Origin of the sequence: Maribacter spongiicola (assembly GCF_052119685.1) — a bacterium.
Classification (GTDB): Bacteria; Bacteroidota; Bacteroidia; order Flavobacteriales; family Flavobacteriaceae; genus Maribacter; species Maribacter spongiicola_A.
In genome coordinates this window covers 1-57,671 of sequence record NZ_JBGQOO010000011.1, presented here as the reverse complement: position 1 = coordinate 57,671, position 57,671 = coordinate 1, and the positions used below count along the sequence as shown (strand labels likewise).

The following is a 57,671-nucleotide window of genomic DNA, read 5'->3' as shown; positions in this document are numbered from 1 at the left end:
CAAAAAATGCCGAAGCTCCTTTTTATAAGATAACCGATGAATTATATAAAATTCCCGCAGGTTGGTTGATTGAGCAATGTGGTTTTAAAGGAAAATGTTTTGGTGATGCCGGGGTTCATAAAAATCAAGCATTGGTACTTGTTAATTATGATAAGGCAACTGGTAAAGAAATTCTAGACCTTGCGGCGAAAATTATTGAAGTCGTAAAAACAAGATTTGGCATTGAAATAAGTCCAGAAGTGAACTTAATAAAATAACCCCTGTAATAAAAATTACAAGGGTTATTACCAAACCAAACCAACCAAAAACAAAGTGGGCAGTTACCAGCCGACCACTTATTCAATATATATTTTTAGAAAACGCATCTATAACAATCAATTTTATAATTTAGCGTTTAACCATATACGGTTCAATATTATCATTTGGATGTCCATTCTAAAAAAAAATGTACATCATATAAATTATGAGCACTCTATTAGAAAATCATATTGTTGAATTATTACAAGAGCGAAACGAAAAAGCGATTTCTCTTTTATACGATCATTATGCCGACACCCTACTAGGTGTCGCAAATAAGGTCGTACGCGATCCTGATCTTGCTCAAGATGTCGTTCAAGAATCTTTTGTTAAAATTTGGAAAAAGGCCGACACATACGATCCAAAAAAAGCGAAGCTTTTTACTTGGTTGTTTAGAATTACACGTAACACCGCTATTGATAAATTAAGAAGTGTCAACACAAAATCTGATAAAGAAATCCAAATAGATGTTTCTGACGTATATACATTAGGCGTAGAAAGTACAAGGCCGGAGTTAATGGATGTGAAGGAACATTTAGACAAAATTGAAGAAAAATATCAAATTGTTCTAGAAGCCCTTTTCTTTCAAGGAATGACTCAACAAGAAGCAAGTGAAGAGTTGGACATACCCTTAGGAACCATTAAATCTAGACTTAAAATTGGATTGCGCGAGTTAGGCAAAATCTATGGCCCTGCCTTAATTGCCATGATTTTAAATATTGTATTATGAAAGACAAAATAAAAATTTTCCTTGATTCTGATCTTTTGGAACAATACCTTTTAGGTACGACCACAGAATTAGAAAGCATGCAGGTTGAGCGCTACATCGCTATGTATCCAGAGGTTAGAGAAACATATGCCGAGCTGCAAAATAACCTTGAGATTTTTGCCAAACTTCATGCTATTGATGCACCGCAAGGTCTAAAGGATAAAATAAACTCTAGAATTAAAGCTGAACATAAGGGCAGAAAAAGATTTTACAGTTACGCAATCGCTGCTAGTATTACCGCCATTATGTTTATTGGTATCTCAACTTTCTTCTGGAGTCAAAACCAGAGTTTACAAGAAGAGAACAGTGTTGTTAGCAATAAGATAAAATTGCTTGAAGAAAACATGAAAGAGCAGTTAGAAGATGTACGTAACCAGTTTATTGTACTTAACAATCCTCAAACTAAAAAGTATAATGTTAAGGGTAACCAAAAGGCAAAAGATCTGAAAGCTGTTGCTTACATTAACCCTGTAAAAAAATTATCATATATAAACGTTAGCCAACTACCACACATACCTGAAAGTCAGTGTTTTCAAATGTGGGCAGAAGTTAATGGCAAAATGATAAACCTTGGTATTATCGAAGAGGCAGGTGACCAACAAAAATTATTGGCACTACCATATGCAGAAAATGCTGTAGGTTATATTACAATAGAGCAAAAAGGTGGCAATCATGCACCTAGTGTAGAAAATATAGTAGCGAATATAGCCTACTAACCCTAACACACATAAAGTATTCTTAAAGCCCCATTTTTGGGGCTTTATTTTTTATCTTTGTTTAAAATTTAGCATATGAAACTAGCATTATTAACCATTGGGTTGTTAGCATTGGCATTTGCGGGTATCGCAATTAAAATATGGTCTAAAAAAGATGGAGAGTTTGCAGGAACTTGTGCAAGTCAAAGTCCTTTTCTTAATCAAGACGGGCAAGCTTGTGGCATGTGCGGTAAAATGCCAAGTGAGCAAGATTGCAAAAAAGATATGATTACCGAGTAAGCAAAATTCGTTACCTTAACATTACGCATACCAAAATCAGTATTTGAATAACACAGACACTTTAGAAGAAACAATTCGTAAAGCGAAAGAAGGCAACCAAATTGCTTTTAGTCGACTTCTTGATATGTTTTGGAACGATGTTTACGGATTTCAGTTAAAACGTACCGAAAACGAGAACGACACTGAAGATATTACTATTCAGACATTCTCTAAAGCTTTTGACAAAATTCATACCTACAACGATACGTATGTTTTTAAAACTTGGTTAATCGCTATCTCTAAAAACATTCATATTGATTTAGTAAGAAAGCGAAAAAAAAGTTTATTAGATTCTAGAAGCAATTCTGAAGCAATAACAAGTGCTTTAGATGCCTCACCTTCTATGGAGGATCAGTTGATTCAAGAGCAGAATTTAGCAGATTTATTAAGAGATATTAAAAAGTTAAAGCCTCATTACCAATCGGTTATTAATCTCAGGTATTTTAATGAATTAAGCTACGCCGAAATTGCCAATCAATTGAACGAGCCTATGAATAGCGTGAAAGTAAAATTGCTGAGGGCAAAAAAACTACTTTCAGAAATTATTAAAGCAAGAAAGTAATCGACGCCATACCACACATAATTTTCATAATTTAAAACTCATTTGTGAGGTATATAATTCTTCTTCATCCTCATTTTATTAGTTCGTATATTTGTATCAAAATTAAAGCATGTCTACAGTCTTAAACGAAAATGTTGCTCCACCAAAAGGCAAACCGAAATGGCTTAGGGTAAAATTACCTACAGGCAAGAAATACACACAGCTTAGAGGCTTGGTAGATAAGTACGACCTACATACTATCTGTACTAGTGGTAGTTGCCCAAATATGGGTGAATGCTGGGGAGAAGGTACTGCTACCTTTATGATTTTGGGTAATGTATGTACTAGATCATGCGGATTTTGTGGTGTTAAAACCGGTAGACCAGAAAATGTAGATTGGGCAGAACCTGAAAAAGTAGCCAGGTCTATAAAAATTATGGGTATTAAGCACGCCGTAATTACATCTGTTGATAGAGATGACCTTAAAGACATGGGTTCTATCATATGGGCAGAAACTGTTAAGGCGATACGTAGAATGAACCCTACAACAACTTTGGAGACTTTAATTCCTGATTTTCAAGGTATAGAAAAGCATTTAGATAGAATTGTAGCTGTTTCTCCCGAAGTTGTTTCTCACAACATGGAAACCGTTAAAAGACTTACCAGAGAGGTACGTATACAAGCAAAATATGAACGTAGTCTAGAAGCTCTTAATTACTTGAAAAAACAAGGGATTAGAAGAACTAAATCTGGTATTATGTTAGGTCTTGGTGAACATGAAGATGAAGTTATTACAACTTTAGCCGATCTTAGAAATGCAGATGTTGATGTTGTTACCATTGGTCAATATTTACAACCTTCTAAAAAACACCTTCCTGTAAAAGAGTTTATAACTCCAGAGCAGTTTAAGAAATACGAAGATATAGGTCTTGAAATGGGATTTAGACATGTAGAAAGTGGTGCTTTGGTTCGTTCTTCATACAAGGCGCACAAGCACATCCTATAAAATTTCCCTGAAAAACATACCAATCGCTTAGATTAATTCTAAGATAATTTGCTAGTTCTATATGTTACGGAACTATAAGCACTAATAAATACATCCAACGGTAATCAATGCAGAAACTTAACATAGGCATCAATGGTTTTGGACGAATAGGTAGAACCCTATTTCGACTAATGCAAGAACATGACAATTTTAATGTTGTTGCCATTAATGATTTGGCAGATACCCGCACTCTTTCTCATTTATTGAAATACGATAGTATACACGGTACATCGCCACATACGATTTCGCACGACGATACGCATATCATTGTTAATGATACACCAATTGTATTGTTTAACGAATCGCATCCTTCTAAAATAAATTGGGCATCGGCCGCTGTAGATTTAGTGGTAGAATCCACGGGTAAATTTAAGGATAGAGAAACATTGGCTTTTCATATAAAGAATGGCGCTAAAAAAGTAATCTTGTCCGTGCCGCCAACCGAAGATGACATAAAGATGATTATTTATGGCATCAATGAAAATTCACTAACAAAAGATGATGACATCATTTCAAACGCATCTTGTACTACCAACAATGCTGCCCCGATGATAAAAATAGTGAATGATCTATGCGGTATTGAACAAGCATATATTACCACTATACATTCTTACACTACAGATCAAAGTCTACATGACCAACCTCATAGAGATTTAAGAAGGGCGCGTGCAGCATCGCAATCTATAGTACCAACCACTACTGGTGCAGCAAAAGCGTTAACTAAAATATTTCCAGAACTGGCAGATTCTATAGGTGGTTGTGGCATACGAGTACCCGTACCAAATGGCTCGCTGACCGATATAACCTTGAATGTAAAAAGGGCTACAAGTATTGAAGAAATAAACTCTACATTTGAGAAAGCATCACAGAACCATTTTAAAAATATTCTTCACTATACTAGTGACCCAATAGTTTCTATTGATATAAACAATAGTTGCTATTCTTGTACGTTTGATTCTTTGATGACTTCGGTCATAGGAAAAATGGTTAAAATTATTGGCTGGTACGATAATGAAACCGGCTATAGCAGTAGAATAATAGATTTAATTAATTTCATTACTATTAAAAATTATATTTGAAAATCTTTTTTTTAAATAAAGTATTTAAACTATTAATAGTCCCCATTGTAATTTTGGCGACTACCACTACCCTATTTTCACAAAATCAAATTCAAAAGACAGATATACAACCCTATTTTGATCAGGCAAGAAAATTCAAAAATCAAGATAAAATAGACCTTGCCCTTGAAACTTTAAACACTGCCGCTAATGAAGCCGAGAAAGGCGAAGATATAAAGGGACTCATAGATAGTTTACATGAGTTGGCTTTGCTTTATTTAAAAATCGATAAAGAAGGTGACACCGAATTTTACTGGGATCGTGCAAGTGTATTATTAAAAGATGTCGAATACCCTTATGGCGACGGTATGCACAAGTATATTGAAGCTATTCTATTGCACAGAAGCAATAGAAATTTTCAAGCATTATTCATGCTAAACGAGGCAAAACAGTTAAATAACGATCGTAATTTCTATAACAATCTACTGTTAACCGAGGCAAAAGTTTACCTCAGTTTAGAAAAATATGATAGCGCATCAAAAAACTTAAACTCGCTTATTGTCAATACGGATCTTTACGAAAAAGAATACCTTACTACCCAGGCATATTTAACGCTTGCAGAGTTAAACTTAAAATCAGACAATTTATCAGAAGCTGCAAAAAATGGTGAAAATGCGTTAAGCCTCGCTATTGACAACCGTTTTTTAGAAGATATCAAGAATGCAAATACACTTTTATCTTCGGTATATGAAAGACTAGGTTTATACCAAAAGTCACTTGTAAACACTCAAAATCTGGTACAATTAAAAGATTCGATATTTAATATTGATAAGAATATAATTGAAGCTAAAACTGCCGATAAGATTAGAGATGATTATAAAACGGAAGAAATAGCACGTCAAGAAAAGAAAATCGAAGAACTTACCGAGTCTCAAAATAGATCTGAACTTACCGCGATACTTACCTCTGCCTTTTTAATCATTATTTCACTGTTGGCTGTAACACTGTACAGAAACAACCAAATAAAATTAAAGACAAACGACCTTTTACAGACTAAAAATAAAGAATTACAAATTGCTCGTGATGGCGCAGTACAAGCCATGGAAGCGAAAACAAACTTTCTTTCAACTGTTAGTCACGAACTTAGAACGCCGTTATACGCTGTTACCGGTTTAACCCACCTTTTATTAGAGGAAGACCCAGAAGAGCATCAAAAGGAACATTTAAAGGCACTAAAATTCTCTGGTGATTATTTACTTAATTTTATTAATGACATTCTACATATCAATAAAATTGATGCCAATAAGTTAGAACCCCTAAATATGGAGTTCAATCTTAACAAGGTTATAAATGAGGTTATAAATTCTTTAGGGCAAAGTGCAAAGTCGAACAACACCCAATTAACTTTGGAGTACGATGCCGATATACCAACTAATTTAGTGAGCGATCCTCTAAAACTTTCTCAAATATTCATGAACTTAATTGGTAACTCTATTAAGTTTACTAGAGGAGGAGAAGTTAAGGTTATTGCTAAATTATTGAACAAGGTCGAAGATGATGTTACCATATATTTTGAAGTTAAAGATAATGGTATCGGTATCTCTAAAGAAAAGCAAAAAAGTATTTTCGAAGGATTTGAGCAAGGTTCTATTCAAATTAATAGGGAATATGGTGGTACCGGCTTAGGCTTAACTATCGTAAAAAGTTTATTAGGCCTATTCAAAAGTCAAATTGAACTAGAAAGTACATTAGACGAAGGAAGTTCATTTTTCTTTGAGATTAAAATGAAGAGTATTGACAGCACTTCTGAAGATATTTCATTCGAAATTACCCCTAAAGATTATGACTTTAAAGGGCTGCACCTTCTTATCGTTGAAGACAACAAGATAAACCAGGTCATTACTAAAAAGATGCTTTCTAAAAGGGATATGACAAGTGATATTGCAAATAATGGGCATGAGGCGATTACTGCCGCTCAAGAGAACGTTTACGATGCTATTTTAATGGATATTCATATGCCGGGTATTAGTGGTGAAGAAGCTACCATTGAAATAAGAAAATTCAATCAAGACACACCGATCATTGCTTTAACGGCTATTTCTCTAGATGATAGTTTAGAAAGCTTTTATGCTGCAGGTTGTGACGATGTTGTTACCAAACCGTTTAAGCCAGAAGTTTTTTATCAAAAGATAGGGGAGAATATTTTTGACAAAAGAACTAGGAAGTCTTTGTCATAAACTGGTGTAACGCTGCTTCTAAAACTTCTTTTCCATTTTCTAAAAACTCATGCTTTACCTCGATGTAATGTAATTGAGCTATTTTAGTCTGTAAACGCACATAATCTTTTTCTGTAGTAAGAATGCATTCTTTACTTTTTAAATCTTCTATTTCTTGATCGGTAAAAAAATGATGATCCTTAAACTTTAAATGTTCAAAGGTGAGTCCTGATGAAGTTAAGAAACGCTCTAACGGCTCAGGATTGGCAATACCTGTCACCAATGTCACCTTTTTACCTTTCAAAGCCTCTAAAGACATCTCAGTACCTTTTAAATCAGTATTATACATTAAATAACTAAACAATAACTTTTGATCAGGGGCGAGATTCATTTTTGCAGCTATTGTAGCTTGTTCTTGTTTGGAAATTTCTGGCGGACATTTAGTAACCACAATAATCTGAGCTCTTTTAGCTTCCCCTTTTGCATCCCTTAAATTACCTGTCGGCAAATACCAATCATCTATATACAAATTATCATAAGCAGTTAACAGAATTGAAAAATCTGGCTTCACCTTTCTATGTTGAAAAGCATCGTCTAGAAGAATAACATCTGGTGTTATATGACTTTCAAGTTGCTGTATTCCATTTCTTCTATCGGCATCTACAGCCACGGTAACATCAGAAAATTTAGTTTTCAACTGAAAAGGTTCATCGCCTAAATCTTCTACACTGGTATTTTCTGTAGAAAGTAAAAATCCTTCCGACTTTCTCTTATAGCCTCTACTTAAAATAGCCAATGTATAGGTGCTCGATAGTGAACGCACCAACAACTCTATCATAGGTGTCTTGCCAGTTCCGCCAACGCTTAAGTTACCTACACAAATGGTTTTTGTAGCAAACTGCCGTGATGAAAAAATACCAACATCATATAATCGATTTCTAAGAAAGACAATCAATCCGTAGATCAATGAAATAGGAAAAAGAAGTTTTCGTAACACCTGCATCAGAACGAAATTATAATAATTTATCTTTGAATATCTTATTTTTCAATAAAATGACCGTAAAAAACATTACCCAAATTTTAGAAGAGTTCGCTCCTTTAACCTATGCCGAAGATTTTGACAATGTAGGGTTGTTAGTCGGTAACGCTTCTACTGAGGTTAGCGGTGTTCTGGTTACACTAGACACTTTAGAAAATGTTATCGATGAAGCCATTGCCAAAAAATGTAATTTAATCGTAAGCTTTCACCCTATTATTTTCGGGGGATTAAAAAAGATCACGGGTAAAAATTATGTTGAACGTGTGGTCATTAAAGCGATTAAAAATGACATCGCCATATACTCAAACCATACCGCATTAGACAATGCTAAAAATGGGGTAAATGCTAAAATTTGCGAGGTACTAGGCTTAAAAAACACCAAAATTCTCATCCCACAAAAAGGAACTATTAAAAAACTAACTACCTACATTCCGACCGATAATCTAGAAGAGGTGAAAAATGCGCTTTTTATTGCTGGCGCAGGTGAGATAGGTAATTATTCGAACTGTAGCTTTTCTCATGAAGGTACAGGCACATATAAAGCGAATGAAAATGCCAACCCCGTAAAAGGCGAAATAGGCAAAACGCATGAAGAACGTGAGGCGATGTTTACCTGTATTTTTGGTAAAAATGAAGAGCGTGCCATTTTACAGGCATTACTAAAAACACACCCTTACGAAGAGGTTGCCTACGATATACAAACTATAGAAAACACGAACCAAGATATTGGCATGGGTATGATCGGCGTACTTGAAAATGAAATGAACGAAACGGACTTTCTGAACCATTTAAAGCTAAAAATGAACGGAAAGCTCGTTAGACATTCAAATTTACTTGGTAGAAAAATTAAAAAAGTTGCCGTTTTAGGTGGTAGCGGCTCTTTTGCCATCGATGCTGCGAAAGCAGCCGGAGCAGACGTATTTGTTACCGCTGACTTGAAATACCATCAATTTTACGAGGCTGAAAACCAAATAGTTTTGGCAGATATAGGACACTTTGAAACTGAGCAGTTTACAAAAAACCTTTTAGTTGATTATCTTACGAAAAAAATTCCTAATTTTGCAATCCATTTATCGGAAAGTATAACAAATCCCATCAATTATTTTTAATATGGCAAAAAAAGAAGATTCATCTGTAGAAGCAAAGTTAAGAGCATTATATGATTTGCAATTAATTGATTCTAGGGTTGATGAAATAAGGAATGTTCGTGGTGAACTACCTTTAGAAGTAGAAGATTTGGAAGATGAAGTCCTTGGCCTAAAAACGAGAATGGACAAACTTAAATCTGATTTAGAAAATATCAATTTTGAAATCGGAGCTAAGAAAAACCTTATTGACGAAGCAAAGGCTTTAATTAAAAAATACGGCGAGCAGCAAAAAAATGTTCGTAACAGTAGAGAATTCAATTCAATCAGTAAAGAATTGGAGTTCCAAGAATTGGAAATTCAATTGGCTGAAAAGAACATAAAAGAATTCAAAGCTCAAATTGATCAGAAAAAAGCTGTTATTTCTGAAACCAAAGAGCGTTTATCTGAACGCGATGCACACTTAAAGCATAAGAAAAGTGAATTGAATGCTATTCTTGCCGAAACTGAGAAAGAAGAAAAAGCATTGCTTGAAGAGTCTATTAAATATCAAGATAAAATCGAAGAGCGTTTGGTTAATGCATATGCACGTATTCGTAACAATGTTAAGAATGGTTTAGCTGTTGTGCCAATTGAAAGAGGTGCTTCTGGTGGTTCTTTCTTTACTATACCACCACAGGTTCAAGTTGAAATTGCTTCAAGAAAGAAGATAATTACAGATGAGCATAGTGGTCGTATTTTGGTTGATCCTATTCTAGCTGAAGAGGAAAGCGAAAAAATGCAAAAAATGTTTGCTAAATTATAGCAGCAAACAACTAACACATATTAAAAAAGCCATCTGTAAAAGATGGCTTTTTTTGTTTAAATTCATGATTATGAAATCTTTAAATATCATTTTCATTTTTATTATTATGCATAGTTTTAATATGGCAGCTCAAGATTTATCGGACTTTCAATGGAAAAGTAGAATTGTTATTCTATATGAAAACGACACTAATTTTAAGAATGTAAAAAATGCCTTGGAAATTATCGACAACAATGCTTCTATACTTACCGAAAGAGATATTCTAGTTTTCGTTTACAAAGACCATCTATATTATAACACCAATAGAACAACTACAGTATAAAAAAATCAGCTGTATTGCCAAAATCGTACGACGGTTATATTTTAATAGGAAAAGATGGTGGCACTAAATCTAAAGCATCATATCCTTTTAACTTAGAAAAACTATGTAATTTAATTGATAGTATGGCAATGCGTAAAAGTGAAATGAGGACTAATAAGTAATTAATCGATAAGCGTTAGCATTAACTTTTCAACTTCCTCACTATCCCATTTCTCAGTTATATTTGGAAATTTCATGACTTCTTTCATAATATTTTCTTGTGCATCGCCTTCTGCCAAGGCTTCTGCGTATGGTCTGTTTGAAAACGTTACCCTACTGTAAGCTGGTATCCATTTTTCTGGATGCTTTGCCGAAAAGTGCTTTTCTATTTTCTTTTGGAGCAAGAAATTGGTATCGGCAGTTTTACTGCTCATCTCCATAAAATTACGATAGCTTAATTCTGCTATTGCATCAGTATTCGGTTTACGCTTTTTTTGATAGGTTGAAAAAATACGCTCCCAATCATCTCCGAATTCCTTAATAATTTCATCCAACACAAAAATATCTTCGAAACCAGCGTTCATTCCTTGTCCGTAAAACGGCACTACGGCATGCGCTGAGTCACCTACAAGAGCAACTTTGTCCCAATAGGTCCAAGGATAGCATTTCATCGTTACCATTGCGCTCGTTGGATTCTTAAAGAAATCTTCTATAAGATTTTCTATATCACCCATTACATTTGGGAAATAGGTATTGAAGAAATGAACAGCATCTTTTTTAGTTTTTATGCTATCAAAAGAGACATCACCTTCAAAGGGCATAAATAATGTACAAGTAAAGCTTCCATCCAAATTGGGCATTGCAATAAACATGAATTTACCGCGTGGCCATATATGAAAAGAATGTTTATCTAATTTATGTGAACCATCTGTATTAGGTGGTATGGTCAGTTCTTTATAACCTACGTCGATAAAACGCTGAGAATAATCAAATCTACTACGTCGTTGCATTTTATGACGAACTCTTGAAAATGCCCCGTCGCAGCCAAATACCAAATCGAACGGGTACTCTGTCCACTCCCCTTTTTCGCTTTCACCGGTAAACACTTTGGCTTCTGGTAAATCTATATCCCAAACTTTTTCTTCGAAACGAAAATCTACTCCATTCTGTTCGGCAAGATCAATCATGAGCTTATTCAGTACCCCACGAGATATTGACCATATTGCCTCTCCTTCCTTACCATATTTCTGATAATATTCTGGCTTGCCAATTACATGCATTGCCCGCTTATCTAAGGGTATGGCGATTTTTTTTATCTCTTCTTCAATACCAACGGCTCTCAAAGCATTCCACCCTCTATTGCTCATTGCAAGATTTATGGATCGACCAGAAAATTCTATATTTCTAATATCTGGTCTTCTGTCGAATACCGTAATTTGATGTCCGTATCTTTTCAAGTATATAGCAAGCAAGGATCCTACCAAGCCTGAGCCAATAATGGCAATGTTCTTTTTTTCTTGGGTCATGTATAAGGCTTTAAGCCAACATTAATTGAATGTTAAAAATAGGAAATTATGCTTTCATTTCTAGTATAAAGAGAGAAACTAAGCAAATCATTTTCTTTTTTGAGCTCGTATCTGTTTAATTTTTAATTATTTTTGTTAAACAAAATATACAACTTGAAACATTTTAGTAAAGAAGACCTAGGTAAAATGCCTAGTAGATATAAAGCTCATTTAATCAATAGCTGTACAGGGTATAAATCTGCCAACCTTTTAGGTTCTAAATCTGGTAGCGGTATTACCAACTTGGCTATTTTCAATTCTGTAGTTCATATTGGTAGTACACCGCCCATGCTAGGGTTTATTCTTAGACCGTTAACCGTAAAAAGAAACACCTACGCTAACTTCAAAGAAAGTGGGTTCTTCACGGTCAACCAGGTTAACGAAGCTATTATTAATGATGCACACCATACTGCAGCTAGTTATGACGAAAATATTTCAGAGTTTTCAAAAACTAATTTAACCGAATCTTATTTAGATGATTTTCAGGCTCCGTACGTAAAAGAGAGTGCAATTAAATTAGGTTGCAGCTATGTGAACGAATATGAAATTAAAGAGAATGGTTGTCTATTAATAATTGGTGCCATTGAACATGTCTACATACCAGATGACATTTTACACGATGACGGTTGGTTGCAGTTAGATAAAGCAAATACTGTTGCCATCAATGGTTTAGATGCTTATGCCCTACCGCAGCTTTTAGCTAGATTCGCTTATGCAAAACCAGACGAACCCGGTAAACATATACTATAGTGGCACATAAAAAAGTAAATCTAGAAACAAAAATTTGCGCTACTTGTAATAAACCATTTTCATGGCGCAAGAAATGGGAACGCAATTGGGACGATGTAAAGTACTGCGGAGAAAAATGTAGACGTAATAAACTTAAAACGGAAATTCATGAATAATTTAATCTGGTTTAGAAACGACCTACGTGTTCGTGATAATTCTTCGCTTATTGAAGCTATGAAAGGCAATAAGGTTATTGGCTTTTACTGTTTTGAATCTTCATTCTTTGAAACTGATGAATTCGGATTCAAAAGAACAGAAAAATTCAGGGCTAAATTTCTACTGGAAACTGTACAGCAATTAAAACAAGAACTTGAAAAACTAAATATACCGCTTTTTGTTTACCATGGTAATTCTGTAGATTACCTTCCTAGGCTTATAGAAAATCATACAATCGATACTATCTTCTTGCAAAAAGAATGGACAAGAGATGAGCATGTGATATTGAAAGACGTAAAGAAAAAAATACCTTCTTATATCAAATTCAATGAGGTGTATGATCAATTTTTATATCACCCAGATGACATACCTTTTAATGACTTTAAATCTATACCCGATGTTTTTACAAACTTCAGAAAAAAGTGTGAAGCTATTTGCAAAGTAAGACCTATAGCCAAACTACCACCTAAATTGTCTCATAAAAACTTAGTGGGTACTGATACTGAAATTCCCACATTAAAAGAACTTGGCTTCACTAATTTCTCTACACATGTTAACTCTGCTTTTCCTTTTAAAGGCGGAGAACTAGAGGCGCTCAAAAGAGTTCAAAATTACTTTTGGGAAACTAAAAAACTAGGTTTTTATAAGAAAACCAGAAACGGATTAATTGGTATAGATTACAGTTCAAAATTATCTGCTTGGTTAGCAAACGGCAGTATCTCACCGAGAACAATTTACTGGGAAGTAAAAAAATTCGAAAGAGATATCATCAAAAATCAAGATACGTATTGGCTGATTTTTGAATTGATTTGGAGGGATTATTTTAAATACGTTTCGCTTAAGTATCAAAATATCATATTTAAAATTGGCGGTATACTTGAGAAAGACTACAATTGGAATACAACTAAAATTGCCAAAAAAGAATGGATTAATGGCACTACTAAAGAACCCTTTGTAAATGCCAACATGAAAGAACTACTAGAAACCGGATGGATGAGCAATAGAGGTCGCCAAAATGTGGCTAGTTTTTGGTCTAAAGAACTAGAACAAGATTGGCGAATTGGCGCTGCTTATTTTGAAAGTATGCTAATCGACTATGATGTTCACAGCAATTGGGGAAATTGGATGTACAACAGCGGCATTGGCAATGACCCTAGAGACCGTAAATTCAATATAAAGCGACAAGCAGAAATGTATGATGCCAATGGAAAATTTCAAAGGTTATGGTTACAAGAGACATTGTTCTAACCTTAACACCAAATAACAAACAAAAAAATGAATATAGTACGCTTAGTTTTAGGTGATCAATTAAATCAAAATCATTCGTGGTTTTCTTCGGTAAATGATGATATCACTTATGTGATGGCTGAAATGAGGCAAGAAACCGATTATGTAAAACATCATATTCAAAAAGTGACTGCCTTCTTTCTAGCAATGCGAAGTTTTAAAGAAGACCTTTCTTCAAAAGGGCATAATTTCTTGTATTATCAACTAAATGATAAAAATAATCCTCAAGATTTAGAGCAAATTATTTCAAATACAATAGCCGAAACTAATGCCGATAAATTCGAATATCAACTGCCAGACGAATATAGACTTGACCAACAGCTACAACAAATTTGTAGTTCTTTAGATATCGCTCATGATCATTACGATACCGAGCATTTTTACACGACTAGGTCTGAACTGAAAGATTTCTATACCGGCAAAAAGCAAATGGTCATGGAAAGCTTTTATAGAATGATGCGTAAAAAGCACGACATGATGGTGCAAAATGACCAACCCGAAGGCGGAAAATGGAATTACGATCAAAGCAACAGAAATAAATGGAAGGGTCAGCCACCTATACCCAAAGAAAAAGAATTTATTAAAAATGTAGATGAAATCATAGAGCTTATCAAGAATGCGAATGTGCAAACAATGGGTAACATAGATTCAAAATCCTTTGCATGGCCGGTAACTAGAGAAGAATGTTTGAGCACATTGGATTATTTCTGCAAACAACTTTTACCGCATTTTGGTGATTACCAAGATGCCATGCATGATGACGAAAAATTTCTTTTTCATTCTAGATTATCTTTTGCCATGAATGCAAAAATACTATCACCTAAAGAAGTTATAGCTGCTGTTTTGGACCATTTTTATGATACAACTACCGATATAAATATATCTCAGGTAGAAGGTTTTGTAAGGCAAATATTAGGCTGGAGAGAATATATGAGGGGAGTTTACTGGAAAGAAATGCCCGAATACAAGCAATTAAACACCTTAAAGAACACTAATACATTACCAAATTTCTTTTGGACAGGTAATACAAAAATGAACTGCCTAAAAAAAGCTATTGGACAAAGTTTAGATGCTTCGTATGCTCATCATATTCAACGTCTAATGGTCATTGGTAATTTTTCTTTGTTGACGCAAATAGACCCAGACGAGGTGGACAGATGGTATTTAGGCGTTTATATAGATGCTATTGAATGGGTTGAAATTACCAATACTAGAGGTATGAGCCAGTTTGCCGATGGTGGTATCGTAGCAACTAAACCTTATGTAAGTAGCGCTAATTACATCAACAAAATGAGTACGTATTGCGGTAATTGCCACTATAGTCATACCCATAAAATTGGTGAAAAAGCGTGCCCGTTTAATTCCCTTTATTGGAATTTTTTAGCTGAAAAGAAAGAACATTTTAAAGATAATCAGCGCATGAATATGATGATGGCACTTTTAAATAAAATGGACGGAAATAAGCTTGCAGAAATACAAGAAAGAGCTGCGAAAATAATTGAAAATCCCGATGCATTTTAAGAATTATTTAAACTAAAATTAACTTCATAAAACGTTCAAATTCATACTTTTAAGACGCAACTAATTTTAATATTCCGCGAGAGCGTCTATATAAATAAAACATCTTTTCATTCGATTGAAAAGGTGTTTTTGTTTGGTCTAATTGCAAACAGAAATTAGTATTGATAATTTGAAATTCTCTATCTCAGATTAGCTCTAATCAGTTGAACACATTGATTTTATCGACGAAATACATACGCCTACTTTAACTGATTTTCACCACTTTTTCAACAACAGTTTTAACACGTTACAACAATTACAGATGAAGTGTGAAAAATACTCTTTACTTAGAATAAAGCTAGTCTTTTATATATATAAAATTATAATAATTTGATTATCAGCTAATTACGATTAAATGTTTATTTGCTTAAAACTATATTTTAGCAATACTGAAAGAAACGGATTACAAAATAAATACCACAGAATAACTGCGCTACACAACAAGAATTAAATATTCAGAAGGTATCAGCGTTATTTTGCCAACGTATGTTCATCGACGAATAACACCGTGTGGACAATAAAATTTAGTTTTTAAACAGGTAGGTGCTAATTTTGTATCTGAATTAGATCCCAAATCTGTTCTAAAAACTTTTCTTAACCTACTAGCCAATAATGTTTTGCATACAACTTGCAATCATTTTTGATAAGGTTAAGGATTAATAGTAAGAATTAAACTTAACCAATATTATGAAGTCAATTGACACTTCTAACAACATTATCACCCAATACAGAAATTTAACTTCTGCGTATCCTGAATTCAGATGGCAGGCATCTTCGAAATTTTATTCCGGAGTATACAATTTTTACCATGCGGTGAAGAACATTACAAGTGCTCATCAAGTTGATCTTTCTCATATCTCTCATACCGTTTCAACTCACCCTATTTTTTCAAACAGGTCCTTCTCAACTCAAATAAAGAATCTATAATGAAGAATTCTACTTTCATAAAATCGACAATGTTGTTATTTGTCATGTGGCTCTTTTTTGGTTCTACAGATGTAATGGCACAGACCTTTTCAGTATCGGACGCAAGTGCGAACGAAGGTTCTAATATGACTTTTACCGTAACCTCTAGTACGCTTTTGACCGGTAGCTATACTTTTGATATTGTATACGCAAATAACGGTACTACAACTGCAGCAGATTATAACGGACCTACTTCAGTTACCTTAGACTTTCTATTAAATACAACAGCAACTTTTACCGTGGCGGCATTGAACGATGATTGGGTAGAGCCTACACAACAAGAATTTACTTTGACCTTAAGTGATCCTTCGAGCACATATACTTTTGCTGATGCCGATGGTATCGGTACCGTTACAGATACTGATGTCGCCTATGTTACTGGCGGTAATTATGACATTACAGAAGGTGGAGAAATACAATACAGTTTATCATTGTCTAACGGCATCAATTCTGGCGGACAACAATACGTTGGTATTGAAGATGCTTATAGTGTTGATTTTTCTGTAGAAACGAACCCTAGCTCAACGAGCCCGGCAACTGATGGTGCTGATTTTAATTCTTTTACTACTACAGTTACTTTTCCTGCTGGTTCAGTAGCTGGTTCAGAATTAATTATACCAATACCAACTACTCAAAACAGCATAGTTGAACCTTCTGAAGAATTCAACGGTGTTAAATCTAGAAATGTGGCGGAAGCTACCAAATATGGTTCGGCACCGTCTCGAGTTAGTATCAATACTGAGCGTTCTGCACTACGAATTCATGATAATGATGTCGCTACCATTAATTTAAGTAATACTACCGAATTGGAATCTGTAGGTAATGCTAGCATCGTATTTACTTTAAATGGAGAAGTTCAAGATAATTTTAGAATTAATTATGCTACGGCAAATAGCACGGCAACCCAGCCTTCAGATTATGATGAAACCATTGGATTTCTAAATTTTAATGGAACTAACGGTCAAAATTTTCAACGTAATTTTAGTATAATAGATGACACCGTTATTGAGTCTACTGAATATTTCACGGTGGTACCGTCTTATTCACCAGATGCAAATGCAATGACCAACTATGTTCCTCAAAACATTGTTTTTGTTGCTAATGAAGGGGAAATCACCATTACAGATGATGATCTAGATACCGATTTTGACGGAGTTAATGATTTAGTAGATGAAGATGATGATAATGATGGTATTACCGATATTAATGAAGGTAGCGGAGATGCTGACGGAGATTCAATCATAAATAGTTTAGATACTGATTCTGATAACGACGGTTGCCCAGATGCTGTAGAAGCTGGTCATAGCGATCCTGATAATGATGATTATTTAGGTACTTCTCCTCTTTCAGTAACCTCAACAGGTTTAGTAATTGGTCAAGGTGGTTATACTGGTACAGATAGTAAAGTAACTACGGCTTTTCAAACAGTTAGTATAACATTACAACCTACTGATAAAGTTGCAAATTTAGGCGACACCGTAACATATACAACAGCCGTTAATGGAACTGGACTTACTTACCAATGGGAAGTTAGTGCGGATAATGGTACTACTTGGACTGCTATTTCAAATGGAGGAATATACTCAGGTGCAAATACTACTGCTTTAGTTTTGACTAATATTTCAAGTATAGATAGTGGAAACCAATATCGTTTCGGTGCATTTGATAGTGAAAACTTATGTACTCCATATACCTATACTAACGAAGTGGATCTTTTTATTAGACCCAATGTGGCAATTGCAGATGCATCTACCGCAGAAGGAACAGACTTAGATTTTGCAGTTACACTTTCTCACGCAGTAAATGAGGTGGTAACTTTTGATTTATCCTACACAAATATTACCACACTAGCATCAGATTATACCGCATTAGCTAATTTTTCTATTCCTAGTAATACCTTAAATACGAATATATTAATACCTGCTATTGACGATTCACTTATTGAAGGTGATGAAACCTTTACTTTAGGTATGACTAATGGATCCACTAACACTGGTAACATTACAGATACCGCAACAGGTACAATTACAAATATAAATATACCTTCTGCTGGTGACGGAGTTTCGATAGCCGATTTTTCTGTGATTGAAAATGTGGGCACCGTAAATTTTGTTTTGACATATTCGGGACCAACAGTTCAAAATGCATTTACAGTCGATTATGCAATAACCGATGTATCTACAACTTCTAGTTCAGATTACAATGTAAATCTAACGGGACAAGTAATTTTCCCTGCCGGTACTGCCGATGGAGATACGCAACCGCTATTATTAGCAATTACAGATGATACAGTAATTGAGGGCGATGAGAGCTTAACCGTACAAATATCGAATATCTCAAATAGCCTTTTAACTATTACCGATGCAAATGCTACAGGTACAATTACAGATAACGATACTACCCCTACTACAGGTTTATCTATAGCAGATGTCAACTTTAACGAAACAACTGCATCAGCAAATTTTATAGTAACCTATAATGGCGGGAACGTTAAAACAGGCTTTACGGCAGACTATACTATAACCAATGGTTCAGCTACTTCGGGTACAGATTATAATGCTGTTTTATCTGGTCAAGTATCTTTCCCTAATGGTACTACAGGGGGCGCAACTCAACTTGTAAGTGTTACTATTATAGATGACCTTATTATTGAGGGTAGTGAAACCTTGAATATTGAATTAACCAATCTATCCTCTACCCTTATAAATTTGGTTGACCCAAATGCAGTGGGCACCATCTTAGACAATGATACAAAAACAGCCACAACAGGTTTAACTGTTGCCGATATCATTGTAAATGAAGCTGTTGGTACAACTAATTTTGTAGTAACATATAATGGTGGCGAACTGCAAAATGCTTTTACCGTAGATTATACTATTACTAATGGATCAGCTACTGCTGGTACAGATTTTAGTGGTAATCCTACGTTATCGGGTCAGTTGACTTTCCCTGCCGGAACTAAAAATGGAGATGTACAAAATGTAAGCATCAACATCAATAACGATACTATTATTGAATCTAATGAAACCATCAATTTTCAATTATCGAACCTATCAACAACATTGATCAATTTAGTGGATGCTAATGCACTTGGCACCATTACCGACAACGATGTTAAAACTGCTACTACAGGTTTAAGTGCTTCAGATTTTTCTGTTAGCGAATCTGTCGGAACTACAAATTTCGTAATCACTTATAATGGTAACGATGTTCAAAATAGTTTTACCGTCAATTACAACATCACAAATGGTACCGCAATAGCCGGAAAAGATTATAGCACTACGCTAGCCTCAGGACAATTAACTTTTCCAGCCGGGACTAAAAACAATGACCAACAATCCATTCCTGTTACTATTTCAGAAGATTCTTTTATAGAGGCTACCGAAGATTTAAACATTCAGCTTTCAGGCTTATCTACAACATTAATAAACATTGTAGACCCTACAGGTACTGGTACTATTACTGATAACGACAATACGCCCACAAGCGGAATAGATTTTCAAAACGCAACGGTTACTGTTGCCGAAGGCGATACCAATGGTACGGTGAATGCAACTTTTGTAGTTGAATTTAATGGTGATGTAGATACTGGTGAAACCGTTCAAGTAGATTATTTTGTAAATAATGGTTCTGCTAACAATGCAACAGATTTCAACCCTAATGCTACCATACAGACGTTAACTTTCACAAATACTGTTAAAACTCAAAATATTGTTGTTCCAATCATAAGTGACAATGTCATTGAAAATGAAGAAGACTTCTTTGTAAACCTAGTAGCTATTCGCTCTAATGTTGGCATTAACTTATTAAACAACCAAGCTAGAGGTGTTATTACCGATGATGATGGTGGTACCCTTTCGGTTACCGGTTTTAGTATTGTAGAACAAACCAATAGTATAAATTTCGATGTTACGTATACAGGAGATAGATTAAACGGTGGTTTTACCTTAGCATATTCCATTGCTGATATAAGTACAACTACAGGTGTTGATTATACATTGACTACAGCTCCAGCTACATCTGGTACATTAACTTTTACAGGTGTAAATAACGAAGTACGTTCAGTTCAAATTAATGTTGTAGGTGATAATTTCATTGAGAATAACGAAGATTTAAGAATTACAATTTCGAATCCGTCTTCAACTAAAATTAGCATTACAAAAGCAGATGCTATTGGTACCATTACAAATGACGATACGGGTACTATTGCAGTTACCGGTTTTTCTGTAGATGAGTTGAATGTCACTGCAAATTTCGATGTAACCTACACCGGTAAACCTATTAATGGTGGCTTTACCGCAACATACCAAATCACCGATAATACGACAACGGCCGGTAGTGACTATTCTGTCGCTTCACAAAGCGGTACATTAAACTTTTCTGGTGCTACGACCGAAGTTATACAGGTACCTGTCAATATTCTTCAAGATGCACTGATTGAAGGAAACGAAAACTTACGACTTACTATAACTGCTATCTCACCGAGCATAATTACGGCTACTAGCCCAACTGCAATAGGTACAATTAGAGATATCAATCACTTACCAACTGCTGTAGATGATTCTTTTGTAGTTTTTCAAAATCAAACTACGGCAAATATTACGGTACTAGCAAATGATGATTATGGTTTTGATGGTCCGGCCGCGACCAATCCTTTACAAATAGTAAACAATCCAATTAACGGTACGGTAACTCTTCGAGATAATGGCACACCGGGTGATGCTACCGATGATTATTTTGAATACCAACCTAGTCCGTCATTTAACGGTAATGACTCTTTTAGATATAAAATAGTAGATTCTAACGGATCTGAAGATCAAGCGGTAGTCAATATTTTTGTAAACGACACCAACCTTAAAAAGGATTTTGAAATTCGTTATTCTGGTAGTATTAATGGAGATTTCACTATGATCGCCAATAATGTTCTTTCAAGAAATGCAACGGGTAATTATAATGGCGAAGATGGTAACCATAATTTCTTTGACAACGTATTTGTTGATATTGATTCTGATCCAACAACATTTAACTCTACAAATGCCAATTTAGCTAACCCTGAGCCTTCTTTAAGCTGTTTGAATATTAAGAAAGCTTACCTATACTGGGCTGCTGCAGATAAAGAATATGATGGTACGACCGGTGGTGGTGCTACAGAACCATCTTGGAATTACAATCAGGTAAAATTAATGCTACCTGGTCAATCATCTTATACTACTGTTTCTGCAGATGAGGTTATTTACAGAGGAAGAAATGATCATTTTCAAAATGACCCATACGTTTGTATAAAAGATATTACAGACGATATAAATGCACTTTCTACTCCTTTTGGTTCATACCAAGTAGGTAACGTAAAGGCTACCGAGAGAGATTTACGTTCTCATGGTATTGCAAATGTAACCGGTACTTCCGGTGGATGGCAAATTGTCTTCGTTTATGAAAATGTTTCTCTTGACCCTAAAAATATCACGTTATACGATGGGTATGTTCACACTTTTGCTTCTGATGGTGCAGGTGAAACAGAATTTAACTTTAGTGGTTTTGAAACCATTCCGAACGGTAATATAAATGCCGATGTAATGTTAGGTGCCTTAGAAGGTGACCGTGATCTTTCTGGTGATCAATTATTAATTTACGATGCTAGTAACAACTGGTCTAAACTTTCTACGACATTACGAGATGAAGACAACTTCTTTAATAGCCGAATTACTATTGATGGTCTTAATTATGTAGATAGAAATGCTGCAAGTACAAACACCTTAGGTTTTGATGCTACCGTTTTTCCTTTAGCAAATACAACTAATAGATATATAGATAATGATCAGACTTTTGCCCGTTTTAAAATTACAACGGATCAAGAATCATATGGTCTATATTTAATGGGCTTAAGTGTAGATGTTTATCTACCAAGTTTAGGGGCCTTAAGTTTAAACACAAACGCAACCGGACCATTCAATGCAGGTGATACAGTACCTTTAACATTAAACGTTACCAACACTGGTAATGATGATATTCAAGATTTGGTGATTACTACCGTATTACCAATTGAAGCTGATTTTGCGAGTGTAGGTACATTGCCAGCAGGTGTAACACATTCTTACGACCCAACAACTAGAACCTTAACTTTTACAGCTCAAAATGGTTTCACCGATATGGGTGATACTTATGATCTTGATTTCAATATTGAAATTATTGAGGCTTGTCACTTTTTAGAGACGGCTTGTACAGCTAGTTTTGAATTACAGGCAAATGCTACCTATAGTGGTGTTACTAACGGAGACCCAATTACTACCAACAGCTCTTCTTCTACAGATTCGTGTGGTATTGGTACGCATACTCCAACAACAATTGACGTACAACAACCGCCACAAGTAAACTGGTCTACGGCGCCAAACGCTTTAGACAGAACTGTTGCATGTGATAATATTGCTGCACTGAACAATGCCAATGCCTTAATACCGTCTACCGCATCTTGTAATTTTACATTAGATAAAATTGCTGGTAATTTTGTGCAATCTGGCGCATGCCCAACTGAAGGTACGTATACCAATACATGGACATTTACCGATGCTTGTGGTAGAGTAAGTACTACTTTCACCCAAGTTATTACCATTGAAGATAAAGAGGCTCCGACTTTTAACGAGTCTTTACCACAAGATTCTTATGCCGCTCATGATAATATTCCTGTAGCGCCCGTACTTTCTGCTAATGACAACTGCGATTCTAACTCTGCAGTTACATTCAACGAAACCTATGATGGTGATAACACAAGTACTAATTATACGATTATAAGAACATGGATCACCAACGATTGTGCCGGTAACACTACAAGCCATACACAATACATTTACGTTAGTGAAAATGGTAATCCTATTGGTATTAGCATTAACGATATTACGGTAAATGAAGATGCAGGTACTGCGGTTCTTGAAATTACACATACAGGTACCGTTTCTGGTGGTTTTACCTTAAACTATGCTACTGCAGATGATACTGCTTTACAACCAGGAGATTATGTTTCAGCTTCAAATACAGTTTCTTTTGCAGGTACGAACAATGAGGTCCGTTTGGTTACCATAACAGTTAATGATGACTCCATTATAGAAACAACAGAGCAATTCTTTGTTCAACTTACAAGCGGTACAAATACACCGACTATTAATGATGATGAAGGTATTGTAAGCATAACAGATAATGATAACGTTCCTGGCAGTACTGGTATCTCCTTTGCCGATGACAATGTTATTGTAACAGAAGGCACTAACACATTTGCTAGATTTGTGGCTACGTTCACGGGTACTATTGCTCCTGGTGAAACGGTTACTGTTGATTATGTAACTGCTAACGACACCGCTATCGAACCTGACGATTACACTTCTTTCTCAGGCACGGTGACATTTAACAGTACTACGAATTCAGTAAATATAGATGTACCGATTATTGACGATAGTCTTATTGAACCATCAGAAGATTTTACGATTACATTGTCTAATATACAATCTAATATCAATGTTGGTTTCCTTGACGAGCAACCAACAAATACTGCGACTGGTACTATTAATGATAATGATAATATACCTGGCACAACGGGTATATCATTCCAGAACGACAACATCACTGTTGATGAAGCTGTAGGTACTGCAACTATTAATGTTTTACTTACTGGTAATGTTCAAGGCGGATTCACTTTAGATTTCACCACCAATGATGATACTGCTACCCAACCTGGAGATTATAGTTCAAATAGTGGACAATTAACTTTCGTAGGTACTGATGGCGAAATACAACCAATCACTATTGCTATTAACGATGATGGTATAATAGAACTAACCGAAGGTTTATTTATTGACCTATCTAATCTTTCTACGACATTAATTGCAATCAATGATAATCAGGGCGTCATCAACATTACAGATAATGATAGCCTTGCTGGTACTGGAATTTCATTCCAAAATGACGATATCACCATTAATGAAGCCGATGGCACTGCAACCATAAATGTTCTCTTAACAGGAAATGTTCAAGGCGGATTCACTTTAGATTTCGCTACCGCAGATGATTCTGCCATTCAACCGGGAGATTACACTAGTATTGCTGGTCAATTGACTTTTACAGGTACTGACGGTGAAATTCAACCTGTTACCGTTCCTATTATTGATGATAATATTATTGAAGCTACCGAAAGATTATTTGTTGACCTTTCTAACCTTTCTACATCATTAATTACCATTAACGATAACCAAGGTAATATTAACATAATCGATAACGACAACATACCAGGCACAACGGGTATCTCATTTGAAAATGATGATATTACAGTTGATGAAGCGGCTGGTACAGCAACCATTAATGTATTATTAACCGGAAATGTTCAAGGCGGATTTACATTAGATTATATCACTAATAATGATAGCGCAGTTCAACCAGGAGATTACACGGCAACATCTGGTCAGTTAACTTTTGGGGGTACCGATGGTGAAATACACCCTGTGATCATATCTATTATAGACGATAATATAATTGAAGCGACCGAAAGGTTATTTGTAGATCTCTCTAACTTATCTACAACTTTAATTGCTATTAACGATAGTCAAGGTAATATCAACATTACTGACAATGATAATGTTGCTGGTACAGGTATATCTTTTCAAAATGATGACATAACCGTTGATGAAAGTGCCGGTACAGTTACTGTCAATGTTTTATTAACTGGAAATGTAGGTGGCGGATTTACTGTAGATTACACTACTGGCGATGATACTGCTGTAGAACCAGATGATTATACTTTAAGTACCGGTCAATTAACTTTTGCAGGTACAGATGGTGAATTACAACCTATTACCGTTGCCATTATAGATGACAGTGCTATTGAGACACTAGAAAGATTATTTATAAATCTTTCTAACTTATCTACAACTTTGATTGCCATAAATGACAACCAGGCTACCATTAATATTACCGACAACGATAATATACCGGGCACTACTGGTATTGCATTTGAGAATGATGATATTACCATTGACGAGGCTGCAGGTACAGCAACAATCAATGTCCAATTAACAGGTAATGTTCCTGGCGGATTCACTTTAGATTATACGACCAATAATGATACTGCTATTCAACCAGGTGATTACACTCCTGTTAATGGGCAATTGACATTTAACGGTAATGATGGAGAAATTCAACCAATAGTTGTTCCTATTATTGATGATAATATTATTGAAGCGACTGAAAGGTTATTTGTAGATCTATCTAATTTATCGACTTCTTTAATTATTATAAATGACAACCAAGGGAATATCAACATTACGGATAATGACAATATACCTGGTACAACAGGTATTTCTTTCCAAAATGATGACATTACAGTAGATGAAGCTGCAGGTACAGCTACAATTAATGTATTATTGACTGGTAACGTTCAAGGCGGATTCACTTTAGATTACAGCTCAAACAATGATACGGCTGTAGAACCAGGAGATTATACTGCTGATGCAGGGCAGTTAACCTTTTCTGGTACAGATGGTGAAATTCAACCGGTAACTATAACCATCATTGATGATAACATCATTGAAGCGACTGAAAGATTGTTTGTAGACCTTTCTAATTTATCTACAACCTTAATCGCAATTAATGACAACCAAGGGAATATCAACATTACAGATAATGATAATGTGATCGGTACAGGTATCTCATTTGAAAATGATAATATTATAGTAGATGAAGCTGCTGGTACGGCAACTATAAATGTAGTATTGACCGGTAACGTGCAGGGCGGATTCACTTTAGACTACACTACTAATGACGATACAGCTGCGCAACCTGATGATTACACCACTAGTGCAGGACAGTTAACATTTACTGGTACTGATGGAGAAACCCATCCAATTACGGTAAGTATAATTGATGACAACTTAATTGAAACGACCGAGAGATTATTTGTTGATCTTTCTAATTTGTCTACTACTATTATAGCTATTAATGAAACCCAAGGGAATATTAGTATAACCGACAATGACAATATACCGGGTACAACGGGTATTGCATTTGAAAATGATAATATCACGGTTGATGAAGCTGCCGGCACGGCTACAATCAATGTACAATTGACAGGTAATATTCCTGGCGGTTTCACTATTGATTATGCTACTGCAGACGGTACTGCTATTGAACCTAGCGATTATACTAGTAATTCTGGTCAATTGACCTTTGCGGGTACCGATGGTGAATTACAACCTATAACAGTTGCTATTATCGATGATAATATCATTGAAGCAACAGAAGCGTTGTTGGTGAATTTATCTAATCTTTCAACTACATTAATCGGTATAAACGATAATCAAGGGAATATCAATATCACAGATAATGATAACATACCTGGTGTTACTGGTATATCATTTGAAAATGATGACATCACGATTGATGAAGCTGCAGGTACAGCTACAATTAATGTATTGTTGACTGGTAATGTTCAAGGCGGATTTACACTTGATTACACCACTAATAATGATACGGCTGTAGAACCTGGAGATTATACCACTGATGCAGGACAGTTAACTTTTGCCGGTACCGATGGTGAAATACATCCTGTCACCGTAAACATCATTGATGACAACATCATTGAAGCAACTGAAAGATTGTTTGTAGACCTTTCAAACCTATCTACAACTTTAATCGCCATCAATGACAACCAAGGGAATATCAATATCACCGATAATGATAATATACCGGGAGTTACTGGTATTTCATTTGATAATGATGATATCACGATTGATGAAGCTGCAGGTACGGCAACGATAAATGTATTGCTTATTGGAAACGTTCAAGGCGGATTCACATTAGATTATACAACAACTAATGACTCTGCTATTGAACCAGGTGATTATACTACTAGTTCAGGTCAATTGACCTTTGCTGGTACTGACGGAGAAATTCATCCTATTACCATCAGTATTATTGATGATTCATTAATAGAGTTTACCGAAAGTCTTTTCGTAGATCTTTCAAACTTATCTACAACTCTAATTGCAATAAATGATGATCAAGGTGTTATTAATATTACTGATAATGATAGTAACCCATCTCTTTATGGAGTTCAATTTGATATCACTTCAATTGATGTTAATGAAGGTGACGGTATAGTTTCTCTTGATGTTGTACTTAATGCCGATGTTCAAGACGAATTTACGGTTGAATACTACACTTTAGATGGTACTACTTTAGATGGTAGTGACTATAGTGGTGTTCCACAAAACACTCAGACATTGACATTTGGTGGCACAAACCCGAATACACAGACCATCGTAATTCCTATTATTGATGATACGTTGATAGAATTTACAGAGAACTTCCAAGTATTTCTTGAAAATATCTCTTCTCCTATCGTAGGTATTCTTGCCAATGATACAGCTACGGTGAATATCATTGATAATGATGCCGACCCATCACTTTACGGTGTTGAGTTTGATGCTACTTCAATTGATGTAAATGAAGATGCTGGCACAGTTACTTTAACTGTCGTTCTAAACGCGGATGTTCAAGATGAGTTTACGGTTGAATACTACACTGTAGATGGTACCACTTTAGATGGTAGTGACTATACTGGTGTTACTCAAAACACTCAGACATTGACATTTGGTGGTACAAACCCGAATATACAGACTATCATAATTCCTATTATTGATGATACGTTGATTGAATTTACAGAGAACTTCCAAGTGATTCTTGAAAACATCTCTTCTCCTATTGTTGGTATTCTTGCCAATGATACGGCCACAGTGAATATTATTGATAACGATGCCGACCCATCACTTTACGGTGTTGAATTCGATATCACTTCCATTGATGTTAACGAAGATGCCGGTACAGTTTCTCTTGATGTTGTACTTAATGCCGATGTTCAAGATGAGTTCACTGTTGAATACTATACAGTAGATGGTACTACTTTAGATGGTAGTGACTACACTGGTGTTCCTCAAAACACTCAGACATTGACATTTGGTGGCACAAATTCAAATACACAGACCATCGTAATTTCTATTATCGATGATACGCTAATTGAATTTACAGAGAACTTCCAAGTAATTCTTGAAAACATCTCCTCACCTATCGTAGGTATTCTTACCAATGACACGGCTACAGTAAATATTATTGATAACGATGCCGACCCATCACTTTACGGTGTTGAGTTCGATACTACCTCGATAGAAGTAAATGAAGATGCAGGTACGGTAACTATAAACGTAGTGCTTAATGCAGATGCTCAAGATGAGTTTACTGTTGAATTCTATACCATTGATGGTTCTACTGTTGACGGAATGGATTATACCGGTGTTCCTCGTAATACACAGACACTGACATTTGGTGGTACAAATCCGAATACGCAGACTATCACCATTCCTATTATCGATGATATCATTATTGAAGACCCTGAAACATTCAGCGTAATCCTTGAGAATATCTCTAGTCCGATCGTAGGTATATTATCCGATAATATTACCACGGTTACTATTATCGATAATGATGGTAACGAAGGTTGGCCAACCGATGAGACTATTGAAGCTTGTGATGCAATACCTGATGCTTTTGTAATCACTTCCGATAGCGCTTGTGCCATTACTGTTGATTATGAAGAACTGATTGCCGGTCAAGATGACGAATGTGCTACGGAATATACCATCACTAGAACATGGACGATTACCGATTGTGTCGGTAATGTGCGTACGCATACCCAAGTAATTACTATTGAAGATACGGTCGCACCGACCTTCAATGAAACGCTACCTCAAGATATGACGGTCGAATGTAACATGGTACCAGATGCATCTACATTAACTGCTACAGATTCTTGTGAGCCCAACATTGAAGTAACGTTTACAGAAACAATTACCAATGACGAAAACTGTGCCCTAGGGTATACGGTTACCAGAACTTGGACGGCTACCGATTGCGCAGGCAACATGGTAGAACATACCCAGGTAATTACTGTAGAACCTACAGGACCTATTATGAGTCAGCAGTACGAAGAAGAGATGACCATTATATGTGGTGATGATATTCCTGAAGCACCAGAAATGGTATTCACAGGTGGCTGTGGTAATTTTGATGTGGTCTACAACGAAGAAACGCAACAAGCTGATGGTTCAGATGATTACATGATCATTAGAACTTGGAACGTTACCGATTCTTGTGGCAACACTGCCTCTTTTGAACAGATCGTTTTCGTTCTGCAACCACAATTGCAAGAGATTACGATCAACATTTGTATCGAAGAAGAACCAATTGATTTATTGAACTACCTACCGGCAGATTTTGACCGTAACGGTACGTTCATGATTTTGGAAGGTGATGTGGTTTTAGAGCAAAACTTCTTTGACCCATTGAACCATGAGCCAGGAGAATATAAAATTGCCTACAGTTCTACCGAAGGTACATGTAAATACTATGTTGACTTTACAGTTATAGTTGATACAGAATGTGTACCATGTGGAAGAGGTGACATAGAAATTTCTAAAGCGGTTACCGCTAATGGAGATGGTGTAAATGATTTCTTTGAAATTAGAGGTGTTGAGTATTGTGCCTTCAGTTTCGATGTAATGATCTTTAACCGTTGGGGCACAAAAGTTGCCGAGGTCAAGGATTATCAAAATGACTGGGGCGGTGAATCTCCTGATGGTTCTTTCGGCCAATCTGGAATGCTACCAACCGGTACGTACTATTACATTATTAATCCTACCGATAAAAATACCGGTACCATTTTAGAACCAATTAATGGATATATCTATCTAGGTACCAATTAAAATTAGAAACATAACTTACAGTGCCTCATCTTAATGGATGAGGCATCATTTATAGTTCTTATTGTTTTTAGTAAAATCTCAGTTTTAAGTTATTAAAGTCTAGACTTAATGAATGAAGTGATTTAAACCTTTAAAAAATACATGGGTTGTAGGCATTTGCATTTCGATATTTAAAACGTTCAAAAAGAAACCATTAAATACGAAGTAAAATATGAGGGCAGAGAAAAAAACGTTTAATTATTTATGCCACAGGTAAAAATTACCAGTTATAATCTTGCAATTGCTATATCATAATTATAACAATTTGTTTAAAGCGGAGGTAGCATCTAAAATAACTCTTGAAAAAGTAACTTTTCAAATTGAAGAGGTATTTTAAATTCAGATGAAAATTTTGACTCCAAAAGACTTTAAAAACTCTTATAAAAATGGTGATCAAAATCCGTATGGAGAAAATAATTTGAAAAGTAAATATCTAGTTCATTTCCATATAAACACATTGTTCAAATATTTCATTTAAGAATATTATGGTGCAAACTAGCGCCTTAAAGAATTACACATTTTTAGCAAGATTTTAAAATTTAAATCTCCCTAAAACAAAAGTAATTATATGTATCCCGCAATCGTATTTGTTAAGTAAAATATACTCTTTCCTTCGCAAACAATTTTAAAAAAGTATCGATAAAGGTTACATTAAATAAGATATCCTAATCACCACTGTCATTTCACATCAACACCAGCCGCTTTCGCAACAAAAAATGGGCATCGACAAATATCAAAGCTAACTTTGTGTTTGAAAAAAGTTATTCATTGTTTTTCATGAATGATTTAGCTAGCAAAAAATATGCTTAAATTCCTCCTTAAAATTGCTTTGCTAATTTGCTGCACAAGTCTATCTGCGCAATTAGATGTATCACTAGCTCAATCGGAGTCTATTTGTTCATCTGATGGTAGCATAACTGCAACGGCCAATGGCGGAACTGAACCCTATCAATATAGAATTGTAAGCGGTCCTGTGGTCAAAGGCTTTCAGAACTCAGGAACATTTCTAGCTTTACAACCCGGAAACTATGCGGTTGAAGTACGCGATGCTACTTTCACTACTGTTTCTGGAAATATTACGGTTACTGGTAGTTATGTACTTCCCAGTCTAAACGTTGCTATTACCAATCCCTCATGTGCTAGTAGTTCTAATGGTCAGGTCATACTTACTGGAAGTAATGGTAATCTTATCGGTACTGCGGCTTTTCCAACCTATAGATATCGAATTGTTGATCTAAGCACCACACCACAAACGGTTGTTCAAGAGCAGAATTCAGATACTTTTACAGGTCTATCCGAAGGCACTTATACTTTTCAAATTGAAGATGGCTGCCAAAATACGGTAAGTGAAACCATAACTTTAACTGCACCCGTCAGTACGCCGTTGGACGGTGACATCGATTTCATCCAAAAAGCAGCTTGTAATACCTATGAGGCAGAATATGATTCTAACGGTGATGGCACTTATCCTCACAATATTATAGTCACCGAAGATGCTACCGGCAACATAGTTTTTTCAGGCACCAACACTTCTAATACAGATTTATCTATTGGAACAAACTATAATTTCGGGGTTTCTTATACCGCTGCAATAGTTGATGCCTGTGGACAAACTGAAAACATTAATTTTTCGTATACACCCGATATAGACATGTGGAGTCAGAAAACTACTGACTGCTCAGGTGAAACAGCGTTCTTTGTATTTGCATCGTTAACTTCTTCTAGTTCAAGAAAAGTTAGTATGCTGGTACCTGCGACGCTAACCCTCACTAATCAAACCGATGCAAGTGATGTACTTGTTTATACACTTAACGATCCTAACTATCTTGAGGCAGAAATTCGTGAAGCTGATATTCAACTAGGTGGCACTTATGATGCTGTTTTAGAAGATAGCTGTTCATATACCATGAATACTTCCCTTACATTTACACCAGTACCAGCAACCACATTTGATGCGATTGTTCGACCAAAACGCGGGTGTATGGATGGTACTACAGGTATGGGTTTCCATGTTAGGAACGGTGGACCAAACTATATAAGGGCTACAATTTTATCTGGTCCAGCAAGCTTCACATCAGAAGCTGGTGTAGTTACCAACTACAGCTATCCGAGAGTATTTGTGAATCCAAATGGAAGTTCTGTTTATCCTGAAGCTTTTCCACCGGGAATATATGAGGCAGAAATCACCGATGGTTGCGAATCGGGCAATGAAACTTTTGAAATTTTAGCATCGCAGACAGTTCAACATGATTTTAGCTTAGATTTTTTACAAGGTTGCGGTAATTCCAACGCTCTAATAATCAATCCGAATGTAATCAGCAATGCAAACACTTCTTTCTACACCAATGTTACTATAACTAATCTAGATACCGGAAACTCGGTATTTCGTGAGAGTATATCTTTTTTTACTGAAGGAACTCCTGTTTCGGTACCTAATCTGCCATCGGGAAACTATCAATTGAATCTTGAATTTCAAAGTGGTGGTGAATGCACTTCTGGTAACGCATATACTTGCCCTTGTGAACCTCAAACCAAAAATGTAACTATACCAGCGTATATGTCTACTTCGTTTGATAGCATACTAGGTTATACATGCACAGAAGGTTCAGGCGTTATTATCGCTGAAGGATCGAATGGTATTGCACCCTATCAATACGAAATAATAAATTCATCGGTTCCCTCTAATATTGGGCGCACTTCAACAGATGGTATTTTTACAGCAACAGATGAAGGTACTTATACCGTTAGAATAAGTGATAGTTGTGGTAACTCAGCTGATGGCGCTTTCGAAGTAGTACCTTATTTGCCAAATCTAATAGCGAACTGTGATGCTTCTGGTACTCAGGTTACACTTACAGCAAACCCAGTTGCCAATGCTATTTTTACTTGGATTGATGATGCAGGTACTACGGTTCAACAAGGTACTAGTAATGAACTGGTTTTTAATCCTTTCGATGTTTCTCAAAGCGGAGATTACACATTGCAAGTTGCTGCACCAGGGTTAAGTTGCACCATTTTTGATGGTTCTATTACAGTACCTAATATTCCTTGTAATTCTAGTATCGATGTAAGTAAAACAGTTGAAACAGGCCCTACATATAATAGTGCTGCCGATGAATATACCGTAACCTATAGAATTACAGCAGAGAATATCGGCGGGTTAGCAGGTTCTTATGATGTCATCGATACCTTTATATTAGGTAGTGGTTTCACTTTAATCAACGCAACTTTGGCTTATGGTGGTGAAAGTGACGGTGTTGACGGTACAATTTTGAGTCCGTTTACAAGTGGTGACCAAATTATAACAGGTGAATCAATAGCCGGACTTCGAACAGAAAGTTGGCTGATAACCGCAACTTTTACTATAGATAAAGTTTTATTCGATCCCACTCAAGATTGTACAAATGGCGGTGGATTTGGAAATCAAATTACTGTTACCGGTGACACCGATACCTCTAACAACACGGCCTGTGTACCTGTTGATTTTGGAAATCTTGAAATTACTAAAGATGGTGTCTATATCGATTCAAATACCAATGGGCTTACTAATGTAGGCGATGCAGTAAACTATACCTTTAGTATTATTAACACTGGTAATGTTCCTATTTCAAATGTAGTAGTATCAGATCCATTATTAGGAGGTGCTATAGCTGGCCCTGCTTCTGGCGATACAGACGCCGATGGTCAATTAGATACTACAGAAATTTGGGTTTACAGCGCAACTTATAGCATTATACAAACTGATATAGATAATAATCAGGTAAATAATTTAGCTACAGTAACTGGCGATGACACCGATGGTAATACTATAACAGATACATCAACAGATCCAACACCTTGTGCTACGTGTACCCCTTCCCCTACTTGTGCAGATTGTACCTTAACAGAAATACCTAGTAACCCTAGTTATTCGATCAACGATTCTTCTACAGTAGAGGGAACAAATAATGTTTTTACCATTACGGCATCTAGTAGCATCAACCAAGACATCGTTTTTAATTTAGGCTATACAAATATAAATACCACAAATGCTGATTATAGCGGTCCAAGTACGGTTACACTTTTAGCGAATAGCACTTCGGTCTCTTTTAATGTTGCTGCAGTAGATGATAGTCTTATTGAACCAAATGAAACACACGAAGTTCAAATTTCTTATGCCTCTGTTGGTGTCTTAAACATTACCGATGATACCGGTATTGGTGAAATATTGGACAACGACGGTGGTGTAGGTACCGGAATATCATTCGATAACGACAATATTACCGTAGACGAATCTGCAGGAACAGCAACTGTAAATGTATTATTGACAGGAAATGTTCCGGGCGGATTTACTTTGGATTTTACTACCAATGATGTTTCTGCAATCTCACCTATTGATTATACAACTACTTCTGGGCAGTTGACATTTAATGGTTCAGACGGAGAAACACAATCTATCACCGTTCCAATTATTGATGATAGCGTCATTGAGACACTCGAAAATTTGTTCGTAAATCTGTCCAATATTTCAACAGGACTTATCTCGATTATAGATAATCAGGCAATCATAAACATTGTTGATAATGAGACGGATAATGATAATGACGGCGTTGCCGATCAAGTAGATTTGGACGATGACAATGATGGAATATTGGATACCAACGAAGGTTATACCAATCCTATCGAGGTAATAAATAATGGGGATTTCTCAAATGGACTAACATCATGGACCGTTAACAACCCAACAGGTGGTGCTGCTCCGATAGTAGGTGCATCCAATGGCCTAGAATTCGGTTTTCAGACCTCAACAATCAATACAGTTTCTGTAGATCCTAATGATTTAGCAAATGATGTCGAAATCAGCATCCAAAACGGTAGCATTGGAACCGGAGCATCTGGAAACCCATCCCAATACCATTTTAATGGTACTGGTGATATGTATGTCGCAGTTGATCCAGACGCTGGTGGTTTTGATGTTGGTACGTTCAGTACAATTGATATTACTTGGGGGGCCGATTGGGGTCTCAAAGGACAAGTGTATAGTTTTGGACCTATTAGTACATTAACACCGGGTAATTATGGAATCGGTACTAGCAGTGGCCTTGTCATTGGATATGATAACACAACTAACGAAAATCTTATTTTTTGGAATGGAACTGAGCTTTTAAGAGTTAACGGGTATTACCAAGTGGCGCTTAGTGCTGGTGATATGATATTGAACGTCAGCTCGACGGGGCTAATTAGCTTTGCCGTACCATGGCGCGGACCAGCTATTACAGCACAGATCCCGGGTACCGAATGGCAGGATACTGATAATTCTGCTTGGCAGTTTATTTCTTCGCAAACACATTCCCCAAACTCTAATCCTAATGATAGAATAAGCGATATAGTCTTTAATGGTTCTGCAACGGAAACGTTTGATAATATCGGAGATTCTGTTGAGCAAACCTTTACAGCATCTACCAGCGATATAGCAACGGTTTTCTATGAAATTGCCACACAGGGTACCAGTAACGCAAATTTTACAGTCCTCACCGAAATCTTAAACAATTCTGGTACTGTAATAGCGACCAATACTTCGGTAGTAAGTAATACTATAAATACAGTCAACTTCAATTTTACTCCGACAACTACAAATTCAACTATAAGAACTACATGGGTATCTGGAACAGGAGATTTAGATAGCAGGCAACTGTTGCTAGACAATGTTTCGATACTACAAAGTACGTCTACCGATACGGACAACGATGGTATTCCCGATCATTTGGATACGGATAGCGATAACGATGGTTGCTTTGACACAGTTGAAGCTGGTCATACTGACGGTGATAATGACGGTGTTTTAGGAAATTCCCCAGTTACTGTTGATAGTAATGGACTCGTTACTGGACAAGGCGGGTATACTGACGTTACCGGTAATGAAATTATTGCCACACAAGTAACATTAAATACGGCTCCTACAGATCAAACGGCTAATAATGGGGATTCTGCAAGCTTTACTATTGATGTATCTGCATTGAATACAACTAGTTTTTCTGCCGGAATTCCTGATTATTCAGGTGCTGGAAGTTCAGATTCTTCAGGTAATATTAGATACCAATGGCAAGAAAACGGTACTAACATATCCAATGGCGGAAATTATTCAGGAATCGATACAGCAACATTGACCATCACTGATGTCACAGGATTGAACGGTAATACCTATACCGTACAAGTTACCCATGCGGACAATTTGTGCTATACAGTTGAACAAAGTGCGGTATTAAATGTAGTGCCCAGTATTACCATTGACGATTCTTCGACAGTAGAAGGAACGAACAATGTGTTTACCATTACTTCATCTGCTGCTATAAGCCAAGATGTAGTTTTTAATATTGCTTTTACCAACATTAGCACTACCAATGCCGATTATAGTGGCCCCAATACAATAACCCTTACAGCAAATACAACCTCGGTTTCTTTTAATGTTGCTGCGATAGATGACAACCTTATCGAACTTAACGAGACGCATGAAGTTCAAATTTCTTATACCTCCGGAGGTTCTGTTAACATTACCGATGATACCGGTATTGGTGAAATTCTGGATAATGACAGCGACCCATTGCAATACGGTGTACAGTTTGATATTACTTCAATTATTGTAAACGAAGATGCAGGTACGGTTTCTCTTGATGTTGTACTCAATTCTAATGTTCAAGATGAGTTTACGGTTGAGTATTATACTATTGATGGCACTACCATAGAGGGAATGGATTATACCGGTGTTCCTCAAAACACGCAGACATTGACATTTGGTGGTACAAACCCGAATACGCAGACAATTGTAATTCCTATTATTGATGATATCATTATTGAAGACCCTGAGACATTCAGCGTCATTCTCGAGAATATCTCTAGTCCGATCGTGGGTATATTATCTGATAATATTGCTACGGTTACTATTATTGATAATGATGGTAACGAAGGTTGGCCAACCGATGAGACTATTGAAGCTTGTGATGCAATACCTGATGCTTTTGTAATAACCTCTGATAGCGCTTGTGCCATTACCGTGGTTTATGAAGAACTGATTGCCGGTCAAGATGACGAATGTGCTACGGAATATACCATTACTAGAACATGGACGATTACCGATTGTGTCGGTAATGTGCGTACGCATACCCAAGTAATCACTATTGAAGATACGGTCGCACCGACCTTCAATGAAACGCTACCTCAAGATATGACGGTCGAATGTAATATGGTGCCTGATGCATCTATATTAACTGCTACCGATTCTTGTGAGCCCAACATTGAAGTAACGTTTACAGAAACCATTACCAATGACGAAAACTGTGCCCTAGGGTATACGGTTACCAGAACTTGGACGGCTACCGATTGCGCTGGCAATATGGTAGAACATACCCAGGTAATTACAGTGGAACCAACTGTACAGATCATGAGTCAGCCTTACGAAGAAGAGATGACCATTATATGTGGTGATGATATTCCTGAAGCACCAGAAATGGTATTCACAGGTGGCTGTGGTAATTTTGATGTGGTCTACAATGAAGAAACGCAACAAGCTGATGGTTCCGATGATTATATGATCATTAGAACTTGGAACGTTACCGATTCGTGTGGCAACACCGCTTCTTTCGAACAGATCATTTTTGTTCTGCAACCACAATTGCAAGAGATTTCGATCAACATTTGTATCGAAGAAGAACCAATTGATTTATTGAACTACCTACCGGCAGATTTTGACCGTAACGGTACGTTCATGATTTTGGAAGGTGATGTGGTTTTAGAGCAAAACTTCTTTGACCCATTGAACCATGAGCCAGGAGAATACAAAATTGCCTACAGTTCTACCGAAGGTACATGCAAATACTATGTTGACTTCACGGTTATAGTTGACACGGAGTGTGTACCATGTGGAAGAGGTGATATCATTATCTCTACTGCTGTTACAGCAAATGGTGACGGTGTAAATGACTTTTTTAAAATTAAAGGTGCCGAGAGTTGTGCCTTAAGTTTCGATGTAATGATCTTCAACCGCTGGGGAAATAAAGTTGCCGAGGTTAAAGATTATCAAAATGACTGGGGCGGTAAATCTCCCGATGGTTCTTTCGGTCAATCTGATGTGTTACCAACCGGTACCTACTTTTATATTATACATGCGACCGATAAAAATACGGGTAAAAAAATAGAACCATTTAGCGGATATATCTATCTGGGTACGCAATAAAATTTTCATCTGTCATTGTTAATGCCTTTTCATAAAATGATGAGGCATTTTTTCTTTTATCTCCATAATTTTTCCATTAAAACACATTATATAAGTCTATTATGAGCTCAAATTAGTTCATCCGAATAAAATAACAATTGAACGAAAATGCTGTTTCAGAACGAATAATATGGGATCTCAGCCGTTATAATCTTAATCTTTCAGAAGAGCCATTAAATTTGTAAATAATAAGATAACCTACTTATACATTAACATATAGCCTAAAAAGCTAAACCCAAACAAAACCATGAAAAAAGCTAATCTTCTTTTAGCCATGCTACTTTTAACAGGTGCCTTTGTAAGCGCACAGCAGCTACCTCAGTTTACGCAATATATGTATAACACTATTTCTGTTAACCCAGCGTATGCGGGCAGTAGAGAAACATTGAACGCAACAATTTTGCATAGAAACCAATGGGCTGGTTTAGAAGGTAACCCTAGAACTAGTACCCTATCTATTCACTCTCCTTTAAAAAATGAGAAGATCGGTATCGGTGTTTCTTATATTAATGATAAGCTGGGTTTTGAAAGTACCAACTACTTCTACGGAGATTTCTCATATACCGTTCCTGTTAGCCAACAAGTAAAAATGCGTTTTGGTCTAAAAGGCGGTTTTACTAGTTACAACTTAGAAAACCCTGATCCTAACGATCAGTTTTTCAATGCTAATTTCAATAATATAAACCCAAATTTTGGTGCAGGTTTTTACATTGGTTCCAATAGATGGTATGCAGGTATTTCTTCTCCTAGAATATTAAATACAGATTTGAATGATGGGGAATTTGAAGCTATAGAGCGTAATAGTTACTATGCTATTGGTGGTATGGTGTTTGACTTATCTGAAACCACTAAATTTAAACCGACCGTTATCACAAAATTTACGAATGGTGCGCCAGCAACATACGACTTTACTGTAAACTTTTTGTTCAACGAAAAGTTTTGGATCGGTACTTCGTATCGAGTTAACGATGCATCAAACTTTGGTGCAATGATGGATTACCAAGTATCTAGAGATTTTAGAGTTGGTTATGCTTACGATTTACCTACCTCAGCAGTAAGACCTTACACTGGTGGTACGCATGAAATTATATTGATTTATGAACTTACCAAAAAGGTATTAGGCCCTATTAAATCTCCTAGATATTTCTAATAATTTAAATTCGATAAGATGAAAAATTATAAAAATCTTGTGCTATTGATGCTACTATTGTTAGTAGGTCAATTTTCAATAGCACAAATTGCATCACAAAAAAAAGCAGATTATTATTTCAGTAAATTCTCATACTCTTTAGCAATACCTGAGTATGAACGAATGGTAGAGACAGATTTCAACGCTGATTATGCACATCAGCAATTAGCAGAATGTTATTTATTAATACGTGACTATAAAAAATCTATTCCTCATTTTAGCGCTGTTATAAACAATGCTACCCTACCAACAGATTACTATTTTAAATATGCCATGGCTTTATACGCCAATGGCGATATGGAGGAGTCTGAAGTTTGGTTAAAAAAGTATAAAAAATATAATAAGAACGATTCTCGCGTTAAGCGATTCTTACAAGATGGCAACCTAGCTTCAGTAGTATTCAACAGTAGACAACGTTACGAAGTGGAACCTGTCGCCTTCAATTCTACTGACAGTGATTTTGGTGTTTATAGATTTATGGGAAACTTGTACTTCAGTTCTTCTAGAAGAGATGTCGTTACAGGTGAAAGTTATGGGTGGAACGATGAACCTTGGTTAGATCTTTTTAGCGTTCAAGAAGATAACCCGATGTCTGAACCTAGAAGAGTAAAAGGAAACATCAATACAAAATTTCATGAAAGCTCTGTAGCCTTTTCTACAGATTATAAGAATGATACTATCATGTACTTTACCCGTAACAACTTTTATGACAAAAAAGAAGGTTATGGCGCATCAAATGAAATTAATTTAAAAATATATACAGCCAAGCTTGTCGATAATAAATGGGAAGAGAATAGCAACCTTAGGTTTAATAGTGACTATTATTCCTCTGGGCATCCATCAGTAAACCTTGCTAGAACACGCATTTATTTTGCATCGGATAGGCCTGGTGGTTACGGCGGTACCGATATTTACTATGCTGAAATTCATGAGCGTGGTGGTGTACAGGAACCTATTAATGCCGGACCTATTGTAAACACTGAAGGAAACGAAATGTTCCCCTTCATCAACGAAGAAGGTAAGCTTTTCTTTAGCTCTGATGGTCATGTTGGGTTTGGACAATTAGACGTTTTCTCAACTATTTCTAATGAAGATGATGAAATTATTGATATCATTAATTTAGGTACGCCCATTAATAGTTCTAGTGATGATTTTGCATACTACGGTTTGCCAAACGGACTAGATGGTTACGTGAGTTCTAACAGAGAAGGTGGTGTTGGTAGCGATGATATCTACAAATTTAAATTTACCCCGGCATTAGATGTTGAAGGTTATGTTGTCGATGGTATAAACAACCAAATGTTAGACAGTGTTAAAGTTACTCTATACGATCAAGTAACGAATACTTTAGTTGCACAGACGACCACAAATGAAAATGGGTACTACAGATTTCCTGTTAATAGAAAAACAAATTATATGATAGAGGCGGTTAGAAAAACGCACCCTCATAAAAATGTTTATTTCAATACAGCATCAACACCAAAGGCTCAAAAAATAATGCGACAAGATATTGTTCTTGAACCTGTTATGGATTTAAAATTATTAGCGGGATTAAATAAAATATATTTTGATTTTAATAAAAGTGATATTAGACCAGATGCCGCTAAAGAATTAGATAAAGTAGTTCGTGTAATGAATAACACCTACCCAGATATGATTATTAAGCTAGAAGCGCATACTGATCCTGTAGGTAGTCACGAATACAACGATGACCTTTCTGAAAGAAGGGCGAAATCGACTTATGAGTATCTTATTGAAAACGGAGTATCAGTTGATAGAATCGTTTCTTACAAAGGGTATGGTAAGCGTATGCCTATTAACAAATGTACCAGCAAAGAAGATTGTACACCCGATGATCTAGAATTGAACAGAAGAACAGAATTCCCGATTATGCAGATTAAAAAAGGTATTATCGCATCTAAATAATTAACTACCAACCATAAAAAAAGTCCTTTACCATTCTGGTAAAGGACTTTTTAATTTTTATAGATGTTATTATCTATTCCATAATACCGTCAACGATACCATATTTAATAGACTCTTCTGCATTCATCCAATAATCTCTATCGAAATCTCTTAAAACTTTTTCGAAATCTTGACCACAGTTATCTGCCAATATATGCGCACTTAACTCCTTGGTCTTAATAATTTCTCTTGCTTGTATTTCAATATTAGAAGCTTGACCTCTTGCACCACCACTTGGCTGGTGGATCATTACCTGAGCATGTGGCTGAATAAATCTTCTTCCCTTTTTACCAACTGATAATAAGATAGAACCCATTGATGCCGCCAAACCTGTACATATAGTTGAAACCGGACTCTTTAATGCTTTTATGGTATCATACATTGCAAAACCAGAAGTAACATAACCACCCGGACTATTAATATAAAGTTGAATCTCTTTATTGTTCTGCATATCTAGATATAACAACCTGTCAATTACATGTTTAGCAGAATCGTCATCAACCATACCCCAAAGAAAGACTTTTCTTTCCTCCAACATTTTCTCATCTATGGCTTCCTGAATTTTTCCTTTTTTAGCACTCATATTTTAAGTTTATTTATCTCTAACAAAATTAATGAATTAATTCATAAACATACGTAGCAATAACATTTTGAATTATTACCAAATCTGTTTCTATTACATCAAAAACGTTAATTTTCGATTAGGATTGTTCTTCTACTGTAACTGTTTTCTCTACTACCTTTTTAATAGGGATTACTACCTTACCGTTTTTTGTTTTCAAGATCATCGAAATATTATCGATACCGATTACCGTACCCTGTAAATCTCCTATTTTAACCTTATCCCCTACTTCATAAATTTTTCTTGAGTAGAATGTTCTTAAAAGGTCACCTACAATTTCTCTAGAACCTAAACCTAATGCCAATGAAATGGCCAGTAAGAACGCACCAAGTACTATAGTGAAATTATTAGTGATAATCTGGGTATCTATACCTGCCTGGTTCAACGCCGTAATACTTACAAATATGATAATAAGATAAAATAAAACGTTACCTAACAGTTTACCTCCACCAAGACCAATTGACCCAAATACTTTAATAATTGTTTCTTTGATTGTTTTAGCTAAAAAGAGCCCTAACATAAAAATAACCATCGCTGAAAGTAATACCGGCAAATAACGTAAAAGGTTGGCAATTTCAGTAGATATGATGGTTAGGCCCATAATATCTGAAGCAACAATAATAAATACCAGCCACAATAAAACTTTTATAAAAGTGATAATTATTTTAGGTAAATCTATTTTGATATCAGAATCACCGAACAGTTTTGCTTCATTGATTTTTTCAGAAGCCTTATCTAATTTGATGGCTTTAAATATGCGTCTTAAAATAAAGGTAACTACCTTAATGATAATCCAACCGAAAATAATAACGATGAATGCTCCGAAAATTCCTGGTAATGCAGAAGCAATATCCTTGAATATATTACTTAAAGATTCGAAGGTGAGGTCTTTCCACTTATCAACTGTGTCCATATAACTTGTTCTACTTTATTTTTATTTATTTTTAGATTTCGTCTGCAACATTCCCTCTATTATTGAGGCAAAACTACCCGTAAACAGTCCAGATAATTCCATAATCAATTTAGCCGTAGCAACGTCGTCCATAACTTTTTTACGTAGTTCTGGCGGAACGTCTTTTAGGTCCCCGTCTAAATTCTTAAATGGATTTTGGTTCTGTTCTAACATCAGTTTAGGGTTTTGTACATTTCAGTAACCTTGGCTTTTGCCCTCTTTAGTCTCATTTTAATAGCGCTTGCTTTAAGCTCTAAAATATCTTCCAATTCTTTTATCGATGCTCCATCTTGATATTTCAACAACAGTATAGTTTTATCTTCTGGAGCAATAAGTTCTAATGCTTTTTTAAGTTTATTGACTTGCATTTGCAATAACAAATCATCGGTTACCTCTACAGGCACATCTTCCTGCACATCAAATTTAACCGAATTATCATTAATTTTTCGTTCCTTATTTCTGTTGACATAATTGACACAGAAATTATACGTAAATGAATAAAGCCAAGTAGAGAATTTTGAATTTCCTTTAAAAGAACCAAGCTTAACATATAACATTAGAAATATATCTTGGGTCAAGTCTTCTGCCTCTTTATTCGATTTCGCGAACCCCAAGCACTTATTGTAAACTAATTTCGAGTACCTATCGTAGAGCACACCAAAGAGCATAGAGTCATTGTTAGAAACAATGCGTTCTACTAACTCTAAATCGGTAAATTCTTTGTTTTTACCACTAGAAACCGTTTTTTCATTGAATTGGTTTCCAATAATAATAAAACATAGCTTTTTAAGAAATGTCACTTTGATAGATGGTTTACAAAAAATAAAAGTAGGTTAAAGATACTGTAATTGATATATTTACTTGAAAATCTGCTGAAAATGAAAAAATTAATTATTCTTTCCGTTCTTATATCAAGTGTTTTTACAGCATGTAAAACCGACCAAAAAAAGCCTACGATTGCTGTTGCCGAAGATACGGAATTGACAGTTCTTGAAAAAATCGCAAATGCCAATGGTTTTAAAAACTGGAAAGATGTTGAAAGTATAAAATTCACTTTTAATGTAGATCGTGAAGATGAACATTTTGAACGTACCTGGTTATGGGAAACCGGTTCTAACAATGTAACCATGATGACAAGACAAGACACCATTACCTATAACAGAAAATCAGTAGATAGCACCATGATCGCAACCGATGGCGGATTCGTAAATGATAAATTTTGGCTACTAGCACCTTACCAATTGGTATGGGATCAAAAAAGTTTTACCTACAAACATACCGAAGGTGTAGAAGCCCCAATCAGCAAATCTACCATGCATAAATTGACCACGGTATATTCAAATGATGGTGGTTACACACCCGGTGATGCTTACGATTATTATTTTGGTGATGATTTTATCATCAAAGAATGGGTGTACCGAAAAGAAAATCAGTCTGAACCTAATATGACTACCAGTTGGGAAGACTATAAAATGGTAAACGGATTGAATATTAGCACGATGCACAAAAGACCAGATGCTGATTTCTCTCTTTTCTTTACAGGTGTTGAGGTGAAATAATTCGGTACGGAGTTTGATATCGCTCACAAACAACTAACCAGTTAATGAAACGCTCACTTTTCACACTACTCCTTTTTTCTTTTTTTAGCTACGCCCAATACAGCACTAATGCTATTGTATTGGATAGCGCAGACAATTCTCCATTGGAATTTGTTGGTATTTATAATAGTAAAGACCATACCATGACCAATGCCGACGGAAGGTTTCAGTTCTCTTCAAGCTCAGATTCTATTATAGTTTACAGCGTTGGTTATGATAAACTAATAACCACTTCTCAAAAAGTAAAGGATACCATCTATCTTAATAAAAGTGTATTAGAATTAAATGAAGTTACGGTTACAAATGAAAAAACTTTATGGCAAAAAGTAGGAGATTCTTTAGAATCTAATTACCCCATCTATCCATATAAAGAGCAATTTTTATTGAGAGGTGTATTGCGTTATAACGGAGAAATTACAAGAATACAAGACATACAAGGAAAGTTAGAAAGAAGAACACTTCTATACACAAAAGAGATTGATCCAGACAAAAAGGATTTCAAAGTAGAGTTAACCAATATGCGTAAAGTGGGGTTAGTACTTGATGAAAATGAAGTGTATTTTATTTTCCAATCGTTTTATGGATTGTTTATGGATTTAATTCCATTGAATGCTACAGGTGATGATTTTGATTTAAGTGAAGCAACTTTTGATAACGGTAAAAAAGTTAATCTAAACTTTCAGTCAAAACCTTCAATTGAAAATGAGAATTTTTCTGGTCATTACACCATTAATACTGAAAACAATGCTATGGAACATTTTAAAATGCAAGTAGCGTTAGAAAACAAACCTTTTTCTGAAAATGCAAAAACTAAGTACAGAACAATTTCATTCGACAAAGAAATATTACTTTCTAAATCATCTAAAACTAACAAATACTATATAACCTCTGCCAAGTATGATGTAAGAGTTGAGCAAACCGACAAGGATAATTCTTATACTTCATACTACGATGTTTCTTTTATTCTAACCACATCTGACAACGAAGGTGATTTTGACGTCAAGAAAAATGTAAGCACCTCAAAAGATCTATTTAAAATAAAATACCCTTACGACCAGAGTTACTGGAATGCACAAAACCAATTACTGTTAACAGATGAGATGGTAGATTTTATTGAGAAAGTTCAAGATCCCAACAGCGAATTTAAAATCCGGAGTAATATTAAAAACTAAGAATTCAAAAGTGCTACGCCTTTTTTCTTTTTAATAAAAGTGTAAATAATAGAATTAAGAAGGCGCATACAAGCAGTACCACAAAGCTTCTACTTAAACTGTAATGCTCTGCTAAAAACCCTAGAATTGGTGGGGCACATAAAAAGCCAGCATATCCTGCTCCTGCAATGAATGCAATTCCTTTAGAAGAATCTATTCCTTTTACATTCCCTCCTATTCTAAATACTTCGGGCACCATTACTGAAAATCCTAATCCGTTCAGGGCAAAACCTATGATGCTTAAATTGATATTTCCGGTAAGAACTAAAAAATAACCCAGTATTGCGAGAATAGCGCCTAGTGCTACTATTTTAACCGAACCAATTTTATCGCTGATTCCATCACCTAAAAAGCGACCCAAGGTCATGGTAATTTGAAACCCTAAAAATCCTAATCCCCAAAGGGCTTCTGGTGCCAGTGCAATTTCTTTTAAGTACAATCCGCTCCAATCTACAATGGCGCCTTCACTCCCCATTGCCATAAAAGAAATAAGTCCTAATAACAATAATGGTTTTAGCAAACCAAAACTAAATGGCTCATTTTCGATTTCTTCGGCTACTTCGGTAAAATAATAGTTCCTAAATTTTAAATTGACCAACAAAACCAGTACCACTGCAATAGTCATGTGTAATACGGGATTTGATAACGGACCAATTAAAAAGCTACCCATACCTGCCAATACTCCGCCAAGACTAAAAAAGCCATGTGAAGCTGCCATAAATTTCACTTTATCTTTTTTCTCAATCTCCGTCACCAAGGTATTCATCGAAATATCGGTTATTCCATTTGCTGCCCCAAAGAGAAATAAGGCTGCCATTAATACATAATAATTCGGAGCTAGTAACGGTAACATTGCAGCTGCGCAGCTTAATAACACACCATAAAAAGTGGTTTTACCTACACCTACCTTATTGACAATACCAGAAGCAAAAGGAAAAACAGTAAACACACCCAAAGCCAAAAAGAAAATAGCAATCCCTAATTCAGATTTACTGATTTCTAAAGCATCTTTTACCGCAGGTATATAGATTGCCCATGTACCAAATAGAATATTAATACTTGCGAAAACCCACGAGGGACCGAAGTATCTCGCATTCCCTAAAATTAATCGTAATGACTTCACTTTTTATCCGTTGTCCGTTGTCCGTTGTCCGTTGTCCGTTGTCCGTTGTCCGTTGTCCGTTAAATATTAAAAAAATCTATAATCTATATTCTATGAAATTTTAATTTGCTAAAACTCCTGCTTTTAGAATTTGACCGAAACGGTACATATCTTCGTAGGTTGAATAAAAAGGTGCCGGTGCCAAACGAATTACGTTTGGTTCGCGCCAGTCGGTTACTACGCCATTTTCCATTAAATAATTAAACAGTGATTTTCCTTGTCCGTGTAAGAAAACAGATAGCTGACAACCTCTATCTTCAGGAGTGATAATTTCAAAAGAACTATCTACTTCTTTATCTATTTCGTGTAAAATATACTCCAAATACGAAACGATTAATTTTCTCTTTTCAATCAACTTTTGCATTCCCACTTCCTCGAACATCGTAAGCGATGCCAAATAAGGTGCCACAGATAATATAGGTGCATTACTTATTTGCCAAGCATCTGCATTTTCCATTGGCTCAAATTCTGGCTTCATAAGAAAACGAGTTTCTTTCTTCGTTCCCCACCATCCTTCAAACCGTTGAATATCTTTTTTGTTCAAGTGTTTTTTATTCACGAAAATCCCCGATGCGTTTCCTGGTCCGCTGTTCATGTACTTATAACTACACCACGATGCAAAATCTGCATCCCAATCATGTAGCTTCAATTCTACATTACCAACAGCATGCGCTAGATCCCAACCTACATTGGCACCTACAGCTTTTCCGGCTTTTGTAATGGTTTCCATATCCATCACCTGACCGTTGTAATAATTTACTCCGCCTATTAAAACTAATGCTAGCTCATCACCTAATTCATTAATTTTCTCAAGTATATCTTCTGTTCTCCAATGATGTTCGCCATCACGCTTCTTAATCTCAACAATGGTTTCTTCTGGATCTAAACCATGAAACCTTACTTGACTTTGAAACATATATTGATCACTGGGGAATGCTTTTTCTTCGCACAGGATCTTAAATCTCTTTTTGGTCGGGTTATAGAAAGAAACCATCAATAAGTGAAGGTTTACGGTCAAGGTATTCATCACCGATACTTCTTCTGGTAATGCGCCTACCACTTTTGCTAATGGTGCTGCTAAACGCTCATGATAGTCCCACCACGGTTTCTCTGCATAAAAATGCCCTTCTACGGCTAATTCTGCCCAGTCTTTCATCACCTCATCTACAAAAGACTTGGTTCGTTTTGGCTGTAGCCCTAAAGAGTTTCCGGTAAAATAGATAACTTCTTTCCCGTTGATTTTCGGGAAAAGAAACTCATCTCTGTATGTTTTTAAGTTGTCTTTTGCATCTAACGATTGTGCAAACGCCAACGTATTTTTAAATTCCATAGCTAATTTTGTATAAAAGTAATCATAAGCCTATAATTTTATAAGCTCTATTGAATAAATGGGCACTACGATTCTGTTCTTAAACGCATTTCTATCATATGCCTTTTAAATCCTTTTTTCTCATAAGCTCTTATGGCAGGCTCGTTCTCAGTATATACATGCAATCGAATTTCAGTTAAACCTGCGTTTGTAGACCAATCTTGCAAGGCACTTACAATTTTACCATTTATACCTTTACCTCTATATTCGGGATCGGTGTACATAAAACCTAAGTAAGCAAAAGTCTCATGATCCAAGTAGGTTCTTGCCGGTTTTTCTAACGCATAACCGGTAGCCACAATTTTATCGCCATCACATGCAACCATAACTGTCGCTCTTGGGTTTTCCATCAAAGCATCTAAATCGTAATATTTTACTCCTCTATCTCTAATTGTTGGATCCATCGGGCGCTCTGCTTTCACCACTTCTTGCTCATGTTGCAACAAAACAGGTATATCACTTTTTACCGCTTCTCTAATCGTAATTTCATTATTCATTGCTCTACTCTTTTCAGTCCATTAAATTAAGGCTTAAAACCCTATTTTTGCAAAAAGAAACACATGCATTTTTTATCACCTCTTTTAGAAAGCTATTTAGCCGATAATTCACAGGCTGAACCTAAATTATTACAGGAGCTTACGCGCGAAACGCACTTAAAGGTCATACAACCACGTATGCTTACAGGGCATTTTCAGGGGCGTGTTTTGAGCTTGCTTTCTAAATTAATATACCCGACCAATATTCTTGAAATTGGCACCTACACTGGGTATTCTGCTTTATGCCTTGCGGAAGGGTTATCGAAAAACGGACAATTACACACCATAGATGTCAATGCAGAACTAGAACAAATTCAGCGTTCTTTTTTTGACCGAAGTGATTATGGATCTCAAATTATTCAGCATGTGGGCAACGCACTAGATATTATCCCCAAAATGGATATTACTTTCGACCTTATTTTTATTGATGCAGAAAAAAAACAGTACGATAAATACTTAGAAGCTGTTTTACCAAAAACCAAGTCTGGGTCTGTTATACTTTCTGATAATGTATTATGGTCTGGTAAAGTGGTAGAGCCTTTAGACCCTAAAGATGTTACTACGAAGGTGTTGTTAGACTATAACAAAAAACTAAGCGAGCATCCACTTTTAGAAACCGTATTACTACCTATTCGCGATGGTCTGACATTAAGTAGGGTGAAATAAGCAAACCGTATAATCTATAAAATAGCCAAGCGGAAAGTATACCTACCAACGCGCCCACCATTAAATCAATCGGAAAATGTACACCTACATATACTCTACTCATCGCAAATAATAGAGGCCAAATATAAAATAGGTACACCCATTTAAATTCTCGTCTTAAAAAAAGTACTGTTATGGTAATGACAGAAAAGGAAGATGAAGCGTGACCTGAGAAAAAACTGAAACCTGACGGACTTCTTAATATTCGAATCAACGTATTTATTTCTTCGTCATTGTTTGGCCGTAACCGGGCCACTACATTTTTGGTCAAATCTGTTACTGTAGCCACAAATAAGACCATGACCAATAAAGTCAAAATCATAGTTATAGCTTCTCGCTTCGGAAACTTTACAAAGAATAGAATTATAATAAATGCAAATAAGGGAAGCCAAGGTGGAAATTTGGTGACCGTAGACCAAAAAATATCGTATTGCTCAATACCAAGACTGTTAAGATAGACAAAGGCATCTCGATCCCATTGTAAAATCTTATCTAACATAATAGATTACTTTCTCTTGATACTGCCCGTTACATCATTGATATTCTTGCTAACATCGCTAATTTGCTTTTTAACGTCATTACCTAAGCCAGAGCTAATATCTTTTTTCATATCATCAATATCTTTCTTGATATCTTTTACGAAACTAGTATCAATACCCTGCTTGTCGGCACTCTTCTGAATTTCTTGTTTAATATCTTCGGTAGCATCTTTCAGTTGACGCATACCTTTACCCAACCCCTTGGCAATACCAGGAATTTTGTCGGCACCGAATACCATCACTACGATAAACATAATGAAGAAAATCTCTGCGCCACTTATAAATAATGAATACATAGCAATCATACTACAAATATAAACAAGTTTAGTATCCAAAATTAAAAAAGCCCCGTAGTTATACGAGGCTTTTTGTAATAAATATTTTGTTAATTATTCTCCTTTAATTCCTTCCTTCATTTTGTCGAAATCGCTCTCTTGCTCTTTCTTGGGCCAGCTATTGTTTGTGGTATCAATATCTGCCGTTTCCATTTTAGGATCTATGTTAACCCCAGTTAGCTCTGTAACAGATGATATCACCATACTTACCTCTTTGCTATTCTTTCTCCAAATTTCTGGAGGATAGGTTACATTCTTAACCGAACCGTCTGCATACGTATACTCAACGATCAATGGCATAGGTAAGCCACCCGGACTATTATATGTTATTTCGTAAAAATACTTTGGTTCTTTTATCGCTGCTCTTTCTGCCGCAGTCATATTATCCATCATAAACTCTTTTAAAGTTTTAGAAGATTCAGATGGTAAATTATCCTTTAATTCAGGAGCCACAATATCGGTATCGTCATATTCCTCTAAAAATACCATTGGATTTAAATTCGATTCTGGAATTCCACGCTCAGCCAAATACGCTTTCATTTTTTTATTCGGCGTATCGCTTACGTAATATTTTTTAATATCCTTAACAGCCAGATCAACATAGTCGGTTGTATAGAACCAACCTCTCCAATACCAATCTAAATCTACAGCAGAAGCATCTTCCATTGTTCTAAAGAAATCTTCTGGTGTTGGGTGCTTAAACTTCCAACGGTGCGAATACGTTTTAAAAGCATGGTCGAATAACTCACGCCCCATAACAGTTTCTCTCAATATATTTAAAGCTGTTGCCGGCTTGCCATATGCATTCGGACCAAGTTGAAATACATTCTCAGGATTAGACATAATCGGAGAAATCGTACTTTGATCTCCGCTCATGTAAGGTACGATTTTCGCAGGATCACCTCTTCTAGATGGGTATTTATCATTTGGCGCAATTGCAGCTGGGAAAGCTTCACCGAATTCTTGCTCGGCCATATATTGCATAAAAGTATCTAAACCTTCATCCATCCATCCCCATTGACGTTCGTCTGAGTTTACGATCATTGGAAAAAAGTTATGACCTACTTCGTGAATAATTACACTGATCATACCATATTTAGTTCTATCAGAATATGTACCATCTTTATTTGGTCTACCGTAGTTCCAGCAAATCATTGGGTACTCCATACCTTGATTTTTGGCATGTACAGATATTGCTTTAGGGTAAGGGTAATCAAAAGTATGCGACGAGTACGACTTTAACGTATGCGCCACTGCTTTTGTTGAATACTCTTCCCATAATGGGTTACCTTCTTTTGGGTACATCGATACCGCCATGATATCTCTGCTACCTAACTTAACGGCTTGCATGTCCCAAATGAATTTTCTAGAAGTTGCAAAGCCGAAGTCACGAACATTTTCTGCCTTCAGCTTCCATGTTTTTGTTTTATCAGAGAATCCTTTTTCTGCAGCTTCTGCTTCTGCTTGCGTTACTATAATTACAGGCTTGTCATATGACTTTTTTGCTAGCTCGTAACGGTTCATCATTTCTTTTGTAAATACTTCTTTTCTATTTTGAAGAAGACCTGTACCATCTAAAATATGATCTGCAGGTACCGTAATATTTACTTCATAATTACCAAATGGAAGTGCGAATTCGCCATTACCCCAAAACTGGTGGTTCTGCCATCCTTCTACATCATTATATACTGCCATTCTTGGAAAAAACTGAGCGATTACATATGCTCTGTTTCCATCTTCCTCAAAAAACTCGTACCCAGATCTAGCTCTGTTTACCGTATGATCAGGTATGTTGTAGTTCCACTTAATGTCAAAAGAATATTTTTCTCCACTTTTAAGCGGTGCAGGTAAATCTACTCGCATCATTGTAAAATTAACGGTGAATGGTAATGCTTTACCAGATCCATCTTTTACGTAATCGATATTAAAACCACCATCAAAAGAATCTGTCATATAAGTACCGATAAACTTTTCTGGTGTATCTCCAAGAGAAACTCCGCTTCCGTTTTTCAACAAAGCTTTAGAATCTTTTGTTCTAATGTTTTGATCTAACTGCAACCATAAATACTCTAAATCATCTGGCGAATTATTAGTATAGATGATTGTTTCTGTTCCGAATATTTTAGCATCCTTATCATCTAAACGAATATCCATTACATAATCTGCCTGCTGCTGGTAATAATCAGGTCCGGGAGCACCTGATGCCGATCGGTACGTGTTCGGTGTAGCGAACTCTTCATATAATTGTTTGAACTTACTCTGGTTGGTATGCCCAGGTTCCTTTTCTATCGTAATCGCCTCTTGTGCAAAAGTTACGGCGGCAAAAAGGAATAAAATTGACGCAAATGCGTACTTTACTCTTATCATTTTTTAGTTATTTAGTGCGGGAAATTTAAAGTTTTTATAGGGATATCTTAATATATGTTACAAATTTAACATTCCTTTAATATGTGATTTTATAAGTACGTGGCTCTTTTTCTTCCCATTTACCTTCATATGTACCACATTCTGCTGATCATCATAGATATCGGTCAATATTTCGTTTACGATACCAATTTGCTTTAAGGTTTTAAGGGGAACATTAGGCACTTCTAAATAACAAATAACCATATCGGTATCGTACTTATGCCGTATAAAATCATACTTCGCAGTTGCTCCGTTTATTTCGACCAAGAATTTGGCGCGTAGGTATTTTTCAAGATATTCTTTGTCTAGCGTCGATTCTTTTTTTGTACCCAAATTGGTAATGATGCCGTATCGCTCTTTTAATACCGCATTCATATCATCAATAAATACGCGGGTAATTATTTGTACCGATTCATCTTTTTCTGAGTAATCTACATTGGTGACACTTATGTAAAATTTATGCGCGCCCGTAAAAGCAAAAAGTGGCAGTAGCATAAACAATACTGCAGTTCTAATTAGTTTCATCTGGTACCTTTTAATATCTTGTATACAAACCATATGCCAAAGATAATCAGCTTAATCTAAAGCATTATATTCTCTAAACAACAGGCTTTTCTTTCGTAAATACTCCCAAATATCTAATTCGCTATGGGTATCTACGACTTCTTGAAATCGTGGGTCGACCTCACAGTAATATAAAAAATCGTCTATTTTATCTAGCGGAATCGATAGCTGTTTAACATAAACACTATCGGCATAAAAGTCTCTTACACGCTCTGTTCTACTATAAAGTTTATTTCGCTCTACCCGATTCTTTAGCATTTTGGTACGACCAGAAATTCCGTTCAACAAAGCGTCCATACTCATAATGGGGTTTGCGGTTGCGGCTTGTAGTTCTCGCTCTGCCTTGGTCGGTATTTTTACATATGCATTGGGCAGCCCCAAGGTAGATGCGGTTACTACTGGATCTAAATCTAAGGTCGGTAGGTCTCTGAGCAAATTACCACTAAGATTATAGGGCGTTACCGTAACTTCATCTAATTCGGTCAAAGCTTCTTCTAAACCTACAGATATCAGCTTACTCTCATAAATTGCCATGGTGACCACTATAATTTTCTTTTTGTACTGTATTGCAGAAAACTCAAGGGTATCTAACAGCCGAACGGGAATTGAAAAATACCCGTTTTCGTCTGTAATAGAAGCTCTGTTCGAGGTTAAATTGAGCACATGGGTAGCGGCAACATCACCATCATCGCTATATACCCTACCTTCAAGTTTAGTATACTCACCTGTTTGCGCAAATGAAAAAACACTAAAAAAAAATAAAAATAAAAGGAGATTACCTCTCATCTAAACCTTTAAGAAACGATTTACTGTTATTGACCAAAGCATCGATCAACTGAAATTCATTTTCCTTTTTCAGTAACGATTGAACAGGCATTTTGTCATCACAGTAAAACAAAAACTCATTAATTTTATCTTGAGGTATATTTAAATCTACCACGAAGAAAGAATCATCGTAAACCTGACGTAGCACTTCGCTCAATTTTAATTTCGGACCTTCTTCTACATTTTCGTTTTGCGATTTGAAAATGGCCCTAAATATGTTTACAAAATTTAGACCGTCTTGCATACCCTTCTCAGCATCTGTCATGGCGATATTATCTACCTTGGTACCACGGTCAATTTCGTATTCGAATTCTTTAAACTCTTGGTTCTTAACGGCTAAAAAACGCTCTTGCTGTTCTGGGGTAATTACCACCTCGTCTAGCTCTGTCACTTTTTCGTTAACTTCCACCACCAAACGATTATTAGCTAAAATTTCTTCGGTTACCGTAACGACTTTGATATTATAGTTAACGGCTGAAAAAACAAGTTGATCACCCACTTTTACATTGATTCGAAATAAACCTTGATTATTAGTAATTGTAGCCCTTTCAGAAGTTGCATTGACGACATTTTCATTCGGCACACCAATGTTCATGTAAATTACAGACCCACTTAATGGTTGTCTGGTATCGTCTTGTGAAAAGCCTGATACTGTTGTAAATAATACGAGTAAAAAAAGTAATTTTTTGGTCATTTAGTGTTTTTTAAACTGATAACACCCAATGTTAGGGCATTTAAAAGATAAAGAAAAGATTTGTAATCTTTATAAAAAAAAACCCATCAATAAACTTTTGTTAATTTCTTAATCTACCGCAATCATAAGTACGTTTGACGATTACCTAAATTCGCCACCGAAATTGAACCTTTTCAACGAAGATTGATGTTCTTTAACCCATTACCCTATTATTTCAACTTATAAATAAAGGGTATTAAGAAGATAATTCTATTTTTGTTCATCACTATTTTCTCGTCTTAAGACACTAAGTATGAAAGCAATAATATTCTTTATTTTTTTTACCATAGTAACGATACCTACCGTATTCGGACAAATAAAAATAGGTGACAACCCCCAAAATATTGATGCTTCATCGGTTTTAGAGCTTGAAAGCACTTCTAAAGTGTTGGTCATTACTCGTGTAACTACCTTAGAGATGGAAGCTATTACGCCGCGACGTGGTGGTATGGTTTATAACACCGATACCGAGTGTATCAATTATTACGATGGTACCCAATGGGTGAATTTGTGCGATGCTGTAAATTTTGAAATTACCAACGACCCCATATTTAACGGCAGAAGCACTATCGAGATAACAGAATCTGCTGGTGGTTATAATTTAGAGGTTGCCAAAAACAGTATTTTAGGTGATAACATTGTTGATGGCGGTATCGGGCCAGATGATATTCAAGATAATTCGATTACCCAAGATAAACTTGCAGCCGAATCTGTCGGTTCTAGTGAAATAAGACAAAACGCGGTCGGATCTGAAGAAATTAGAGATGGTAGCATTGCACCTTCGGATATTGCCAATTTTATACCGGGACAAGTATTGACTACCGATGAAAACGGAATCGTACAATGGGAAGATTCTAATGACCTTTTCGATTTAACATTCAGCAAATTAGATACTACATTAACCATATCTAGATCTACCACAGCGGGAGTTTCTACCATAAGTCTAGGAGCATTGATAGGTTCTGATGATCAGCAACTGAGCTTAGTGAACAACATTCTAAGTTTAGAAAATGACGAAGTAGATATAGATCTTTCTACGTATTTACAGACTTTGAGCATTAACCCTGCAGGCAACGAGATTAGCTTAACTAATGGTGGATCTATTACGCTACCTCAAATAAATGGTTCGGAAACAAAAGTGAACCAAGGCAACAATATTACAGTTACTGGTGATGGAACAACAGCTTCACCATATATAATAAATGCTGCTGATGCTATCATACCAAATGGATCTGAAACTATAGTCACTGAAGGAAATAATATTACTGTTACAGGTAATGGTACTACAGCAACACCTTATGTTATTAATGCTGCAGATGCAATTGTACCAAATGGTTCCGAAACTATAGTTACTGAAGGAAATAATATTACTGTTACAGGTAACGGTACTACAGCAACACCTTATATTATAAATGCAGCAGATGGAGCTGTAGCAGATGGTACTGAAACTATCTTACAAAATGGAGATAATATTACTATAACAGGTGACGGATCTAATGGTGACCCTTATATTATTAATGCTTCAGATGTTATTGACCTAAACCAAGGAAACATTTTAATAGGTAACAATGCCAATGTTGCAGTACAGGGTTTTATCTCTGGTGACGCTACAATGAATGATCTTGGGGAACTCACCATAGAAGAAGCGGCAATTTCACCCTTAAAAATTGAGCCTGCACTTGGAGTGTTAACCGAAGATCAAGTGTTGATCACTACAATTGCCGGAGATGTCGAATGGGCAAATTTTCCTCCTGGTGGCGGTGGTGGAACTGACAATCAAGACGCTAGTGAAGTACCTTACGATCCTACCGTGTCTGGTTTGACAGCCACTACAACACAGGCTGCTATTGATGAATTAGCAGGAAGTGGGTTGGTAGACACTGATGAACAAGATGCTAGCGAAGTACCATACGATGGCACTGCTTCAGGTCTGACAGCAACCACTACGCAAGCTGCTATAGATGAACTTGCAGGAATAACAGAAATTGATGGAATTATCGGTAATGAAGTTACAGCTGCAACGGATGCAACTCTAGAACTTTCAGGAACAGGTACAACAGCAGACCCTTTGACTTTGGACGTTGCTGCACTTGGAATTGACACAGACGAACTTGCGGCAGGTGCAGTAACATTACCTAAAATGGCAGATGGAACGGCAGCCGGGCAACTTCTTCAATGGGACGGAACTGAATGGGTATATATTCAAGAAGCAGATATTACTGCAACAGTTACAGAAATTGATGGAATTATCGGTAACGAGGTTACAGCTGCAACGGATGCAACTCTAGAACTTTCAGGAACAGGTACAACAGCAGACCCTTTGACTTTGGACGTTGCTGCACTTGGAATTGACACAGACGAACTTGC

The 57,671-nt window shown here is 36.0% G+C and carries 40 protein-coding genes (1 of these 40 running past the window's edge); 25 read left to right on the top strand and 15 right to left on the bottom strand.

Annotated elements, in window-relative coordinates; translation table 11 throughout:
• From murB to ACEN2N_RS14800, 8 genes are all read left to right on the top strand, one after another.
• Window positions 1–257, top strand: the 3' end of a protein-coding gene (murB, locus tag ACEN2N_RS14835) for a UDP-N-acetylmuramate dehydrogenase (protein ID WP_441825056.1). It extends 760 nt beyond the left edge of the window; only the last 257 of its 1,017 coding nucleotides appear in the window; the start codon falls outside the window, past its left edge; it ends in the stop codon at window positions 255–257.
• A gap of 206 nt (window positions 258–463) precedes the next feature.
• Window positions 464–1,027, top strand: a complete 564-nt coding sequence (locus ACEN2N_RS14830) for an RNA polymerase sigma factor (protein ID WP_424001917.1) — start codon at window positions 464–466, stop codon at window positions 1,025–1,027.
• Window positions 1,024–1,782 carry an anti-sigma factor domain-containing protein gene (locus ACEN2N_RS14825; protein WP_441825055.1) on the top strand — a complete coding sequence of 253 codons (759 nt, stop codon included), beginning with the start codon at window positions 1,024–1,026 and terminating at the stop codon, window positions 1,780–1,782. The genes ACEN2N_RS14830 and ACEN2N_RS14825 overlap by 4 nt, the downstream gene beginning before the upstream one ends.
• Window positions 1,783–1,857: 75 nt before the next feature.
• Window positions 1,858–2,061, top strand: a complete 204-nt coding sequence (locus ACEN2N_RS14820; protein WP_133688772.1) for a membrane or secreted protein — start codon at window positions 1,858–1,860, stop codon at window positions 2,059–2,061.
• 43 nt (window positions 2,062–2,104) lie between these two features.
• Complete coding sequence (locus ACEN2N_RS14815; protein ID WP_441825054.1) at window positions 2,105–2,662, top strand: RNA polymerase sigma factor; 558 nt, start codon at window positions 2,105–2,107, stop codon at window positions 2,660–2,662.
• A gap of 109 nt (window positions 2,663–2,771) precedes the next feature.
• A complete protein-coding gene (gene lipA / locus ACEN2N_RS14810; protein ID WP_441825053.1) occupies window positions 2,772–3,647 on the top strand; it encodes a lipoyl synthase in 876 nt (291 codons plus the stop codon).
• A 107-nt stretch (window positions 3,648–3,754) separates the two neighbouring features.
• A complete protein-coding gene (gene gap, locus ACEN2N_RS14805; protein ID WP_441825052.1) occupies window positions 3,755–4,765 on the top strand; it encodes a type I glyceraldehyde-3-phosphate dehydrogenase in 1,011 nt (336 codons plus the stop codon).
• The gene (locus ACEN2N_RS14800; protein WP_441825051.1) at window positions 4,762–6,981 is read left to right on the top strand and encodes a response regulator; all 2,220 of its coding nucleotides are present in this window, start codon (window positions 4,762–4,764) and stop codon (window positions 6,979–6,981) included. The genes gap and ACEN2N_RS14800 overlap by 4 nt, the downstream gene beginning before the upstream one ends.
• On the opposite strand, the gene lpxK is transcribed toward ACEN2N_RS14800, so the two are convergent.
• Window positions 6,962–7,963 (bottom strand): tetraacyldisaccharide 4'-kinase, encoded by a 1,002-nt coding sequence (gene lpxK / locus ACEN2N_RS14795; RefSeq protein ID WP_441825050.1) that lies wholly within the window; start codon window positions 7,961–7,963, stop codon window positions 6,962–6,964. The two genes, ACEN2N_RS14800 and lpxK, sit on opposite strands and share 20 nt — an antisense overlap.
• Window positions 7,964–8,013: 50 nt before the next feature.
• Here lpxK and ACEN2N_RS14790 point away from each other — a divergent pair, with 50 nt between their 5' ends.
• The 4 genes from ACEN2N_RS14790 (at window position 8,014) to ACEN2N_RS14775 (ending at window position 10,372) form a co-directional block, all read left to right on the top strand.
• Complete coding sequence (locus tag ACEN2N_RS14790) at window positions 8,014–9,108, top strand: Nif3-like dinuclear metal center hexameric protein (RefSeq protein ID WP_441825115.1); 1,095 nt, start codon at window positions 8,014–8,016, stop codon at window positions 9,106–9,108.
• A 1-nt stretch (window position 9,109) separates the two neighbouring features.
• Complete coding sequence (locus ACEN2N_RS14785) at window positions 9,110–9,889, top strand: zinc ribbon domain-containing protein (RefSeq protein ID WP_424001929.1); 780 nt, start codon at window positions 9,110–9,112, stop codon at window positions 9,887–9,889.
• A gap of 70 nt (window positions 9,890–9,959) precedes the next feature.
• Window positions 9,960–10,211: a hypothetical protein gene (locus ACEN2N_RS14780; protein ID WP_441825049.1), complete on the top strand. Its 252-nt coding sequence runs from the start codon at window positions 9,960–9,962 to the stop codon at window positions 10,209–10,211.
• Entirely contained in the window at window positions 10,208–10,372 is a 165-nt protein-coding gene (locus ACEN2N_RS14775) for a DUF4174 domain-containing protein (RefSeq protein ID WP_441825114.1), read from the top strand. The genes ACEN2N_RS14780 and ACEN2N_RS14775 overlap by 4 nt, the downstream gene beginning before the upstream one ends.
• Here ACEN2N_RS14775 and ACEN2N_RS14770 read toward each other — a convergent pair whose 3' ends face one another.
• Complete coding sequence (locus tag ACEN2N_RS14770; protein WP_441825048.1) at window positions 10,373–11,716, bottom strand: FAD-dependent oxidoreductase; 1,344 nt, start codon at window positions 11,714–11,716, stop codon at window positions 10,373–10,375.
• Between the two features lie 153 nt (window positions 11,717–11,869).
• Here ACEN2N_RS14770 and ACEN2N_RS14765 point away from each other — a divergent pair, with 153 nt between their 5' ends.
• The 9 genes from ACEN2N_RS14765 to ACEN2N_RS14725 all read left to right on the top strand — a co-directional run bounded on the left by ACEN2N_RS14765 (window position 11,870) and on the right by ACEN2N_RS14725 (window position 41,708).
• Window positions 11,870–12,505: a flavin reductase family protein gene (locus ACEN2N_RS14765; RefSeq protein WP_441825047.1), complete on the top strand. Its 636-nt coding sequence runs from the start codon at window positions 11,870–11,872 to the stop codon at window positions 12,503–12,505.
• The gene (locus ACEN2N_RS14760; RefSeq protein WP_441825046.1) at window positions 12,505–12,660 is read left to right on the top strand and encodes a DUF2256 domain-containing protein; all 156 of its coding nucleotides are present in this window, start codon (window positions 12,505–12,507) and stop codon (window positions 12,658–12,660) included. The genes ACEN2N_RS14765 and ACEN2N_RS14760 overlap by 1 nt, the downstream gene beginning before the upstream one ends.
• The gene (locus ACEN2N_RS14755) at window positions 12,653–13,948 is read left to right on the top strand and encodes a DASH family cryptochrome (RefSeq protein WP_441825045.1); all 1,296 of its coding nucleotides are present in this window, start codon (window positions 12,653–12,655) and stop codon (window positions 13,946–13,948) included. Before ACEN2N_RS14760 ends, ACEN2N_RS14755 begins: the two co-directional genes overlap by 8 nt.
• A 27-nt stretch (window positions 13,949–13,975) precedes the next feature.
• Entirely contained in the window at window positions 13,976–15,508 is a 1,533-nt protein-coding gene (locus tag ACEN2N_RS14750; RefSeq protein ID WP_441825044.1) for a cryptochrome/photolyase family protein, read from the top strand.
• A gap of 726 nt (window positions 15,509–16,234) precedes the next feature.
• On the top strand, window positions 16,235–16,474 hold the full coding sequence (locus ACEN2N_RS14745; protein WP_441825043.1) for a hypothetical protein: 240 nt from the start codon (window positions 16,235–16,237) through the stop codon (window positions 16,472–16,474).
• On the top strand, window positions 16,474–30,306 hold the full coding sequence (locus ACEN2N_RS14740) for a Calx-beta domain-containing protein (protein ID WP_441825042.1): 13,833 nt from the start codon (window positions 16,474–16,476) through the stop codon (window positions 30,304–30,306). The genes ACEN2N_RS14745 and ACEN2N_RS14740 overlap by 1 nt, the downstream gene beginning before the upstream one ends.
• An 841-nt stretch (window positions 30,307–31,147) precedes the next feature.
• The gene (locus ACEN2N_RS14735; protein ID WP_441825041.1) at window positions 31,148–38,554 is read left to right on the top strand and encodes a Calx-beta domain-containing protein; all 7,407 of its coding nucleotides are present in this window, start codon (window positions 31,148–31,150) and stop codon (window positions 38,552–38,554) included.
• Window positions 38,555–38,840: 286 nt separating this feature from the next.
• The gene (locus tag ACEN2N_RS14730) at window positions 38,841–39,743 is read left to right on the top strand and encodes a PorP/SprF family type IX secretion system membrane protein (protein WP_441825040.1); all 903 of its coding nucleotides are present in this window, start codon (window positions 38,841–38,843) and stop codon (window positions 39,741–39,743) included.
• Between the two features lie 18 nt (window positions 39,744–39,761).
• Window positions 39,762–41,708, top strand: coding sequence for an OmpA family protein (locus tag ACEN2N_RS14725; protein WP_441825039.1), 1,947 nt, complete (start codon window positions 39,762–39,764; stop codon window positions 41,706–41,708).
• A gap of 73 nt (window positions 41,709–41,781) precedes the next feature.
• On the opposite strand, the gene ACEN2N_RS14720 is transcribed toward ACEN2N_RS14725, so the two are convergent.
• From ACEN2N_RS14720 to ACEN2N_RS14705, 4 genes are all read right to left on the bottom strand, one after another.
• Complete coding sequence (locus ACEN2N_RS14720; RefSeq protein ID WP_441825038.1) at window positions 41,782–42,330, bottom strand: ClpP family protease; 549 nt, start codon at window positions 42,328–42,330, stop codon at window positions 41,782–41,784.
• Between the two features lie 118 nt (window positions 42,331–42,448).
• Entirely contained in the window at window positions 42,449–43,282 is an 834-nt protein-coding gene (locus ACEN2N_RS14715; RefSeq protein ID WP_441825037.1) for a mechanosensitive ion channel family protein, read from the bottom strand.
• Window positions 43,283–43,303: 21 nt separating this feature from the next.
• The gene (locus ACEN2N_RS14710) at window positions 43,304–43,495 is read right to left on the bottom strand and encodes a hypothetical protein (protein WP_441825036.1); all 192 of its coding nucleotides are present in this window, start codon (window positions 43,493–43,495) and stop codon (window positions 43,304–43,306) included.
• Window positions 43,495–44,121, bottom strand: coding sequence for an RNA polymerase sigma factor (locus ACEN2N_RS14705; RefSeq protein ID WP_441825035.1), 627 nt, complete (start codon window positions 44,119–44,121; stop codon window positions 43,495–43,497). The genes ACEN2N_RS14710 and ACEN2N_RS14705 overlap by 1 nt, the downstream gene beginning before the upstream one ends.
• A gap of 78 nt (window positions 44,122–44,199) precedes the next feature.
• Here ACEN2N_RS14705 and ACEN2N_RS14700 point away from each other — a divergent pair, with 78 nt between their 5' ends.
• Together ACEN2N_RS14700 and ACEN2N_RS14695 are read left to right on the top strand one after the other, a co-directional pair.
• Complete coding sequence (locus ACEN2N_RS14700) at window positions 44,200–44,880, top strand: hypothetical protein (RefSeq protein ID WP_441825034.1); 681 nt, start codon at window positions 44,200–44,202, stop codon at window positions 44,878–44,880.
• 44 nt (window positions 44,881–44,924) lie between these two features.
• A complete protein-coding gene (locus ACEN2N_RS14695; RefSeq protein WP_441825033.1) occupies window positions 44,925–46,091 on the top strand; it encodes a hypothetical protein in 1,167 nt (388 codons plus the stop codon).
• Between the two features lie 13 nt (window positions 46,092–46,104).
• On the opposite strand, the gene ACEN2N_RS14690 is transcribed toward ACEN2N_RS14695, so the two are convergent.
• The 3 genes from ACEN2N_RS14690 to ACEN2N_RS14680 all read right to left on the bottom strand — a co-directional run bounded on the left by ACEN2N_RS14690 (window position 46,105) and on the right by ACEN2N_RS14680 (window position 49,158).
• Window positions 46,105–47,253, bottom strand: a complete 1,149-nt coding sequence (locus tag ACEN2N_RS14690; protein WP_441825032.1) for an MFS transporter — start codon at window positions 47,251–47,253, stop codon at window positions 46,105–46,107.
• 100 nt (window positions 47,254–47,353) lie between these two features.
• A complete protein-coding gene (kynU, locus tag ACEN2N_RS14685) occupies window positions 47,354–48,622 on the bottom strand; it encodes a kynureninase (protein WP_441825031.1) in 1,269 nt (422 codons plus the stop codon).
• 65 nt (window positions 48,623–48,687) lie between these two features.
• Window positions 48,688–49,158: a GNAT family N-acetyltransferase gene (locus ACEN2N_RS14680; protein WP_441825030.1), complete on the bottom strand. Its 471-nt coding sequence runs from the start codon at window positions 49,156–49,158 to the stop codon at window positions 48,688–48,690.
• A gap of 63 nt (window positions 49,159–49,221) precedes the next feature.
• Here ACEN2N_RS14680 and ACEN2N_RS14675 point away from each other — a divergent pair, with 63 nt between their 5' ends.
• Complete coding sequence (locus ACEN2N_RS14675; RefSeq protein ID WP_441825029.1) at window positions 49,222–49,863, top strand: O-methyltransferase; 642 nt, start codon at window positions 49,222–49,224, stop codon at window positions 49,861–49,863.
• Here ACEN2N_RS14675 and ACEN2N_RS14670 read toward each other — a convergent pair.
• The 6 genes from ACEN2N_RS14670 to ACEN2N_RS14645 form a co-directional block, all read right to left on the bottom strand.
• On the bottom strand, window positions 49,826–50,401 hold the full coding sequence (locus tag ACEN2N_RS14670; protein WP_441825028.1) for a phosphatase PAP2 family protein: 576 nt from the start codon (window positions 50,399–50,401) through the stop codon (window positions 49,826–49,828). The two genes, ACEN2N_RS14675 and ACEN2N_RS14670, sit on opposite strands and share 38 nt — an antisense overlap.
• Window positions 50,402–50,407: 6 nt before the next feature.
• The gene (locus ACEN2N_RS14665; RefSeq protein WP_424001977.1) at window positions 50,408–50,737 is read right to left on the bottom strand and encodes a Sec-independent protein translocase subunit TatA/TatB; all 330 of its coding nucleotides are present in this window, start codon (window positions 50,735–50,737) and stop codon (window positions 50,408–50,410) included.
• 93 nt (window positions 50,738–50,830) lie between these two features.
• Complete coding sequence (locus tag ACEN2N_RS14660; RefSeq protein WP_441825027.1) at window positions 50,831–53,143, bottom strand: M1 family metallopeptidase; 2,313 nt, start codon at window positions 53,141–53,143, stop codon at window positions 50,831–50,833.
• A 57-nt stretch (window positions 53,144–53,200) separates the two neighbouring features.
• Entirely contained in the window at window positions 53,201–53,707 is a 507-nt protein-coding gene (locus tag ACEN2N_RS14655) for a DUF6702 family protein (protein ID WP_441825026.1), read from the bottom strand.
• Between the two features lie 51 nt (window positions 53,708–53,758).
• The gene (locus tag ACEN2N_RS14650) at window positions 53,759–54,532 is read right to left on the bottom strand and encodes a hypothetical protein (RefSeq protein ID WP_441825025.1); all 774 of its coding nucleotides are present in this window, start codon (window positions 54,530–54,532) and stop codon (window positions 53,759–53,761) included.
• The gene (locus ACEN2N_RS14645) at window positions 54,522–55,265 is read right to left on the bottom strand and encodes a hypothetical protein (protein WP_441825024.1); all 744 of its coding nucleotides are present in this window, start codon (window positions 55,263–55,265) and stop codon (window positions 54,522–54,524) included. Before ACEN2N_RS14645 ends, ACEN2N_RS14650 begins: the two co-directional genes overlap by 11 nt.
• Before the next feature lie 292 nt (window positions 55,266–55,557).
• Between ACEN2N_RS14645 and ACEN2N_RS14640 the strand changes: the two genes are divergently transcribed.
• Window positions 55,558–57,671, top strand: a 2,114-nt coding sequence (locus ACEN2N_RS14640; protein WP_441825023.1) for a beta strand repeat-containing protein, incomplete at its 3' end; no start/stop codon positions are given.

Excerpts from the sequence above, each read along its gene's own strand:
- ACEN2N_RS14830 (WP_424001917.1), top strand. The coding sequence starts at position 464 with ATGAGCACTCTATTAGAAAATCATATTGTTGAATTATTACAAGAGCGA.
- ACEN2N_RS14825 (WP_441825055.1), top strand. The coding sequence starts at position 1,024 with ATGAAAGACAAAATAAAAATTTTCCTTGATTCTGATCTTTTGGAACAA.
- ACEN2N_RS14820 (WP_133688772.1), top strand. The coding sequence starts at position 1,858 with ATGAAACTAGCATTATTAACCATTGGGTTGTTAGCATTGGCATTTGCG.
- lipA (WP_441825053.1), top strand. The coding sequence starts at position 2,772 with ATGTCTACAGTCTTAAACGAAAATGTTGCTCCACCAAAAGGCAAACCG.
- gap (WP_441825052.1), top strand. The coding sequence starts at position 3,755 with ATGCAGAAACTTAACATAGGCATCAATGGTTTTGGACGAATAGGTAGA.
- lpxK (WP_441825050.1), bottom strand. The coding sequence starts at position 7,963 with ATGCAGGTGTTACGAAAACTTCTTTTTCCTATTTCATTGATCTACGGA.
- ACEN2N_RS14790 (WP_441825115.1), top strand. The coding sequence starts at position 8,014 with ATGACCGTAAAAAACATTACCCAAATTTTAGAAGAGTTCGCTCCTTTA.
- ACEN2N_RS14785 (WP_424001929.1), top strand. The coding sequence starts at position 9,110 with ATGGCAAAAAAAGAAGATTCATCTGTAGAAGCAAAGTTAAGAGCATTA.
- ACEN2N_RS14780 (WP_441825049.1), top strand. The coding sequence starts at position 9,960 with ATGAAATCTTTAAATATCATTTTCATTTTTATTATTATGCATAGTTTT.
- ACEN2N_RS14770 (WP_441825048.1), bottom strand. The coding sequence starts at position 11,716 with ATGACCCAAGAAAAAAAGAACATTGCCATTATTGGCTCAGGCTTGGTA.
- ACEN2N_RS14755 (WP_441825045.1), top strand. The coding sequence starts at position 12,653 with ATGAATAATTTAATCTGGTTTAGAAACGACCTACGTGTTCGTGATAAT.
- ACEN2N_RS14750 (WP_441825044.1), top strand. The coding sequence starts at position 13,976 with ATGAATATAGTACGCTTAGTTTTAGGTGATCAATTAAATCAAAATCAT.
- ACEN2N_RS14745 (WP_441825043.1), top strand. The coding sequence starts at position 16,235 with ATGAAGTCAATTGACACTTCTAACAACATTATCACCCAATACAGAAAT.
- ACEN2N_RS14740 (WP_441825042.1), top strand. The coding sequence starts at position 16,474 with ATGAAGAATTCTACTTTCATAAAATCGACAATGTTGTTATTTGTCATG.
- ACEN2N_RS14735 (WP_441825041.1), top strand. The coding sequence starts at position 31,148 with ATGCTTAAATTCCTCCTTAAAATTGCTTTGCTAATTTGCTGCACAAGT.
- ACEN2N_RS14730 (WP_441825040.1), top strand. The coding sequence starts at position 38,841 with ATGAAAAAAGCTAATCTTCTTTTAGCCATGCTACTTTTAACAGGTGCC.
- ACEN2N_RS14725 (WP_441825039.1), top strand. The coding sequence starts at position 39,762 with ATGAAAAATTATAAAAATCTTGTGCTATTGATGCTACTATTGTTAGTA.
- ACEN2N_RS14720 (WP_441825038.1), bottom strand. The coding sequence starts at position 42,330 with ATGAGTGCTAAAAAAGGAAAAATTCAGGAAGCCATAGATGAGAAAATG.
- ACEN2N_RS14715 (WP_441825037.1), bottom strand. The coding sequence starts at position 43,282 with ATGGACACAGTTGATAAGTGGAAAGACCTCACCTTCGAATCTTTAAGT.
- ACEN2N_RS14710 (WP_441825036.1), bottom strand. The coding sequence starts at position 43,495 with ATGTTAGAACAGAACCAAAATCCATTTAAGAATTTAGACGGGGACCTA.
- ACEN2N_RS14700 (WP_441825034.1), top strand. The coding sequence starts at position 44,200 with ATGAAAAAATTAATTATTCTTTCCGTTCTTATATCAAGTGTTTTTACA.
- ACEN2N_RS14695 (WP_441825033.1), top strand. The coding sequence starts at position 44,925 with ATGAAACGCTCACTTTTCACACTACTCCTTTTTTCTTTTTTTAGCTAC.
- kynU (WP_441825031.1), bottom strand. The coding sequence starts at position 48,622 with ATGGAATTTAAAAATACGTTGGCGTTTGCACAATCGTTAGATGCAAAA.
- ACEN2N_RS14680 (WP_441825030.1), bottom strand. The coding sequence starts at position 49,158 with ATGAATAATGAAATTACGATTAGAGAAGCGGTAAAAAGTGATATACCT.
- ACEN2N_RS14675 (WP_441825029.1), top strand. The coding sequence starts at position 49,222 with ATGCATTTTTTATCACCTCTTTTAGAAAGCTATTTAGCCGATAATTCA.
- ACEN2N_RS14670 (WP_441825028.1), bottom strand. The coding sequence starts at position 50,401 with ATGTTAGATAAGATTTTACAATGGGATCGAGATGCCTTTGTCTATCTT.
- ACEN2N_RS14665 (WP_424001977.1), bottom strand. The coding sequence starts at position 50,737 with ATGTATTCATTATTTATAAGTGGCGCAGAGATTTTCTTCATTATGTTT.
- ACEN2N_RS14660 (WP_441825027.1), bottom strand. The coding sequence starts at position 53,143 with ATGATAAGAGTAAAGTACGCATTTGCGTCAATTTTATTCCTTTTTGCC.
- ACEN2N_RS14655 (WP_441825026.1), bottom strand. The coding sequence starts at position 53,707 with ATGAAACTAATTAGAACTGCAGTATTGTTTATGCTACTGCCACTTTTT.
- ACEN2N_RS14650 (WP_441825025.1), bottom strand. The coding sequence starts at position 54,532 with ATGAGAGGTAATCTCCTTTTATTTTTATTTTTTTTTAGTGTTTTTTCA.
- ACEN2N_RS14645 (WP_441825024.1), bottom strand. The coding sequence starts at position 55,265 with ATGACCAAAAAATTACTTTTTTTACTCGTATTATTTACAACAGTATCA.